The organism is Providencia sp. PROV188 (genome assembly GCF_027595165.1).
Lineage (GTDB): Bacteria > Pseudomonadota > Gammaproteobacteria > Enterobacterales > Enterobacteriaceae > Providencia > Providencia lanzhouensis.
In genome coordinates this window covers 3287276-3344946 of sequence record NZ_CP097291.1, presented here as the reverse complement: position 1 = coordinate 3344946, position 57671 = coordinate 3287276, and the positions used below count along the sequence as shown (strand labels likewise).

Genomic DNA, 57671 nt, shown 5'->3' with positions numbered 1-57671 from the left:
ACGGAATTCCTAGCATTTAAAACCAACTAAAATCGTCAGGTTTTTCTTTCTAACAGTGGATAATCTGGTGTTCCTCGAGGAAATTCTAGAATCATATCGAAGATAAAATTGCGAAAGAGTTCACTGTTTAGAAAGTCGCTTAATTTTTAATGCTAAAAAACAGATTTAAATTGTATCAATAAGGTGAGTAGTGAAGTTTGGTTTTAACATTTGCATCACAAGCGATAAGAAAAAATCATGTTTTTGTTTTTTTTTAACCAAATGTTAAAAGTTAATAATAAAGCTTTTTTGCCTAATCGTATAAAGCAGGAGATAATCACATCATCTTTTCTCGCCTTGAATCATATCCCCTATCGATACTCAGATAGCGCATAATATCCACAATATTCCATTGTGTGTTAAGGGGGAGGTGAGTACACTGCACGACTAAGTTTATTTTGGAGTTATTTTAATGAGTGAAGTAGCGAATTGGCTGCCTACAGCCCCCATCGCTAACCTGTTACAGCGCGCAAAAATTGTTGCGGAAATCAGACGTTTTTTCGCTGATCGCTGTGTACTTGAGGTAGATACACCCGCAATGAGTCAGGCCACGGTGACTGACATTCATCTTGTTCCATTTGAAACTCGCTTTGTGGGACCTGGCGCGGCTCAGGGCATCAATTTATATTTGATGACTAGCCCTGAATACCATATGAAGCGCTTACTGGCAGCGGGAAGTGGGCCTATCTATCAAATGTGCCGCAGTTTCCGTAATGAAGAAGCGGGAAGACACCATAACCCTGAATTTACGATGCTGGAATGGTACCGCCCACACTTTGATATGTATCGCTTAATCAATGAAGTGGATGACCTTCTGCAACAAGTGCTGGAATGCGAAAGTGCTGAGCTACTCTCTTATCAGCAAGCATTTTTACGCCACTTAGATATTGACCCGCTCTCTGCGGAAAAAAGCGAGCTACGCGAAGTGGCTGCCCGCTTAGATTTAAGCAATGTGGCGGACAATGAAGAAGACCGCGACACCTTATTGCAACTACTGTTTACCATGGGCGTGGAGCCACACATTGGTAAAGAGAAGCCTGCGGTGGTTTACCACTTCCCTGCAACGCAAGCGTCATTAGCGGTAATTAGCACAGAAGATCACCGTGTAGCCGAACGTTTTGAAGTCTATTTTAAGGGCATGGAGCTGGCGAATGGCTTCCATGAACTGACCGATGTGGGCGAACAGCGCCAACGTTTTGAGCAAGATAACCGCAAGCGTGCTGCAATGGGTTTACCCGTTCAACCGATTGATGAAAACTTGCTTGCAGCGCTTGAGCACGGTTTACCGGCATGTTCCGGTGTGGCTGTTGGTGTTGATCGCTTAATCATGCTGGCACTGAATGCCGAACGAATCAGTGATGTGATTGCATTCCCTGTGACGATTGCTTAAAACTCAGTTTCTATCTATGACATTAAAAAGCACCTTGAACGTTGATCATTGATTGACGAAGGTGCTTTTTCTTTCCTGCCCGTTCTACCAAAAACGGATTAAATGCTTTCGGATAATTCTTCTATAAGTCCCATTCCTGAAAATTATGGTTGATTTCAAGTTCATTTGCTGGTCTTCTGTTTGACTTAAGCTAAATAAAATGAATTTGGATTGGTGACCTTTCTGCCTTTGCTTCTATGACAGGTTGCTATGGAATAAGCAGAAAAGGAGCATGAATAGAATGGGCTTACAGGATCTCGCTTTAAAAATCGCTCCACTCCATAATCGCTATCAATTGGGCGTTCAAGGTTGTAGCGTTCCATTGGATGTTGAATCTTTCATTGGGCGAGAAGCCATTAGTGAAACCTATCGCTATCAGATAACATTCACCTCCTCAGCCCAAAACCTACTAGCCCAACAGTTTCTTCGTCGTACCGCCCATTTTACCTTTTCATCTCCCACTATTCCGCTGGCGGCATTAGATTCACTGAGTGAACCGCAAAAGCGAATTCATGGGGTCGTCACACATTTTAAGCGGTTATCTGGTTCAGCAGATGAAGCCCAGTACCAAATTGTGATTGAGCCGTTTGTCTCGTTGCTGCGTCATCAGATGCGTTCCCATCGCTTTTTCCTCAATAAATCTGTACCGGAAGTGATTGAGTTTATCTTGCGTGAACACAAAATTCAGGGCTGGGAGTTTGAGTTTCACCTGCAACGACAATATCCCAAGCGGGAGCAAATAAACCAAATCAATGAGAGTGACTGGCAATTTATTGAGCGTTTGCTCAGTGAAGTGGGCATTTTCTATTCCTTTAGTCTGCAAACCGATACCAAGACGGAAATTATTCATTTTGGCGATAGCCAGCGCGCCTATGTGTATGATTTACAACTGCCACTCAATAGCCCTTCTGGCATGAATGACAATGGCGTTGAAAGCGTGTGGGGGCTATCGCTACGTCACCAAGTGGTGGAACGCAGCGTCGTGACTAAAGATTATAATCACCGGCAAGCGATGCAAACGTTGCTATCCATTGAAACGGACATGACTCGCGGAGATGGGGACGATATAAACTATGGCGACGTTTACCACTACAAAGCCCGCCATCTTGAGCGCGGTGAGAAATACCAACCTGAAACGGAAACCGCCCATTTTTGGTCACGGCTAGACCATGAACGCTTTCTCGCACGTCAAACACTGCTGCGAGGCAAAAGCAATTCACCGCGCTTAACGCCGTTGATGATTTTTAAAGTCATCGATAGCCAGTTGCCGTCAATCTTACCCACGGACTTTCAATCCGAAATCTTAATCACGCGATTGCGTTTTTCAGGCAGTCGCAGCAGCGCGTTAGTGATTCAGTTTGATGCTGCACCGTACACTGAAGCACTGTGCTGGCGGCCTGTTCTAAAGCCTCGCCCTGTGATTGCAGGGACTTTGATGGCACGCATTACCAGTGCAAAATCCCATGATATCTATGCCCACCAAAATGAGCACGGTTTCTATTGGGTGAAATTCGATGCAGACCGTGATGAAAAACCGACGGGCTATGAAAGCATGCTTGTGCGGCTGGCAAAACCCTATGCAGGCGATACCTACGGAATACACTTCCCGTTAATTCAAGGAACGGAAGTGGCGATTGCCTTCCATGAAGGCGACCCAGATAGACCGTATATCGCCCATGCCTTGCATGATTCCCATCGCCCCGACCACATCACTGACAAAAATAATACTCGCAACGTGATTCGTACGCCGGCAAATAATAAGCTTCGTATGGAAGATAAGCGCGGGGAAGAGCACATCAAGCTCAGCACCGAATACGGCGGTAAATCCCAACTTAATTTAGGGCATTTGGTTAACCAAGGGCGTGAAAAACGTGGGGATGGTTTTGAACTTCGCACTGACAGTTGGGGGGCAATACGAGCAGGGAAAGGGCTGTTTATCAGCACCGACTTACGCACGAAAGCCGCTTCTGAACAACTGGATATGCGCGAAGCCAAGCAGCAATTGGATGATGCGCTGAACTTGGTGAGTTCTTTACGGGAGGCTGCCGAAGTGGCGAAAGCCGAACTGGCAGATTTAAACACTCAACAAACCTTACTCAACCAATCGATTAATGAACTGCAACAAGCGGCAATGTTACTCAGTTCCCCTGCGGGTATCGCATTAACTTCACCCAAAACCGTACAGGCTCACAGCGGTGAAAATATCACCCTAACCGCTAACAAACAGGCAGATATTTCAGTGGGGAAAAAAATCACCTTAGCGGCAGGTAAAGCCATCAGTTTATTTGCTCACACCCTAGGAATTAAAGCCTTTGCCGCAAAAGGCAAGGTAGAGATCCAAGCCCAAAGCGATGAAATGCACCTTACCTCACTCAAGGACATGACGGTCACCAGTACCGGTGGTAAAACCGTGGTTGCAGCCAAAGATGAACTGCTATTGACCTGTGGCGGTGCCTATATTCGCTTAAAAGGCGGGCAGATAGAGTACGGCAGCCCCAGCAACCAAACGGTGAAAGCGACCAACTGGGTGGTTGAGGGTGCCGCCTCCATGGATGTCACTCATCCACAATTTCCACAATCAATGCCAAAACAAACCTTGCGTTTTCAACTAAGTTCGTCGCCGCAAAGCCCCATGAAGGCGCGTGCGTTTGAGCCGTATGAATTGTATGCCAATGGGGTTCTTATCCTAAAAGGCATGAGTGATGCGCAAGGAAATGTGCAAATTGACCATGATATTCCCACGGACAGCTACCAACTGCGTCTATTGAATGGGGATCGTTACGATATCGATGTTCCTTCTGCGGAGTCGCAAGAAGCAGAAAACGTCGAACCCGTTAATGTTGGTTTTCGAACCAGTGCGCCTAGCCAAGAGCGAGAAAGCTCGCGAATAGGCCAAGCGTGGGGGGAAGGGCTTTCCCAGTTTATTACTGAATGGAATAAGAGAAAATAATATGTCAGGAAATCAATCTGGGGGATTCCCCGCTTCTGTGCAGTTACCCATACCAGCAACCGAGCAGAAAATACGTTTACCCGTCTCGACGTGTATGGTGCTGCAAATGACGCCAAGTTGGATACCTGAGCGCACCAAATACCCCATGAGTTTATTTGTGTATGCGCCACTGGTGAATGGGAAGCAAACTTTTGCAGCGGTTGCAGAGGCGATTCGTAAAGCGAAAAAGAGTATTGAGATTATCACATGGGGCTTTCAGCCCTCCATGTATTTTGAACGCTCAAGTGGGATTAGAGAGGGGCAATTTCCTAATATTGCGGAGCTTCTTGAGCAAAAAGCCAAAGAAGGTGTGAAGGTACGTATTCTGGTGTGGTTTGATGAGATAGCTAAGCTGGGTGAAACCAGTTTACCCGGCTGGCCTAAGCAAACGTATTTTACGCCACGGCAAAAGGTTGAACTACCTTCAGATATGATGCAGACCATTGGGGCTAAATTAGATTATGAGTCTGATAAACAGTATACCTTTGATAAAGAATGGCTTATTCGAGCTAAAAATAATCAAATTAAAAATTTATCAGTTCGTACACGTTCGATGGCTATCAACAGCCCTTCATCTCGCTTAAGTAAGGTTGCTGAATTAACCAAACACCAATTTGGTAGCGATGATGTCGAATTCAGTTTACGTTTAGCTGCCCTTGCAGTGGTTCCTACTCACCATCAAAAAGCGGTTTTGATTGATTATGAAGAGCCCGAATTAGCGATTGGCTTTGTGATGGGTCACAACATGCATTCGCAGTATTGGGATGATGATAAACACTCGATTGTTCAACATAAAGATATGTCATGGTTAGGGCGTGATGGCCCGACAGCATGGCAAGATACGTCGAACTGCGTATATGGCGAAGTATTGTGTGATTTAAATGATAATTTTGTTACGGCATGGAATGAAACTGAAGGCTTTTTGACAACGGGTAATGAAGGTGCTCAACTTTTAGAACAGCGGAAGTCCCTTACGCGCAGCCAATATACGCCCACTATTGCGTTCATTGATGTACTTAATGAACGCTATACCTTTTTAGCCCAAAACCCATTAATTCCAACATCAGGAAAAATTTGCCGCACTCAACCGGAATATAATGAATACGATATTTTAAAGTCTTACGACCATGGTGTTAAACATGCGCGTAATTATCTCTATTTTGAAAATCAATATTTCCGGTTATCGTCAATCGGGCGAGATGTGCGCAATATGGTCGAGGAGCGGAATAAATACTTTGCAGAAGCCGCTGCAACCGACCCTAAACTGCAAGGAGAAAAACTGCCACCATTCTATTTGTTTGTGGTGACGAACTCCACCTCGAAAGCAGAGATTGGCGACTCCAACCACGTGGGCGGTTATCAAACCTATAAAATGCTAGAGACGTTAGGCCGCCGTGACCTCATGCGTGAGCATGCAGCGTTTGATGGCACCTTTAAAAATATCATGGTTTCCACACAAGAGAGCTTACTCAAACCCATTCAGGTTGTAGAACCCGATGATATTCAAGAAGAAGAGATTGACGGGTTTAAGAGCGTCATTTGTACCTTGGTTTCGCCCGATTCTGACCGCTGGCAATCGGTGTATGTCCACAGCAAGCTAACCTTAGTGGATGACACCTTTTTAATCCAAGGCTCTGCCAATATCAATTTACGCAGTATGGCATTTGACACTGAAATTGCGGTGATACTGCAAGATACGGATATATTTCCTATCGTGAAGCCACTGCGCGAAAAATTGTGGGGAATGCATAAAGGAACGGGGAGTGTTTCTGATGATTTGACAGAAGAATTTAAAAGTTGGAAAAAAATTATAACTGATAATTCTGGTTATAAAGAAGATAAAAAAATGCCCCAAGGTGCTTTAATTCCCTTTGAGGATAAAACAATTGGGTTAGAAAATTCGGATTAAATTATGTCACTAATTAAACCTTGTTTATTACTGTGTGCTCTAGTGCTACTTGCTAGCTGCAAACCTGTAGAAGAAAAAGAGAAAGCAATGACTCAAAAAATAGAATCCGATTTAGCCTTCACCTGTGTGTATGAAAAAGACACGCTACCTCCCGTTGATCCTGAAGCCGACATTTGGTTCAAGCAGGCGCGAGAACTTGAAAAGGTCAATAAATCTCAACGGGATTATGCTCAAATTGGTGTTCTCTACCGTAAAGCGGCAGAGCGTAATCACCCCAAAGCCATGCTTAACTTAAGTAACTTAATCAGTTATGGCAAGGTCTCCCCCATTGAAGGTAAAGGTCCAGCCCAAGAGGTGTGGGATATTATTCAAAAAATGGCTAAATTGAATATCAGTTACGGTTATTACCAGATGGGGCACTATCTCGATACGGGCTATGGAGTTATTGCAGACCGCACCATAGCCTTAGCTTATTTTCGTCAAGCAGCTGATTTAGGTAGCCCTGAAGCCCAATATGTCCTTGGGAGAATTTTTGTTGCTCAACGCTTATCGGATAGAGATAACCCAGCCTATCGCCCTGAAATTGGGGTAAAGATGTTAGATTGTGCAGCAAATCAAGGTAATGGGGAAGCGGCGTACCGATTAGCAAGTTATTTGAAAAATGTAAATGAGGACTTACATGGTTCATTAAAATATTATCAATTATCAACGAAAAATGGGTATCGACATGCTGCATCAATTTTAACTGGCGCTTTTGATCCAAAAACAATATTAGGAAGTATTGATTATCTTGGCGTAAAACCTGATAAAGAACGTTCATTACGTTATTATGCAATAGTCAAAGAAATGGATGCTTCTGATGAAACAGCTAAATTCCCCGATATCGATAAAATCGTCCCGCTCCCACCTGCTGAACTCCCTGAATGGGATGGCACGTTTGAATATAAAAAACAGGCGGAGGGGAAATAACCAAGATGAATCTCTCCTTTTTATTTCATCATCAATCCATTGCTCGCGGCATATTTAAATGTGGTGCATTGACTTGTAGCATGTTGATACTGAGCGCTTGCAACCCGATGGATAAAAAAGAAGAGTCGCCGCCGGCTCAAAAAACAGAACCCGACTTAGCCTTCACTTGTGTGTATGAAAAAGACACCTTGCCTCCCGTTGATCCTGAAGCGGAAATTTGGTTTAAACAAGCTCGTGCACTTGAAAAAGTCAATAAATATCAAAGAGATTATGCGGAAATTGGTGTTCTATACCGTAGAGCCGCAGAGCGTAACCATCCTAAAGCGATGCTTAATTTAAGTAATTTAATCAGTTACGGTAAGGTACCACCGATTGAGGGAAAAGGTTCAGCTCAAGAGGTTTGGGATATTATCCAAAAAATGGCAAAATTAAACATCAGCTATGGTTATTACCAAATGGGGCATTATCTAGACACGGGTTATGGTGTCGTAGCTGATCGTACTAAAGCTTTAGCGTATTTTCGTCAAGCAGCAGATTTAGGTAGCCCCGAAGCCCAAAATGTGGTTGGTAATATCTTCATTTCTAAACGTTTATCAGATAAGGAAAATCCGGCTTATCACCCTGATATTGGGAAAGAAATGTTAGACTGTTCAGCAAATCAAGGCAACGGTGAAGCGGCATATAATTTAGCTTTTTACTTACATACTGTTGATAAAAATTTTAATGACGCACTAACAAATTATCAACGATCCATCAAGAATGGATTTCGAAGGGCTGCCTCAAAACTTAATCAAGCATTTGAGCCTAATACCACCCCTCAAAATTATTATTATCTCGCAGTTAAACCTGATCCAGAACGCTCAGCTCGCTATGCGGCTATAGTCAAAGAAATTGACGCTTCTGACGAAACCGCCAAGTTCCCCGATATCGATAAAATCGTTCCACTTCCCCCTGCTGAACTCCCTGAATGGGATGGTACGTTTGAATATAAAAAACAACAGGATAATCAATAAAAGGATTTTATCATGCGCGCACTTGTTCGTTTAGGTGACAAAACCACTCATGGCGGTGAAGTGATTACTGCATCTGGCTCTGTTATGTATGGTAAACCTATTGCTTTAGTGGGAGACAAAGTGAATTGCCCTAAAAAAGGACACGGCGTTAATGCCATTTTACCCGGTTCAACGCGCATTTTAATATCCGGTCGTCAGGCGGCACTGAATGGTTTTCAAACTGAATGTGGTTGTACGCTTATTGCGAGCTTATCATCGTCGGGTGAACAATCATGATGAGCTGGAGAGCTCCATCATTAGAGCACCCTTCAGCCCCTAAAGTACCCCGTTGGATGCTTTGGTTTTTGATTATGCTGATTGTGGGGGCTCTTGGATTTGGGCTGAGTCTCTATTTATCCACAAATGAAATGCTATCGCCAACTACCAGCAACACCATGCTGATGATTGTATTCGTTATTTGCCCCGCACTGTTGGTGGGGTTTATTCGTTTTTTTATCTACTCAATAGCTGCTTATCGCCATCAACTTTTTACCAATATGTTAGATGATGCTCGCAGAGAATGGCGTTACTGGGCAGGCAAGCACCTTGGGGTGCTAACGCATACTCGATTAACGCAAATCGATGAAGAGCAGCAAAATGGTATTTCTTTATCTTCATTGCCACCCAATAAAGATAATGTATTGACGCTAAGATCATTGAAATCGCTTTCGTCATGGGAAAAACAAGAAATAGTGGTGCAAAAATTATTCGCACCCATTGCTGAGTATTACCATCAACATTCTCTCTACCAGCCGATTGCCCTATATTGGCAAGCTGAAGACAATGAGTCTAATTGGCAGGAACTGATTGAGCAGGAAGCTGCGCGTTTGTCATTGACGCTGGAATCCGTTGAGATATTACCCTCAGAATCGTTCAGTCAATGGTTATTAACATTGTATGAAAATGCCTTTGAACCCAAGCTATACGCTATTTTGGCGTTTCAGTTAGATTCGACCGCGAGTGAAGAAGCCGCCAGTATGTTACTTGCCCCTCAAGGGGTTTATGAGAGTTTACGAGCGCCAGTTCAAGCGAAACTTTTACGTCCAATATCCACGGATTTAGCGTCATTTCCTGAAGCATTAAAAACACAGTGTGAATTTCAATATTCAGGAGAGCAGCTGGATAGGGTTTGGCACAGTGGCGTGAAAGAGAGTGATAAAGGGAAATACATCGAAAGTTATGCGCTACAGAATGTACCTCAATTATCTGAACACCTTTATGATATCGATTCATTTTTAGGTAAAGGTGGTATCGCGCGTCATGTAGTGGCGTTGTCACTAGCGTGTGAATATTCGCACCACAGTCTGATCGCTCAGCAACATGAAACGCAACTTTTATTGCAGCAAATTCAGGTTTAAAGTCTAAGTAAGAGAGTCGTTATTCTGATTGAAAAGACTCTCTCGAGTCATTGACTTGCAATTGGCTCAAGAGAGTGAGGGAGAGTTACTTCTGCTTTTGCTGCTCTAAGAACTTAACCCCTAAATCTGGGAAGTCGGTAAAGGCACCATCAACGTCCGCTTGGTTATAAATAATGTCATATAACTGCTGACCATCTTTCGCGTACTTAGGCAGTTTATCCACACGGATAGTAAATGGATGCACCGCCATATGGTTCGCGTGAGCTTCCTTCACCATACCGTTCACTTTGATATTGGTTGGCGTAGAATCTTCGCTAATGAGCATATGATAGTCAGGGCCAATACCATCTGCGTAGGTTGCAATTTCTTTCATCGCACCCGGCTTCATCATCCAATCATAGTTATAGTTCACCCAAGTACCGTCTGGCTTCTGCTCTTGCGTCTCTTCCCAATCGGTGTAAGCGATTAATTGGATCAGTTTTAAATCTATTCCCATTTCTGGCATCAGTTTTGTTTTGATGCGTTTTAGGTCAATCGGGTCGAAAGATTGCAGATAAACGTTAGAATCTTTGTTGGTATAGCCATACTCTTTCAGGACTTCTAAGGTTTTCTTGGTGATGTCCTTGCCTTCTTGTTGATGGAACCAAGGGGCTTTAATTTCAGGGTAGATACCGATATTTTTCCCCGTTGATTTGTTCAAACCTTGAATAAATTCAATCTCTTCTTGGAAGGTGTGGACGCGGAAATCAGATTTACCCATAGGGAAACGGTTTGGATAGCTTTGGACTTTTTTGCCATCAACAATGTCAAAACCTTCCGTGAATTTCAGAGACTTAATTTCTGGCAGCGTAAAGTCGATGGCATAGTAGCGACCATCTTTACGTGCGCGATTTGGAAACTTATCTGCTACATCAGTGACGCGATCCAGATAGTGGTCATGAAGAACAACCAGTTCATTATCTTTGGTCATCACTAAATCTTGTTCGAGGAAATCCGCACCTTGCGCATACGCCATCGCTTTCGCTGGAAGGGTATGTTCAGGTAAATAACCGCTTGCACCACGATGGGCAATCACCACTTTACCTGCCGTTTCGGCAGCCGCAGACACTGACATCACTAAGACCATACTTGCGACTAATGTTTTTAATTGAAAATTCATCAGTAAATCTCCTTGGTAATCATTCTTTGTAAGTAAAGAACTTGTAGGTAAACAGTTTTATAGGTAGATAAATTTATAGATAAATACTTTTGCAGATATAAAATGGTGCCGATAACAAATTTTGGGTAAAAAAATGGGTTATATCCTTTTCTTGATATAACCCATCAATCTAGCTAATCAACTCAACATAAGCGGTCGCTTATTGATTTTTAGCAAGTTCACGTTTATGTTTACTTTCGCTCAGCATAACGATGAACAGTAAAACAACGGCCAGTGCAGAACCACCGATCATCACAGCAAAACCGCCGTTCCAACCGAAGTAGTCAACGGTATAACCGACGATAGCACTTGCGGCAACAGAACCACCAAGATAACCGAATAAACCGGTGAAGCCTGCGGCGGTACCCGCTGCTTTCTTAGGTGCAAGCTCAAGAGCGTGCAGACCAATCAGCATGACAGGGCCATAGATTAAGAAACCGATAATCAACATACATGCCATATCAACGCCTGGGTTACCCGCTGGGTTCATCCAGAAGACGATAGTTGCAATAGTCACTAAGGTCATGAAGAACACGCCTGTCGCACCACGGTTACCACGGAAGACTTTATCCGACATCCAACCGCACAGCAGTGTTCCTGGGATACCCGCATATTCATACAGGAAGTAAGCCCATGAAGATTTATCCATTGTGAAGTGTTTAACTTCGCGCAGGTAAGTTGGTGACCAGTCTAGAACACCGTAACGCAGTAAGTATACGAACACGTTAGCGATAGCAATCATCCACAGAAGTTTGTTAGGGAATACATACTTCATGAAGATAGCTTTAGCGGTTAATTCTTCTTCATCAGAGGCTTTATAGTCTGTTGGATAGTCGTTTTTGTACTCTTCAATCGGTGGCAGACCACAAGATTGCGGAGTATCACGCATTAATGCGAAGGCAATCATTGCCACTAAAATAGCCGCGAATGCTGGCATATACAGCGCAGCTTTCCAGTCGTTAAACCATGCCATACCTAACAGGAACAGTAATGGAGGCAGACCACCGCCGACGTTATGCGCACAGTTCCAAACGGAGACGATTCCGCCACGTTCTTTTTGTGACCACCAGTGAACCATGGTACGTCCGCAAGGAGGCCAACCCATACCTTGGAACCAACCACATAAGAATAACAACACGAACATGATCATGATGCTAGACGTTGCCCATGGTACGAAGCCCATGAATATCATGACAAGTGAAGCGAGGATCAAACCTGCCGGTAAGAAGTACCGAGGGTTAGCACGGTCAGAAAATGAGCCCATGATAAATTTGGAGAAACCATAGGCGATTGAAATCCCAGATAATGCGAAACCAAGGTCACCTTTAGAGAAACCTTGTTCAACGAGATAAGGCATTGCGAGGGCGAAGTTCTTTCTAACTAAGTAGTATGCTGCGTAACCGAAGAAAATCCCCAGGAAAATCTGCCAACGTAATTTACGATAGACGGGGTCTATTTTATCCGCTGGCAGCCTCTCGATATGAGCGGCGGGTTTAAACATGCGTAACATAAAGCCTCCGATGGCATGTCAGTAGTTATATGCTCTTCATTTCACATATGTTGTGAAGTTGTTGAGCGTTTATTATGGGAGAAGTAACAAAAACGAAAACAATCGAGTTTCTTTAAGCGCTTTTATTTTCTAATTGCGCTAAATCTTAATCGTTAAAAAACATTTTATCTGTAATCTAACGCACAATTATTGATTTTGTTTATCTGGCTGCATAGTTAATGCGATTTGTGAATAGAATGGAACTAAAATTGTGAATTATTTTGTGAGGGTTATCACGCTTCCGCGCTTTGATGTGCCTAATTTGTACTTTTGACTTTCGTTTTTGTTCCTTATCAAACATTGAACGCTTTTTTGAGCTTATATTAACTATAGACTATAAAAATAGAAACTATACTTATCGAATAGTGAAGATTGATTAACGTGAGGAATGCGACATGAATGGCTCATCTGTGACTGAAACGGATGTCATCATTATCGGTGGTGGCGCAACAGGTGCAGGTGTCGCTCGTGACTGCGCTCGCCGTGGATTAAAAGCAGTTTTGCTAGAACGGCATGATATTGCGACAGGTGCAACAGGGCGTAACCATGGCTTGCTACACAGTGGTGCTCGTTATGCCGTGACAGATAGTGAATCGGCAAGAGAGTGTATAGAAGAAAACAAAATTCTTAAGCGTATTGCCCATCATTGTATTGAAAAAACCGATGGACTCTTTATTACCCTACCTGAAGATAGTCTCGAATATCAGCAGCAATTTATCACCGCTTGCCAATCCGCTGGCATCGATGCTCAAGCGATTGATCCCGCGGAAGCTATTCGCTTAGAGCCTTCAGTTAACCCGCGTTTAATTGGTGCGGTTCGCGTGCCTGATGGTACTGTCGACCCATTCCGTCTAACCGCTGCAAATATGCTCGATGCGCGCGAACATGGCGCTAAAGTGCTGACTTACCATGAAGTGATTGGCTTGATCCGCCAAGGGGATAAAGTCAGCGGCGTGACGGTTTATGACCATCAAGCTAAGCGCCAATATGATATTCATGCACAAATCGTGGTGAATGCTGGCGGAATTTGGGGACAGAAAATTGCCGAATACGCCGATCTGAAAATCAAAATGTTCCCAGCGAAAGGGGCATTACTTATTTTAGGTCACCGTCTTAACAATATGGTGATCAACCGCTGTCGTAAACCGGCAGATGCGGACATTCTGGTTCCGGGGGATACCATTTCTCTGATTGGTACTACGTCAACGCACATCGAATATGACCAAATCGATAATATGTATGTGACACCAGAAGAAGTGGATATTTTGATCCGCGAAGGTTCTATGTTGTCACCAGCATTAGCGACAACGCGCATTTTACGCGCGTATGCGGGTGTTCGCCCATTAGTGGCGAGTGATGATGACCCTTCTGGTCGTAACGTAAGCCGCGGTATCGTGTTACTCGACCACGCAAAACGCGATGGTTTAGATGGTTTCATTACCATTACGGGCGGTAAGTTAATGACTTATCGCTTAATGGCGGAATGGGCGACCAATAAAGTCTGTGAAAAATTGGGTGTCACAACCCCATGCACGACGGCGGAAGCACCACTGCCGGGCTCTCAACACAGTGCAGAAGAAGCGCTGCGTAATGTGGTCTCTATCCCTGCACCTATTCGCGGTTCTGCGGTTTATCGTCACGGTGATAGAGCGTCTGCGATCCTCAGTGCCGACTGTTTAGATAAAAGCTTAGTGTGTGAGTGTGAAGCGGTGACGGCAGGTGAGGTTCGTTATGCGGTGGAATCTTTAACTGTGAATAACTTGCTTGATTTACGTCGTCGTACCCGTGTGGGTATGGGTACGTGCCAAGGTGAACTTTGTGCTTGCCGCGCGGCGGGATTACTCAATCGTTTTAACGTCACTACACCACATGAAACCGAGCAGCAGCTGGGGCACTTCTTAAATGAGCGTTGGAAAGGGGTGAGACCAATTGCTTGGGGGGATGCTTTGCGTGAAAGCGAGTTTACCAGTTGGGTGTATCACGGATTATGTGGCATGAATGAAAGTACATTGAGCCAGCCTGCTCAGAAGGAGGCAGAGAATGAAATATGATGCAGTAGTGATGGGCGGAGGCCTTGCCGGTCTTATCTGTGGAATTCGTCTGACTCAATCAGGACTTTCTTGTGCCATCGTGAGTGCAGGGCAGAACGCACTGCATTTCTCGTCGGGTTCATTGGATTTATTAACGCATCTTCCTGATGGTACTCAAGTCGAGCAACCGCTGTCTATGTTGGAAGCGCTAGAACAACAAGCACCGAGTCATCCGTACAGTTTGATTGGGGCAGAAAAAGTCGCTGAGCTGGCTCAATTGGCACAGACTACACTACAGCAAGCAGGGCTACATCTAAAAGGTTCTTGCGAAGAAAATCATTACCGTATTACGCCGTTAGGCCATAAGCGAATGACATGGCTCAGTCCTGAATCGGTGCCAACAACTGCACTTCATCAACCGATGGAATTAGGCAAAATTGCGGTTGTGGGCATTGAAGGTTTTCTCGATTTTCAACCGCAAATGGTGGCGGATGAGTTGGATCGCCAAGGATTAGAAGCTGAGGCGTGCTATGTCCACTTGCCACTGCTTGATCGTTTAAGAGAAAACCCAAGCGAGTTCCGAGCGATTAACGTAGCGCGCTGGTTAGATAGGCCTGAAAATATGGCGCAAATCGTGGAAGAAATTGCACCATTAGTCGCCAACGCGGATGCGGTGTTTATGCCTGCGTGTATTGGTCTTGACAGTGAAGAACCAATGTTAGAGTTGCAGAAACGCTTAGGTAAGCCGCTATTTTTACTGCCAACATTACCGCCATCTTTATTAGGTATCCGCCTTCATGAAATGCTATTACGCCAGTTCCGCCGTCAAGGTGGGATCATGATGCCGGGTGATAAAGTCACTTCCGTCAATTTCGTGGGGTCACGTATTGAATCTGTGCAAACCCGTAATCACGGCAATATTTCATTGAAAGCTAAACATTTTGTGTTGGCGACGGGAAGTTTCTTTAATAACGGCTTGGTCGCGAAATTTGACCAAGTGTATGAACCCTTGATGCATTTGGATTTAGGCGAAATCGGCGACCGCGCCAAATGGACGAACAAAGAGTTCTTTGCTTCCCAACCGTATATGGCGTTTGGTGTACAAACCGATGAAAATTTACGCGGTAAAAAACACGGTGAAACCATCGAAAACCTGTATGTTGCGGGTGCAGTATTAAGCGGGTTTGATCCGCTGACTCAAGGTTGTGGCGCAGGGGTTTCACTGGTCAGTGGCTTATATGCCGCGAATGAAATCGTGAATGAATTTGCTAAAGATAAAGCCATGCAGGCGGAGGTGGCGCAATGAGTATTCAAGATGCAAGCTTTGAAAGCTGTATAAAGTGCACCGTTTGTACTACCTATTGCCCAGTGGCAAAAGCGAACCCACTGTATCCGGGACCAAAACAAGCGGGTCCTGATGGTGAGCGTTTACGCTTAAAAGATCCGATGATGTACGATGATGCATTGAAATTCTGTACCAACTGTAAGCGTTGTGAAGTAGCCTGCCCGTCTGATGTGAAGATAGGCGACATTATCGCGCGCGCTCGTAATACCTATAGCCAGCAGAAACCGAAACTGCGTGATGCGATTTTAAGCCATACAGATATCATGGGTTCTTTATCGACCCCATTTGCCCCTGTAGTCAACACCATTACAGGCTTAAAACCCGTTCGCCAAATTCTGGATAAAGCCCTTAAAATTGACCATCGCCGTGAGCTACCGAAATACTCATTCGGGACTTTCCGTCGTTGGTACGGTAAACAAGCCGCAGAGCAGGCGAAATTTGAGGAACAGGTGGCATTCTTCCACGGCTGTTACGTGAACTATAACCATCCACAATTGGGTAAAGATTTAATCAAAGTTTTCAACGGGATGAATATCGGTGTTCAGCTGTTAAAACGTGAAAAATGTTGTGGTGTGGCACTGATCGCAAACGGATTTATGAAGCAAGCGAAACGCCAAGCGAATGTGAATTTGGAATCACTCCAAGAGACGATTCTGGAGAAACATATTCCCGTCGTGGCGACCTCATCGACCTGCACATTTACCATTCGTGATGAATATACCCATGTGCTGGATGTCGATACCTCTGAGATGCGCGATAACATTGAGCTAGCGACCCGCTATATTTATCGTCTGCTGGAAGAAGGGCGTGAACTGAAACTGAAACACACACCATTAAAAGTGGCTTATCACACACCATGCCATATGGAAAAAATGGGTTGGACGTCCTACACCCTTGAGCTGATTAAGCGTGTACCGGGTGTTGAGCTGATTGTTTTAGATTCACAATGTTGTGGTATTGCAGGAACTTACGGGTTCAAAAAAGAGAACTACGAAGTTTCCCAAGGTATTGGGGCTGGGCTGTTCCGTCAAATTGAAGAGAGCGGTGCGGATATGGTGATCACTGACTGTGAAACCTGTAAATGGCAAATTGAAATGTCCACCAGTAAGAAATGTGAACACCCAATTTCACTACTGGCTCGCGCGCTAGAATAATCAATTGTTGTGTTGAGTAATGTGAAAAGTAGTTAGGTATTAATCAAGTTAACCCCTTGGGAGATAAGTGATGGCTTATCTCCCTTTTTTATCTCAGTGCTGCGGGGATAATTGTTTCTTACTGGCGGTAGCGAAGAAAGTCTTCAAAATAAAGTTCAGTAATAAACCATAAGCTGGCAAGAAGAACAGCATACAAATTAATAACTTGAAGACGTAATCAACGAGAGCGATTTCCATCCAGTTTGCTGCCATAAACGGGTCGCTGCTTTGATAAAACGCGATAAAGAAGAACGCGATAGTATCAATCAAGTTACCAAAAAACATGGCGCAGGCGGGTGCTACAAACCAGCGTTTGTTTTGGCGCAGGCGGTTAAATACGCTGACATCCAAGATTTGGCCGAGGACATATGCCATAAAACTTGCTGCCGCGATACGCGCAACAAACAGGTTAAATGTCATGATAGCCGCGAAACCTTGCCATTCTCCTTGGAAAAACAGAGCAGAAATCACATACGAAATTAATAATGCTGGTAACATGACCGCAGTGATAATTCGACGAGCTAATGGCGCACCATAGATGCGAACCGTTAAGTCCGTAGCAAGGAATATAAAGGGAAAGGTAAACGCACCCCAAGTGGTATGAAACCCAAAAATATTAATGGGTAACTGAACCAAGTAGTTGCTGGATGTAATAATTAAAATATGAAATAACGATAGCCAAATTAACGCAGTGGCTTTTTGCTGCGGAGTAAACGTAAACATATTGTACCTTTTTAGTGGCAATGGGGTGAGGGAACCCATGAATAACATCCCTAAATTGGGAAGAGCGCATCATACTCTCGTTGCGCAACAAAATCAAAACTGTTCATCCACTGCGCGTGGCTTTACAATAAGCGCATTGATGACCAAGAGAATGTGGTGTTATGTCTGACTTATTTTCTAATCCAACGAAAACCCTTGATACGCTAGGGCTACGCTGCCCTGAACCTGTGATGCTGGTGCGTAAAACCGTTCGCAATATGGCGGACGGAGATACGCTGTTAATCATTGCAGATGACCCCGCTACCACCCGCGATATTCCTGGTTTTTGCCGTTTTATGGAACACGAACTGCTGGCGGTTGAAGCGGAGAATGCACCGTATCGTTATTTATTGCGCAAAAAAGCCAGCGGCCTGTAATACCTAGTCAGCGGCATTGATGAGAGATAGCCTTTTTGCTTCGCAGGAGGCTATTGTTGATGGGCGATCCATAAGAGCTTGAATTTCACTGAGTGATAATTCAGTGATTTTACTGATAGTTTCTATGTTTAAGCCAAGTTGTAGTGCATTTAAGGTTATCTCTTGTTGGCAGATGGCTTTACCTACTTTGAGCGCTGTTTGTAGTCCCACTGTGAATTCTTCCTCAAATCCTTCTACAAATCCTTGTGCAAATCCTTTCTTATATCCTTCATATCTTAAACGTGTGGCAATATTCATAACTATTTATCCCCGATGCTTACATAATTTGTTGTTTAATTAAGGGCTTGAATTTCACTGTCTGATAACCCAGTGAGTTTGCGGATAACGTCAATGCTTAAACCAAGTTGTAAGCTCTTTAATACAACCTGTTGTAAGGTTTCTTCTTTTCCTTTTTCTTTTCCTTCGTTTTTTAACCGCTGTGCAATATTCATAATAGTTTCTCGATGGTTTTCGGCTTGGTCGATTAATGTCTCGACAATGTATGTGTAGTAGGGTGAATCCATGATGATAAATAAGTAATTCAAGATAGTGATCACATCATCTTTGTCATTATAGTGGCTGTTTAATATTTGAACGAAGTGCTCAGTGACTCTCTGGTGGTCATTTCGTAGTTTTTTATGTTTCATTGCGAGTTCCATCACAGCGATTTTGCGGTGACTAACTATTTCGGTATCCTCAACTACGGTGATGTCCACCAACGGGAAAGGGCTGCTATACAGATCATGAGCTATTTCAGCGTGGGGCAAGCATTGTGTCCATGTACCTTCATAAGGATAGGGGGATGTTTCCCCATGATAAAACAGAATGGGGACAACGAGCGGTAAGGTTTTATGCCCTTGCTGTAGATGTTGATTCATTGCCATAAACGCGTAGTGCATTAAACGCCAGCCCATCAACTTGTCAGGTGTCGACTGATGTTCGACTAACAGATAGATATAACTACCCCTCGTTTTTGTTTGAACAGAATAGAGAACATCGGAAAACCGGGTTCTCAATTTGCTATCAATAAAAGCTGAATTAATGAGGGTAAGCGTATCGAAATCGCACAAGCGTTCAATGTGTTCAGGTAAATGAAGCTCAAAGAAATCTCGGGCATTACTCTGCTTTGTCATAAAGCCTTTAAAGGCGGCATCATGGGGTATTGAACTTGCATTATTAGTCATATCCACGCTCAGCAAATGTTGTCAATGACCGAGATATTACCCAATATTTCTGTGTGCGGGAGAAAAGTTAGTCTTAAATTCAGTTGGTGAATGGTTTGTGTAACTCTTTGCTATAACTGATTATTTTAGATTTCTTTCGCATAAAAAAACGCCGTAATGATGACCATTACGGCGTTGAGATATCAAACTAAAGAAAGGCTATTTTTTGATTTCGGGCAACTTAACGCGCAGTAAGCGAACCGCGTTGGCTGTGACTAATGCCGTGGCGCCAGAATCCGCTAACACAGCAACCCATAACCCAGTGATACCTAACAAGCTCGTTACCAAGAAAACGGCTTTTAAGCCTAAGGCGATAGTGATGTTCTCGCGGATGATCTTCCGTGTGGCTCTGGATAATGCGACGATTTCAGGTAATCCAGTCAAACGGTTATGGGTTAAAGCGGCATCCGCAGTTTCTAAAGCAACGTCAGTACCGCCACCCATTGCAACACCAATGCTTGACGCTTTCATGGCTGGAGCATCGTTGATACCGTCACCTACCATCATGGTGTTGTGATCGCGATTAAGCTCCATCACCGCGGTGACTTTATCTTCTGGTAATAATCCTGCACGGAACTCCATGCCTAGCTGATTTGCGATGGCGCTGGCGGCACGTGGGTTATCACCTGTTAGCATCACGGCATTAACATTCAGTGATTTCAACATAGCCATTGCATCAGCAGCATCGCCACGTAAGGTATCCTGCAGGGCGGTTAAGCCGATAACTTGGTCATCTTCTAACGTGACGACAACCGTTTTACCTTGCGCCTCTAACGCTTCTACTTTCGCTTGCCATTGGCTGCTTAATGGAGGCTCAACCCTTGATGGTGCGCTGACTAACACTTGTTTACCATTAAAAGAGCCTTCAACCCCTTTACCTGCTAGTGCTTTACGCTCTAACGCTTCTTCAACAGTGATAGATAACTCTTCAGCTTTGTTGACGATAGCTTTAGCCAGTGGGTGATGAGAGCCGACTTCAACTGATGCAGTGATACGAATTAACTCGCTTTCACTCAGACCTTCAACGGGAACGATATCGGTGACGTGTGGTTTGCCTTCCGTTAGTGTGCCCGTTTTATCCAGTGCAATTGTAGTGACAGTTCCCAATTGTTCTAATGCAGCACCACCTTTAATTAAAGCTCCACGGCGAGTGGCGGTTGCCAGTGCTGAGGTGATTGCTGCAGGGGTTGAGATAACCAATGCGCAAGGGCAACCAATTAACAACAGAGTCAAACCACGGTAAATCCAAGTATCCCATGCTGCACCGAAGAACATTGGCGGGATCACTATCACTAAGGCCGAAATCAGCATGATAATTGGAGTATAGATGCGGCTGAAGCGGTCAATAAATCGCTCAATTGGCGCACGACGCTCTTCTGCTTCTTCAATCAGTTGCAAGATGCGGTCGATAGCATTTTGACCTTGCTCTGATACCACTTCCATTTGTACGGCTTTATCGACAGACAAACAGCCCGCAGCCACTTTTTCCCCAGCACTGCGTTCTACAGGGACGGATTCACCCGTTAATGCGCTTTCATCAAAACTCGCAAATCCTGCAACCAGCACCGCATCGGTTGGTAATCGACCACCTGGTGCAATTTCAATGATGTCACCAGGGCGTAACTGTGCCACAGGAACTGACGTTTTTTGTCCATCCTTGATAAGCACGGCATCTTCAGGGACTAAAGCCATGAGTGCGCTAACACCTCGGCGAGCGCGTCCCGCAGAGTAGGACTCAAGCATTTCACCCAGCATAAACAGCAAGATAACCATGGCGGCTTCTTCAGTTGCTTGGATGAAAATCGCCCCTACAGCGGCAACGGTCATCAAGGTTTCAATTGCAAATGGTGTACCAGTACGAATCAAACGTAACGATTTACGCGCGATAGGGTATAACCCAAATAACGTGGTTAGGATAAACGCCACGTTACCTAGCTGTGGATTAACAAACTCAAGTCCCCAGCTGATTGCCATCAGGATAGCTAAAATGATGACGGGCTTCGCTTCACTCAATAAGCTGGGTGGCGGTGCTGATGTTGCACTAGCGCTACCCACATCATGTAGTTCGTAACCTGCGGCTTCAACAGTTGAACGAACGACGGCAGTGACGTCTTTGTCAGCGTCCACGACGAGTTTTTCAGTGGCAAAGAGGACTTTGGCTTGAGCGACTTCGCGAATTTGGGAAATCGCGTTTTCGATTTTAGCAGCGCAGCTTGGGCAGTCCATCCCGCGTACAATCCAGCTAAAACGCTGTTTAGCGGTTTGGGTAGGCTCTACGTCATCATTTGCAGCGGATGTTGAGCTGCAGCAGCTACCATGTTGATGGGATTTTTCATCGTCATCATCATGAGCATGATTTTTGTCATCGCCATGATGATGTTCATGGGATGATGCGTCATGGCTCACAGCTTTGCTATTCTCTACGGCTGCGGATGCGCAAGTGTTTCCTGAGCAGCAAGACGTGCTGTGTGCATGGGTATCTTTATGAGAGTGTGAGTGCATAAGCGCCCCCTTTTTCTAGATGCGTTTTTAACCATGTTCTCTAATTAAGGTTAAGTCTACACTTTGGAGTAGACTCTAGAGTCAAATGAAAAAGGGGAAGCCAATTGATAAAATTCTCAAATAGCACGTTTTATCAATTGGCGGGGAATTATAAATAAATGGCGCGAACAATAAAGAACTGACCGAGGAAGTAGAATGCGGCTACAACTGCTTTAGAGGCTTTGAATGGAAAACGGAAATGGGCAATTAGCCAGATGCAGTGAGATAAAAACAGCATAGAAGCGCCCACCATAATCGAGAAATTAAATTCTCGACCTAAGCCAAAGTATTGGTCTCCTGCCACCCACATCATAATCATGCTCATAATAATAGAGGCGAAAACTACAGGCTGTTGGCTTTCCAGTTTTCCCCAAATCAGCACCAAGGTGACGGCTGCGATAGCGATAGGGACGATAAGCCAAGGCAGATACAGACCAAAGTTGAATTGCATTCCAAAGCTAATGGTGTAGACCAAATAGCTTAAGAACATGAGCCCCAAAGAAGTAAGCAAGTGCTCACTAGAAAACATTCTCGAAAGGTCGGCAACTAAGGAAAGCGCCAAACCGCCTAAAATCAGATAGGTTTGCGCATTTAAGTCGTCAGAACTCCATCCCCAGAATAGTAGAAGAAGTAAAGTGATAGGGCGGAATAACCAACGTTGCCACTCAGGACCACGATAGGCTGCATCAACGTACAGCCAGCCAGAAAATAAAACAGCGAGGAATGGCCAACTAATCATACACATATCCTTAAAAGTTTCTGGAAAAGAGAAATCACCAAGAGCGATTAAATATAAATGAACTATACCGTGTCTCGCATAAATTGTATGGCGTTTATCTGCAATTTGAGCGATAGAGGGTATATACTTATGATAATTCTAAGCTAAATATATAAATTATGAATAAGCCAATTCTCTTAATTATTGTTCTTGCGATTATCGCCGTGTTAGCCACTAAGCGTTTTTTTGACCAAAAGAAACAAAATGAAATTAACGATAATTCATTACCTGTCAGTCAGTTAGTGCTCGTGAAAGAGAAAAAAGATTACCCTTATCCAAATATGCGTTCTCGGGAGCGCGATGTGGTATCCCCTGAAACTTTTCGCTATGAACTTTATTTTCAGACTCAAGCTTCAGGAGAAACGATTAAGGTGATCGTCAGCGAAGAGCAGTACCAAGGTGTTGAATTGGGTGCTAAAGGTAAGCTAACCCTACAAGGTACGCGATTTATTCGCTTCGAACCTTCTGAATAATCGGTTATTTCTTTTTAGCGGCTTCAATGGCCGCTTTTGTTTTCTTATGCATGGCGAGCATTTCAAATACGCCAAAAAAGAAAATTTTTGTCTGCTGGAGCCCTGTTAGCTTTTGATCTTTCGGTAAGCTAGCTTTCAGGAAAATAGTCTGCAATGCATGCATGAAAATCATAAATACCATTGCGACATCCATAAAATATTTCAATGGCTTAGGGAATGGATGCACAATATTAAAGATCATAAAGCCCCAAACACAAATCATAAGCAGACGTCCGATATTAATCAGCATCTTTTTCTCCCTGCATACTTGATGAATGAACAGATTGACGAATAAACAGACGATACGCAACTTGGCCAGCGACCTTTTCACGGTGTAGCTGCCAGTTTGCGGGAATGTCAGTAAGTGGTAACTCCGCTTCTGACTCTACATAAATCCAGCTTTCATCAGCTAACCACTGATTTTTTTCTAGGAGCGTGATGGTTTCTCCAAGTAGCCCTTTACGAAAAGGAGGGTCGATAAATACCACATCACAAGGCGTTCCTATTTGGCTGAGAACGCTGAGACTGCTGTTATTAATAACGCTCGCATTATCAGCTTCTAAGCGAACTTTGTTCTCACTAAGAAGCTTGGCATTTTGTTTATCAAGTTCAATAAACGTGACGTGCTCGGCAAAGCGAGATAAGGCTTCAAAACCTAAAGCACCGCTACCTGCGAAGCAATCAAGACAGCGAGCATCACGGATCACTGGCATTAGCCAATTAAAGAGCGTTTCTTTGATGCGATCTGTGGTGGGACGTAAGCCCTCACTATCGCGTACAGGTAGTTTTCGCCCACGCCACTTACCACCAATGATACGAATTTGCCCCAAGGAGGCTGTTTGTGGTTTTTTTGCCATAATATGTATAGTTGCTTAGTTCATTGAGGAATGTATAAATTATTGGGGACTATTGTAGCGCTTCGGTTTCACGGTTTTAACAGAAAAATAAGAATAAATTGTCAGGATTTTTCTTTCAGATATGTGTTGCTGCGCGATGAAATGATAGACTGCATGTAATTTTATTGCGATTTAATTTTTAAACGCCATGTTTTTACCGCGAGGAGTGTAGTGGCTGATGGCTAAAGATAAGAAAAAAGGCTTTTTCTCATGGTTGGGATTTGGTCGTAAGAATGAAGAAGAAACCCAGCAACCTGATGTCGAACTGAAAAATGATGTTGTTCATGATACTGAGCAACAGGATGCCGCCACAGTAGAAGTTGAGCGCCAACATCAGGCAGAGCTTGATGCAATTAAAGCGGCGGAAGATGAAGCAGAGCGCCAATATCAAGCTGAACAAGATGCGATTACGGCTGCTGCTGAAGAAGCAGAACGCCAGCATAAAGCGCAATTAGAGGCGATGCGCATTGCGGCAGAAAATGCAGAGCAAGAGCGTCAAGCAGCAGAAGAAAAGCGTATAGCAGAAGAAAAAGCGGCTAGAGAAGCGTTAGAAGCCCAGGCTTTACGCCAAGCAGAAGAAGCCGCGGAACGCCAACGTCAAATCGAGCAGGCTGCGATTAAAGCTGCCGAAGAAGAAGTTGAACGTCAGCATCAAGCTGAGTTAGCCGTTATCAAAGCCGCAGAAGAAAAAGCGGAACGTGAATACCAAGCAGCGGAGGCCGCTCGTTTAGCGCAAGAGCAAGCTGATCGCGAACGACAAGAGGCGGAAATCACCCGTCTGGCTGAAGAAGAGGCAGAGCGCCAACGCCAAGCTGAACTCGCTGCTATCAAAGAAGCGGAAGAGAAAGCGGAACGTGAACGCCAAGAGGCGGAAGCGGCTCGTTTAGCGGAAGAAGAAGCTGAGCGTCAGCGTCAAGCTGAACTCGCTGCTATCAAAGAAGCGGAAGAGAAAGCGGAACGTGAACGCCAAGAGGCGGAAGCGGCTCGCTTAGCGGAAGAAGAAGCTGAGCGCCAACGCCAAGCTGAACTCGCTGCTATCAAAGAAGCGGAAGAGAAAGCGGAACGTGAACGCCAAGAGGCGGAAGCGGCTCGCTTAGCGGAAGAAAAAGCGGAACGTGAACGCCAAGAAGCGGAAGCAGCTCGCTTAGCGGAAGAAGAAGCTGCTCGTATAGCAGAAGAAGAGGCCGAGGCGGCACGTTTAGCAGAGGAAGAAGCAGCTAAAGCTCAGCCAGTTGAGCAAGAGAAACCGAAAAAAGAAGGCTTTTTCAGCCGTCTAAAGAAAGGCTTATTAAAAACACGTCAAAATCTAGGTTCGGGTTTCCTTGGTCTATTCAAGGGCAAAAAAATCGATGACGATCTTTTTGAAGAGCTAGAAGAGCAGTTATTAATTGCGGATGTCGGTGTTGAAACTACCCGTAAAATCATTGATAACTTGACTCAGCACGCTTCCCGTAAAGAGTTAAAAGATGCCGAAGCGTTGTACGGTAAGCTGCGTGAAGAAATGTCTGATATTTTAGCCACGGTAGACAAACCATTAGAGATCGAAGGTAAAAAACCTTATGTTATTCTGATGGTTGGTGTTAACGGTGTGGGTAAAACAACAACGATTGGTAAATTAGCACGTCAGTATCAATCAGAAGGTAAGTCCGTCATGTTGGCAGCGGGTGATACATTCCGTGCCGCGGCGGTTGAACAACTGCAAGTGTGGGGCGATCGTAACAATATTTCAGTTGTTGCTCAGCATACTGGTGCTGATCCTGCTTCCGTGATTTTTGATGCGATTCAATCCGCTCAAGCAAAAGGTGTCGATGTGTTGATCGCCGATACTGCAGGGCGCTTACAAAATAAAGCGCACTTAATGGAAGAATTGAAAAAAATCGTCCGCGTGATGAAAAAGCTTGATGAGTCAGCCCCTCATGAAATTATGCTGACCCTCGATGCGAGCACGGGACAAAATGCGGTTAGTCAGGCTAAAATTTTCAATGACGCCGTAGGTTTAACCGGTATTACACTGACAAAACTCGATGGTACAGCAAAAGGTGGCGTAATCTTCTCAATCGCTGATCAATTCGGTATTCCAATCCGTTATATCGGGATTGGTGAAGGTATTGAAGATTTACGCCCATTTAAAGCCGATGATTTTATCGAGGCTCTATTTGCCCGAGAGGAATAATTTTCGATGATCCGCTTTGAACATGTGAGTAAAGCTTATCGCGGTGGCCGCCAAGCGCTCCAAGGGGTAGATTTCCATCTACGCCCTGGGGAAATGGCATTTTTAACGGGTCACTCAGGCGCAGGTAAAAGTACATTACTTAAACTGATTTGTGGTATTGAGCGCCCAAGCGCGGGTCATATCCTGTTTAATGGTCATGATATCAGCCGACTAAAAGACAGAGAGATCCCTTTTCTGCGCAGACAGATCGGCATGATTTTCCAAGATCACCATCTGTTATTTGACCGCACAGTTTATGACAACGTGGCGATGCCGCTGATTATTTCTGGTGCAAGTAGCGAAGATATTCGCCGACGTGTGAGCGCTGCATTGGATAAAGTCGGTTTGTTGGATAAAGCGAGAAATTTCCCAATTCAACTGTCTGGTGGTGAACAGCAGCGTGTGGGAATTGCGCGTGCAGTGGTGAATAAGCCAACGATGCTTCTCGCGGATGAACCGACAGGTAACCTTGATAACGAGTTATCTGAAGGCATTATGCGTTTATTTGAAGAGTTTAACCGCGTGGGTGTGACCGTATTAATGGCAACCCATGATATTGCGTTGATTGAACGCCGTAATTTGCGTGTATTGACCTTAAGCGAAGGTCGGATGCTTGGAGGTCAACATGGCTAAGAATGTCCGCAAAGCGAAGCCAGAACGTGCCATGCAATCAAAAAGCAAAGCACTCAAAGGCGGCTGGCGTGAGCAGTGGCGCTACTCTTGGCTAAATGCACTGGCTGACATGCTACGTCAACCGCTGGCAACCTTTTTAACTGTGATGGTCATTGCCATTTCATTAGCGTTGCCAAGCCTGTGTTATATCGTTTGGAAGAACGTTTCCCAAGCAGCTGAACAGTGGTACCCGACGCCTCAGTTGACGGTCTATCTGGATAAGTCTCTCGATGAGCAAGGTGGACAAAATGTGGTGACTCAGCTTGAAGCCCTTGATGGTGTTGCTCATGTGAATTACTTATCTCGCGACCAAGCGATATCTGAATTCCGTAGCTGGTCTGGCTTTAGCACCGCATTAGATATGCTAGAAGAGAATCCACTGCCAGCGGTGGCAATTATCACCCCGAAACTGGATTTTGAAGGTTCGAATGCTCTAGCAACACTGCGCGACCGTGTCAGTCAAGTTAACGGCATTGAAGAAGTTCGAATGGATGATAGCTGGTTCTCACGCCTAGCGGCATTAACACGGTTGGTAGGGCAAGTTGCATCAGTGATTGGCATTTTGATGATTGTTTCATTGTTCTTAGTGATTGGTAATAGTGTGCGGTTAAATATCTTTGCCCGTCGCGATACCATCAATGTGATGAAGCTAATTGGTGCTACTGATGGCTTTATCATGCGGCCATTCTTGAATGGCGGGGTTGTGTTAGGCGCATTGGGTGCGGTGATCGCCCTCATTATGACATTCTTACTTGTGTGGCAGTTGTCTGATTTAGTGGCGCAAGTAGCAAGTGTATTTGGTACGCAATTCCACATTGAAGGGCTGTTGTGGGAAGAGGCTCTGTTGATTATTCTAATGTCTGCAATTGTGGGCTGGGTAGCAGCATGGCTGGCAACATTACAACACTTACGCCATTTCAGACCTGAATAATTTAATTGTTCCCATCGGTGCTAACTTATTGGTCCCGATGGGAAAAATAAATTTCTACGAACTTCTTTTCTAATTATGTGTCAGATATTGACCTGCGGTTAACTATTCTTGTATATAATTTATTTAACGCGGCTAAGCTGATAGACTACGGTTTGTCTGTATCGAATCTCTCCCATTTCAGTACAATTCATAGAGGATCTTAATGACCAAAGACATGCAATCATTAGCGCTTGTTCCACAAGGAAGTATTGAAGCTTACATGCGAGCTGCCAATGCTTACCCGATGCTGACCGCAGAGGAAGAAAAGGAACTGGCAGAAAGGCTGCATTACGATGGTGACCTCGAAGCTGCTAAGCAACTGATTTTATCCCATTTGCGCTTTGTTATTCACATCGCGCGTAGCTATGCAGGCTATGGTTTACCACAAGCTGACTTAATTCAGGAGGGCAATATCGGCCTGATGAAGGCTGTGCGTCGTTTTAATCCTGAAGTGGGTGTGCGTCTGGTGTCTTTCGCCGTGCATTGGATCAAAGCGGAAATTCATGAATACGTTTTACGTAACTGGCGTATCGTTAAAGTCGCAACAACAAAATCCCAGCGTAAGTTATTCTTTAACTTAAGAAAGAATAAAAAACGCCTTGGTTGGTTTAACCAAGAAGAGGTGGATATGGTTGCGCAAGAGCTAGGCGTGAGCACCAAAGATGTACTGGAAATGGAATCCCGAATGGCGGCGCAAGACATGGCATTTGATATGTCTGATGACGATGATAGCAGTGATTTCGGTGGACCTGTTGCACCCGTGCTTTTTCTTCAAGATAAGTCTTCTGATTTTGCCAATACCATTGAAGATGATAACTGGGAAAGTCACGCAACTGACCGTTTAGCTGATGCGTTAGCCTCATTAGATGAGCGCAGCCAAGATATCATTCGTGCTCGTTGGCTGGATGATGACAACAAAACGACGCTGCAAGAGCTTGCCGACAAATACGGCGTTTCTGCTGAGCGTGTTCGTCAGCTTGAAAAGAACGCCATGAAAAAGCTGCGTCTTGCTATGGAAGATGAAGACGACGAGATGTAATCTCTCGTGTTTATCAACGTTATCTGCATTTATTTCCGCTTTATTAGCCCGGAATTTAAATGCAGATAACTGATTCATTAACTGTTTTTGATAATTTTCGTTAGCGAGAATAGAGCTCTAAAGGTAGCCCATCTGGATCTGCTAAGAAGGTAAAACGCTTCTGAGTATACGGATCGATTCTTACCCCCTCACACACCACCTGATGTTGTGCCAAATAGGCAATCCATTCCTCGATATTATCCACTTCAAACGCTAAATGACGTAATCCAGTTGCTTCAGGATAACTGAGTCTTTTGGGCGGATTAGCGAAACTAAACAGCTCAATCTGATAATGCTCTCCAAAAGCTAAATCTGCTTTCCATGAGTCATTCTCTGGACGGTAATATTCTGAGAGAAGCTGCAATCCAAGGATCTGACAGTAAAAATGCTTACTCTTAGCAAAATCGGAGCAAATAATAGCAACGTGATGAATTTTATTAAGTTTCATACTAATGGCTCAATATTTAGCTGCCAATGATGAGTTTCTTCGGCGGGTTGAAAACCACAAGCAACAAGAAATTTCTCCAAAGCGATTTTGTTTTGCGGTTCCACGCCCTGCAAGTCAAAGATCCAATGGCGGATTTCAGGTTGTTGGCGGAAAATTTCCTGTAAAAGATATAACCCAACTCCGCGACGGCGAGTGATTTCACGGACATTAAAATCACAGATCGTACCTTGTTGTTGATAAATAACCACTTTAGCCGCTGCTAATAATCGCTCATTAAAACGCGCTCCATAAAAACGTACACCAGACTCAAGATTTTGTTCGAGTTGAGTTCGACTCTGGTCTAGCCAGATTTTCGATAAGTCGATGTATTGTTGCTCAGTAGGATTGACCAGAGGGATGATGGTAAGTCTCATGTTGTTTTGATCCATTTCATGGTGCATGTTGCACGCTATTCTAACAGCAGAGTGATCTGTAACCGATTTTTTAATTTCAAAGAGAAAAATTTGGTATTGATGAATTTTCCGAGTTTCCCTCGGATTAAGCCAAATTTAACCGGAATATAACACTAGCATTTACAAAAAATACACGTTTTATCATTAGCTTTTTATTCTGCAATTGATGTAAATATCTGCCTCATTCATTTGCTATTTAGCATAATTCTCTTGTTTAATAGTCTGAAATATATAGCCTTATTGGCTATATTTTGAAATATCAGGCATTGAACCTGTCACCTATAATAATTGATTATAAATCAATCACAAACACTCACAATCATACACAATATTGATGGCGGGGACGCACGAATGAAGAATATTAATAAAGCATTATTAGCGGGTTGTATCGCAATGGCATTAAGCCCAGCAGGATGGGCGAAAGAGATTAAAATTGCAGTCGTCGGCGCTATGTCAGGTCCCGTTGCTCAGTATGGAGATATGGAATTTACGGGAGCTCGCCAAGCTATTGCGGATATTAATGCGAAGGGTGGAATTAACGGCGATACATTGGTTGCCGTTGAATACGACGATGCTTGCGATCCAAAACAAGCGGTTGCGGTCGCCAACAAAGTAATTAACGATGGCATTAAACATGTTATTGGTCACCTATGCTCCTCCTCCACTCAGCCCGCTTCAGATATTTATGAAGACGAAGGCGTTCTGATGATTACCCCTGCGGCGACCAATGCGGATTTAACCACACGTGGCTACCAGTTGATCATGCGTACAACAGGTTTGGATTCTGACCAAGGTCCAACCGCAGCAAAATATATCATGGAAAAAATCAAACCTAAGCGTATTGCAGTGGTACATGATAAACAGCAATACGGTGAAGGTTTGGCTCGCTCAGTACGTGAAAGCTTGAACAAAGCGGGCGTGAAAGAAGTGATGTTTGAAGGGGTCACTGCGGGTGATAAAGATTTCTCTGCACTGGTCGCTAAGCTGAAAAAAGAGAACGTCGATTTTGTCTATTTCGGCGGCTACTATCCAGAAATGGGGCAAATTTTACGCCAAGCGAAACAATCGGGTCTGAACATTCGCTTTATGGGACCTGAAGGTGTGGGTAACTCCTCGTTGTCGAATATTGCAGGCGACGCCTCTGAAGGCATGCTGGTGACATTACCGAAACGTTATGACCAACTTCCAGCTAACCAATCCATCGTCGATGCGATTAAAAAGAAAAAAGAAGATCCAACAGGACCATTTGTATGGACAACTTATGCCGCAATCCAAGGCTTAACCACGGCGATGCAGCGTACAGGCAGCACGGAACCCGATGTGCTGGCGAAAGATCTGAAAGCTAATCCAGTGGATACCGTCATGGGGCAATTAAGCTGGAAGCCAAATGGTGACCTGAAAGGTTTCGAATTCGGTGTGTTTGAATGGCACAAAGACGGAACCTCTACTGCACAAGAGTAGCTCTCATCTGTATTGAGAAATGATATTCAGTGATGAGCTGGGAGCTTGGTAACGGGCTTCCAGCTTCTGCTCTCCATAGAGGGACAGTAGTTTGAAAGGATAATCTTATGTCAGACCAAATTCTGTATTTTATTCAGCAATTCCTCAATGGCCTAACGTTAGGAAGCACTTACGCGCTGATCGCTATCGGCTATACCATGGTGTACGGCATCATCGGGATGATCAACTTCGCCCACGGTGAAGTGTACATGATTGGTAGCTACGTTTCGTTCATTGTCATTGCGGGCTTAATGATGCTCGGTATCGATGTGGGGTGGATCCTCATTGCAGCGGCATTTGTGGCGGCAATTGTGGTATCAAGCTCCTATGGTTGGAGTATCGAGCGGGTTGCTTACCGTCCCGTTCGTCACTCTAAGCGCCTAATTGCGCTGATCTCAGCTATCGGGATGTCCATCTTCTTACAAAACTACGTCAGTTTATCTCAAGGATCCCGCGATCTAGCGTTGCCAAGCCTGATTACTGGGCAGTGGGTATTAGGTGAAAGTGATGGCTTCTCTGCCATTGTCACCAAAATGCAGCTGACTATCTGGATTGTGACCTTCCTTGCGATGCTGGCATTAACGCTGTTTATCCGCTATTCCCGTATGGGACGCGCTTGCCGTGCGTGTGCGGAAGATTTAAAAATGGCAAGTCTGCTGGGTATCAACACTGACCGCGTGATCTCTTTGACATTCGTGATCGGCGCAACGATGGCGGCGGTTGCAGGTGTATTACTAGGGCAATTCTACGGCGTAATTAACCCGTATATTGGCTTTATGGCGGGAATGAAAGCTTTCACCGCAGCCGTATTAGGTGGAATCGGCAGTATTCCTGGCGCGATGCTGGGCGGCTTGATCCTTGGTGTAGCGGAAGCCATGACCTCGGCGTATTTAAGTACGGAATATAAAGATGTCGTCTCATTTGGTTTATTGATTGGTGTTCTGTTGATCATGCCAACTGGCATTCTGGGTCGCCCGGAGGTCGAAAAAGTATGAGAAAAGAAAATTGGATCAGTGCCATTATTGCCTCCGTCACCTTCTTTATTTTAGCCGTATTTATGATGGGGCTAAAATTAGGACTCGATGGGACTAAGCTGATAGTGGAATCAGGGGGAGACGTTCGTTGGAATTGGATCTTTGTCGGCATCGCCATTATCTTTGTGTATCAATTAATTCGCCCTGCATTAAGCAAAGTGTGGCAAGGCGTACCCAAAAAATCGTGGGCGTTACCGGATTTTGACGGTGGCTCGCTTAGACAAAAAATTATTGGGATCGCTATCATTATTGGGGCGATCATCTGGCCATTTTTGGTGTCTCGCGGCAGCGTCGATATTGCCACATTAACCCTGATCTACGTGATGTTGGGGCTAGGCTTAAACGTCGTAGTTGGATTGTCAGGATTATTGGTACTCGGCTATGCGGGCTTCTACGCTATCGGCGCTTACACCTTTGGCTTACTCAATCACTATTATGATTTTGGTTTCTGGGAAAGCTTACCGATTGCCGGCTTAACGGCAGCATTAGCTGGGTTCTTATTAGGTTTCCCTGTGCTGAGGTTACGGGGTGACTATTTGGCGATCGTCACCCTTGGGTTTGGGGAGATCGTACGTATTTTATTATTAAATAATACGGAGATCACCGGTGGCCCTAACGGGATCAGCCAACTGCCAAAACCAACTTTCTTTGGCTTAGAATTTAGCCGTACTGCTAAAGATGGTTGGGACACATTCCATAACTTCTTTGGGTTAGATTACAACCCTGGTGACCGGATCATTTTCCTCTATTTTGTGGCGCTGTTGCTGGTGGTGATCACCTTGATCGTGATCAGCCGCTTGTTACGGATGCCATTAGGACGTGCGTGGGAAGCGCTACGTGAAGATGAAATTGCGTGTCGATCATTAGGCTTAAGCCCGACGCGCATTAAATTAACCGCCTTTACGATCAGTGCAACATTTGCAGGGTTTGCCGGAGCATTATTTGCTGCACGACAAGGGTTTATCAGCCCTGAATCCTTCACTTTTGCTGAATCAGCCTTTGTACTGGCGATCGTGGTGCTGGGTGGGATGGGATCGCAAATGTCGGTGATTCTAGCCGCGATCATCTTGGTAGTATCAAGGGAGATGATGCGCGATCTGAATGAATACAGCATGTTGCTGCTGGGGGCATTGATGGTGCTGATGATGATCTGGCGCCCACAAGGCTTATTGCCGATGCAGCGCCGTCAAATGAAGCTGAAAAATGTGCAGGGAGGCGGATCATGACGACGCCTATTCAGCCTTCGGCTGTACCGTTATTGCAAGTCAGTGGCTTAACCATGCGCTTTGGTGGTTTGCTTGCGGTCAACAACGTGGAGTTGACGTTAAACCAAGGGGAAATTGTTTCACTGATTGGTCCCAATGGTGCAGGAAAAACCACCATATTTAACTGTTTAACTGGATTTTATAAGCCAACGAGCGGGGCGATCCTCTATCGAGATAAGCATCTTGAAGGGCTTCCGGGTCAAGCTATTGCTCGCCTTGGGGTGATCCGTACATTCCAGCATGTTCGCTTATTCAAAGAGATGACGGTGATTGAAAACTTATTAGTGGCTCAGCACCAACATCTGAAAAGCGGTATTTTCTCAGGCTTACTGAAAACGCCAGCATTTCGCCGAGCAGAAGCCGAAGCGGTGGATAATGCGGTGAAATGGCTAGAGCGGGTCAATCTTTCTGAGTTTGCTAACCGCCAAGCGGGGAATCTGGCGTATGGTCAACAGCGTCGCCTAGAAATTGCCCGTTGCATGGTGACGCGACCTGAAATTTTGATGTTGGATGAGCCAGCGGCAGGGTTAAACCCGAAGGAAACTAACGATCTGGATGAGCTAATTGCGGAGCTGAGAACCCATCATAATGTCTCTATCTTATTGATAGAGCATGATATGAAATTGGTGATGGGCATTTCTGATCGAATTTATGTGGTGAACCAAGGAACACCTCTGGCGAATGGAACACCAAACGAAATTCGCCAGCATCCTGATGTGATCAAAGCCTACTTGGGAGAAGCTTACTGATGTTGGAATTTAAACAAGTTTCCACCCATTATGGGAAAATACAGGCGCTGCATGATGTCAGCTTAAATATTCAAAAAGGTGAGATTGTCACGCTGATTGGTGCCAATGGTGCAGGAAAAACCACGTTACTCAGTACGTTATGTGGCGACCCTCGCGCCTCCTCAGGTCAGGTGCTTTATCGCGGAGCGGATATTACTCAGTTACCGACACCACAAATTATGCGCAAAGACATTGCGCTAGTGCCGGAAGGTCGGCGGGTATTTTCTCGTATGACCGTTGAGGAAAATCTAGCGATGGGTGGTTTTTTTGCGGATCGCCACCAATATCTCGAGCGTATTGAACGGGTTTATTCGTTATTTCCACGGTTGCATGAACGTCGTAGCCAGCGCTCAGGAACCATGTCCGGTGGAGAGCAGCAGATGCTTGCCATTGGGCGGGCGCTGATGAGTCAGCCTGAATTACTGTTATTGGATGAACCTTCATTGGGGCTGGCGCCAATTATCATTATGCAAATATTTGACACCATTTTGCAGCTACGGGAAGAGGGGATGACCATCTTTTTGGTGGAGCAAAATGCCAACCAAGCACTGAAACTCGCTGACCGTGGGTATGTGCTAGAAAATGGGCATATTGTTTTGGAAGATACCGGAAAAGCCTTACTGGCGAATGAAGCGGTACGCAGCGCTTATTTAGGCGGATAGTTTAACCGTATCGTCAGTTAACAATCATCAAGCAAAAACACCCCATAAAATATATCGGATATTTATGGGGTGTTTTATTTGGTGGCGATTAATGCGGAAGGTTAAGTATGAAACGCGTGTATCGCCTGTAACGGCTATCAGCTTAATGTGAGGCTTCTCCCATTTTTGTTATTTGCTTGTTTCTGCATAGAAAATAAAATGTATATACAAGTTTTTGTGTAGAAACAGCATCCTAGTTATTGTTGTCTAACTTTTCTCCACATCCCTTCTCCACTGTTGCGACAAAAATTCAAATTTCAATGTATATACTTTGTGAATTAAATGTATATATATTTAATTATCAACTAAGCAAACAGGGCAAAAAGATCATTTTTAATCGTTCTTTTTTTTTATTTAATGAGTTGATTTAAATGTTAAATTCAAAGATTCCCACGGTGTGGGAATGATCTGTTAGCCACTAACTCAACAATGATAAATAACCGAAATTGTTAATTTTACGTTAAACCAAGTGGATGGATAGGGGATAAAAGAATGTTAAACCGTACAGATTCAACGCGCGTGATCCGTGCCCCGCACGGTAGCCAAAAGAGCTGCAAAAGCTGGCTGACTGAAGCCGTCTACCGCATGATCCAAAATAACTTAGATCCAGATGTTGCTGAGCATCCGCAAAGCTTGGTGGTGTATGGTGGCATTGGACGTGCAGCCCGTGACTGGGAATGTTACGACAAGATTTTAGATGTCTTAAAAACCCTCGAAGACGATCAAACATTGCTGGTGCAATCCGGTAAACCAGTCGGAGTGTTCCCAACTCATGTAGACGCGCCACGCGTTTTAATTGCTAACTCAAACATTGTTCCTCATTGGGCGAATTGGGATCATTTCAACGAATTAGATCGCAAAGGCTTGATGATGTACGGGCAGATGACTGCCGGCTCATGGATCTACATCGGTTCACAAGGGATTGTACAAGGTACCTATGAAACCTTCGTTTCACTGGCAAAACAGCATTTTAACGGCAACCCAGCAGGGCGTTGGATCCTAACTGGCGGATTAGGCGGTATGGGGGGCGCACAGCCTTTAGCGGCCACCATGGCTGGCTTTAGCATGATTGCGGTTGAGTGCGATGAAAGCCGTATCGATTTCCGTTTAAGAACCCGTTACGTAGACAAAAAAGCGACTTCGCTAGATGAAGCGTTGGGCTATATCGAAGAAGCCAAAGCGAGCGGTAAGCCAGTCTCCGTGGGTTTATTAGGCAATGCGGCGGATGTATATAGCGAGTTAGTCAAACGCAATATCACGCCGGATTCAGTCACCGACCAAACTAGCGCCCATGACCCTGTACACGGTTATTTGCCACAAGGTTGGACATTAGCCCAGTGGCGTGACAAGCAACAAACTGCGCCAGCTGAAGTGACGAAAGCCGCGAAGAAAAGCATGGCAGTGCAGGTGGATGCCATGCTGCAAATGCAAAAACGTGGCTCGGCAGCGTTTGACTACGGCAACAATATTCGCCAGATGGCCAAAGATGAAGGCGTGAATAATGCCTTTGATTTCCCAGGATTTGTGCCTGCGTATATTCGTCCGCTGTTCTGCGAAGGGATTGGTCCATTCCGTTGGGTGGCACTGTCGGGTGACCCAGAAGATATCTACAAAACCGACCAAAAAGTCAAAGAGCTGATCCCTGATGATAAACACCTTCATAACTGGCTGGATATGGCGCGCGAGCGTATTGTATTCCAAGGTTTACCGGCGCGTATTTGCTGGGTGGGACTGAAAGACAGGGAAAGATTGGGGCGCGCGTTTAACGAGATGGTGAAAAATGGGGAGCTAAAAGGCCCTATCGTGATTGGGCGTGACCATCTTGATTCTGGCTCAGTTGCCAGCCCGCATCGTGAAACAGAATCCATGAAAGATGGTTCTGATGCCGTCTCTGACTGGCCATTACTTAATGCGCTGTTGAACACCGCAGGCGGGGCGACGTGGGTGAGCTTGCATCACGGCGGCGGCGTTGGAATGGGCTTCTCGCAACACGCTGGCGTGGTGATTGTGTGTGATGGTACCGATGCCGCAGACAAACGTCTTGCTCGTGTGCTGCACAACGACCCTGCAACTGGCGTCATGCGCCATGCGGATGCCGGTTATGACATCGCCATTAACTGTGCGAAGCAGCAAGGTCTTAACTTGCCAATGGTCAAGTAATGTCGAATGCCGGCTCTATGGAGTCGGCACCTTTTAGCCTCACATAAGGAATTCACGATGAATGCGGCAATGACTCAAAAACCACACGGACCGCTAGCTGGGATCAAAGTGATTGATTTAAGCCGTGTGCTCGCAGGGCCTTACTGCACGGGCATGATGGCAGACTTGGGCGCAGAAGTGATCAAAATCGAAGTGCCTGATCATGGTGATGATAGCCGTCATCTTGGTCCTTTTATTGACGGTGAAAGTGTTTATTACGGGCTGATCAATCGCGGAAAACGCAGCATTGAGTTAGATCTTAAAGACGATGGCGATCGTCAGATTTTATTTCAATTGATCAAAGAGAGTGATGTGGTGGTGGAAAACTTCCGCCCCGGCGTCACCAAGCGTCTTGGGATCGATTTCGACAGCGTTAAACAGCTTAATCCCAACATTATCTACGCCAGCATTTCAGGATTTGGGCAAAACAGCCCCCTTGCGAGCTACCCAGCTTATGACATTGTGGCACAGGCTATGTCTGGGTTGATGAGCGTGACAGGTTCCCCTGAGTCGGGTCCTACGCGCAGCGGTGAATCCATCGGGGATGTCTGTGCGGGCGTATTTGCCTCATGGGCGATTAGCAGCGCACTGTTTGCTCGCGAACGTCATGGTGAAGGTGCGCAATATTTGGATGTTGCCATGGTGGATGTGCTGCTCAGTATGCAGCTTACTGGACTATCTAATTTATTTGCCAATGGCAAGGCGCCAAGTTTAGTGGGTAATCGCCATCCTGTTTCAACGCCATTTGATACTTACCAAGCAAAAGATGGTTTGGTGGTGATTGCGATTGCCAGTGAAAAACTGTTCCAACGTTTCTGTGAATGTATGGGGAAACCGGAGTTATCCCAAGATGCGCGTTACTTGAGCGATCCAGTTCGTACGATCAATCAAGCGGCGCTACGTCAAGAAATTGAAAGCTGGACAGGAACAAAGCGTGTCGAGGAAGTGTGTGACTTATTGCTGAATGCCGGGGTTCCAGCCTCACCGATTCACAATTTACAGCAAGCAACGCAAAGCGAGCATGCCGAAGTTCGTCAGGTATTAACCCACTTAAATGATGGCGGTACCCCTCTGATTTCTCAGCCGGTTTTCTTTAATGGTGTGAAACCGAAAGTCACCCAAAGAGCCCCTGCTCTTGGGGAAGGCAATGAACGCTATAAATCGGCAGCTACTACCATAACCACAACAATAAAAAGCGCGGAGACGATGCAATGAGTTTTGATATTAATGAAACCGAATACGCCATTGTAGAGGCCGTTGAAAAAGTGTGTCGCGATATTCTGCAAGCGAACGCTCAACGTTATGACGAAGAAGAAATTTTCTGTGCGGAAAGCTTAACCGCACTGGGTGAAATGGGCTGCTGGGGAATCAACTTACCGGAGCAATACGGTGGTTTTGGCATTGGCAGTATTGCCATGAGCATGATTGTTGAAGCAGTGGCGGCTGCCTGCGCCTCGACATCATCCGCATTGACCGCCCATTTCTTAGCGACTGATTCTATCCTGATTGGCGGAACAGAAGAGCAAAAAAATTATTGGTTACCAAAAGCCGCAAGCGGTGAATTACTGGGTGCGTTTGGATTAACAGAGCCCGCCGCAGGTTCAAACCCCGCGGATATGCGCACGACAGCAACCCGTGAAAATGGCGGTTGGCGCATTCGCGGTAACAAACACTATATTACCAATGCCAAAGAAGCGGATTTTATTGTGCTGTACGCCAAAACAGATGTTGAAGCAGGTGCTCGTGGCATTAGCGCGTTTATGATCCCGAAAGGAACAGAAGGCGTGGCATTTTCTCACCCAGAAAAAACCATGGGGCTGCGTGGTAGCACTATCTATGAATTAGCACTCAACTGCTGGTTACCTGAATCGGCATTGCTGGGAGAAGAGGGCAAAGGGTTCCATACGGCGATGGAAGTGCTGGATAAAGGTCGTGTGGAAGTGGCGGCAACGTCATTGGGGATCGCTCGTGCAGCCATGGAAAGCACATTAGGCTGGGTGAAAGAGCGTCAAATTGGTAAGAAGCCGCTGGCGGCCTATCAAGGGACTCAATGGAAAATCGCCGATATGCATACACAGCTGGAAGCGGCACGAATGCTGACATGGAACGCGGCGGAGCTGCGAGATTCTGGGCAGCGCTTTAGTTTGCAATCTGCCACCGCAAAACTATTTGCGGCGGAATGCGCAGGTTTTGTGACGGATGCCGCGCTGCAACTGCATGGGGGGTATGGTTATATTCGCGATCTACCCCTAGAGCGCTATGTACGAGATGCTCGTATTTTGCGTATCTTTGAAGGGACGTCAGAAATTCAAAAAATCATTATTTCGCGCGCCGTTCTCGACGCTTAATTTTGATGAGTTCGACCCGATAGGTAAGACAGGACTTATCGGGGTTTTTCCAGCTATGAGTATCTAAGCAATAACAGGAGCACTATCCTGACAACAGGATCATGGACTTAAAAACACAACAACAATCAGGTTTAAGAATGTATTTCAATTATTAATGACGGGTAGATAAAACAATAACATACCTGCATCACGTCAAATGTCTGTGCTCACAACATAGAGAATTCATTGCTGACGACTAATTGGTCCATTCTTTAAGCCAGCCTTGCTTAAAGAGGAATTACCATGACAGTTTCCAACGATATCATCGGGCAAAAGCAGTCTCGCCAAGATAATGTTCCGCTTATCGAAGCACGTTCCATTGACTATATTCCTGAATCTGAGCGACACGGGACGTTGTCGAGCCAATTCACGCTGTGGTTTGGGGCTAACTTGCAAATCACCGCAATCGTCACCGGTGCCCTAGCGGTTGTGTTGGGGGGGGATGTATTTTGGTCGTTGATTGGCTTGTTTATCGGTCAATTATTGGGGGGCGCGGTTATGGCGCTCCATGCAGTACAAGGTCCGAAGCTGGGTCTGCCGCAAATGATCTCCAGCCGCGTGCAATTTGGGGTTTATGGTGCCGTCATCCCGATTTTATTGGTCTGTATGATGTACGTCGGATTTTCTGCTAGTGGGACAGTATTAGCTGGGCAGGCGGTGGGGCAATTACTGAACGTCAGTGATTGGATGGGGATCGTGATTTTCGGGATTGTGATCATCGGTATCACTATCTGCGGTTACCGCATCATCCATATTCTCGGTAAAGTGGCGAGTGTCGTTGGCGTTATCGCCTTCTTCTATCTATTCTTCCGTCTGTTCTATATGAATGATGTTTCGGTGTTATTAGAGAATCGTCATTTCAGCTGGACGAATTTCCTATTAGCTATGTCGCTGTCGGCTTCTTGGCAGATTGCATTTGGTCCTTATGTGGCGGATTACTCCCGTTATTTACCGACCAAAACTCCAACCATCAAAGCATTTTTAGCCGTAGGTTCAGGGACAGTGATTGGGACTCAAGCCTCGATGATCCTAGGGGTGTTTGCGGCAGCGCTTGCTGGCAATCAATTTGCGGGTCATGAAGTTTCCTACATTGTTGGTTTAGGCAGCACGGGCTTAATTGCAGCGCTGCTGTATATCAGTATTTTCTTTGGCAAAGTGACGATTACGGCTTTGAATGCTTACGGTAGCTTTATGTCGATGGCAGCGATTTGGTGTGGTTTCCGTGGTAAGCATCAGATTTCCCGTGGTCAGCGTCTGTTCTTTATTATCCTTATGGTGAGCTTTTCGACGGCGTTAGGTCTGGCAGGGCAACATTCATTCTTAAAACTGTTCTCGGCTTTCTTGCTGTTTTTATTAGCGTTCTTTACGCCATGGAGTGCGATTAACTTAGTGGATTACTACTGGGTGACGAAAGGTCGCTACGATGTCCCGCAATTATCCAATCCGAATGGCCGTTATGGTCGCTGGAACAAAGTGGGGATCATCACCTATGTGGTTGGCGTATTGATCCAAATGCCATTTATTGCCACAGGTTTCTACACCGGACCTCTGGTTGATAGCTTGGGCGGCGTGGATATTTCGTGGATCGTCGGTTTAGTTGCCACCAGTATCATCTACTATGTCGCGGTAAAAATTTGGCCAATGTCAGTGGCGCCAAGCCTGATATTGCCAGAAACCAAATAAGGTTTATTTCTTAGGTAACATATTAATTTTCCAACGATAAAAATAGTCAGTGATGGCGTCCTAGCAGTGAAAATATTCACTGCTATGGGCTCCCTCAACTCAAAAATAGCCGTAACAAAGTACGCGATAGGAGTAGTTATGAAAATTTTAGTCGCAGTAAAACGGGTGATTGACCATAACGTTAAAGTTCGGGTTAAAGCCGATGGCTCGGGAGTGGAGCTGACGAATGTCAAAATGGCGATGAACCCCTTTGATGAGATTGCGGTAGAAGAGGCGGTACGTTTAAAAGAAGCAGGCAAAGTCACTGAAGTGGTGGCGGTCTCCATCGGTGAAGCCACGGCGCAAGATACGCTGCGTAGTACGATGGCAATTGGGGCTGACCGAGCCATTTTGATTCAAAAACCCACCGAGATGGCACTAGAGCCGCTGGATATTGCCCGCCTTTTACAGCAGGTGGTGAGTCAGGAGCAACCGGATTTAATTTTACTCGGCAAGCAAGCCATTGATGATGATTGCAACCAAACTGGGCAGATGCTTGCGGCACTATTGGGTTGTGCGCAAGCCACCTTTGCTTCGCACATTATAGTCGAGGGGGAGAAGCTGCAAGTCACTCGCGAAATCGATGGAGGCTTAGAAACCTTATCTATGGGATTGCCTGCGATTGTGACCACAGACTTGCGCTTAAATGAGCCTCGCTATGCCACATTACCTAACATCATGAAGGCAAAGAAAAAACCATTAGACATCATCGATATTTCTACACTGAATTTTAGCCCATTAGGGCAAGTAAAAATCGTCAACGTGACTGAGCCGAAAAAGCGTTCTGGGCAGTGCACCATGTTGAATGATGCCGCCACGTTAGTGACTGAACTGCAAGCTAAAGAAGTGATTTAACAGGGAGCCTGAACATGAGCCAATTATCCGTTTTAGTCGTTGTTGAGCACGATAACCAAACCATTAAATCTTCAACCTATAACAGCATAACGGCGGCACGCGAAATCATTGCACAGGGCGGAAGCCTGCATGTGCTGGTGGCGGGAAGCCAAGTGGCTGCGGTAGCACAATCCGCGGCATCCATTCTCGGCGTCGAAAAGGTCATAACCATCGATGCAGAACCGCTCAAAAATGTGCTGGCAGAATCAATGACAAGCGCGGTGGTTGCCGTGGCGCAGGGCTATAGCCACATTATCTTCCCAGCGACCACATTTGGTAAAAATATTGCCCCTCGCGTCGCTGCCACGCTGGGTGTTTCTCAGATATCGGATATTATCCAAGTGGTAGATGCACAAACATTTGTTCGCCCAATTTATGCTGGAAATGCATTGGCAACGGTGCAAAACAATGGCAATCAAGTGGTGATCACCGTACGTAGCTCGGCATTTTCAGGGACGACTGCGACTCAATCACCGGTGGTGATAGAACCCGTTTCTGTTACGCAGTTAACTCAACTTTCGGAGCTGACTAGCCAGTCATTAACCCAGATGAGCCGTGCGGAATTAAGCTCTGCCAAAGTGGTGATTTCGGGGGGACGCGGTTTAAGTTCCGGTGAGAATTTTGCTTTACTGGAAACCATTGCCGACAAACTAGGGGCTGCGGTGGGGGCTTCACGTGCGGCAGTGGATGCGGGGTATGTGCCAAATGATTATCAAGTAGGACAAACGGGCAAGATCGTCGCGCCAGATCTGTATATTGCGGTTGGAATCTCGGGTGCTATTCAACATATTGCGGGCATGAAAGAGAGCAAAGTGATCGTCGCAATTAACAGCGATCCTGAAGCACCTATTTTCCAAGTGGCTGACTACGGCATTGTGGGGGATCTGTTTGAGATCTTACCTGAATTCGATAAAGCGCTGGCGTAGGAGAGAGCAAAATGACTATCGACAATAGTGCGAATATTTCGACGTCTTGTGCGCGAGAATCCATGGAGTTTGATGTCCTGATTGTCGGTGGTGGGCCCGCAGGATTATCGGCGGCAATTCGCATTAAACAACTCTCGTTACAAACAGACCGGGAGCTCAGCGTTTGCTTAATTGATAAAGGCGCCGAAGTCGGGGCGCATATTTTATCGGGGGCAGTGATCGACCCCCGAGGACTGAATGAGTTATTACCCGACTGGCAGCAAACCGTTTCTGCTTCGCTCACCTCCGTCAGTGAAGATCGTTTTTTATGGCTCAAAGAAAATAAAACCAGCAAGTTGCCATTATCTTTGTTACCTACTTGCCTGAAAAACCAAGGTAATGTGATTGGTAGCCTTGGGCAAGTCAGCGCAGCACTTGCAGCGGAAGCGGAGCAACTCGGTGTCGATATTTTCCCAGGGTTTGCGGCTACCGAAATCCTTTTTGATGATGCAGGACAGGTTATTGGCGTCACCACTGGCGACATGGGGCTAGACAAACAGGGCAACCCAACGGCTTTGTATCAAGCAGGTATGAATCTGTTAGCCAAAATGACTTTCTTTGCGGAAGGATGCCGAGGGCAACTGGGTAAACAGTTAATTGCCCGCTTCGATTTAGCGGCAAACCGCGGTAAACAGACTTATGGACTGGGTCTCAAAGAAATTTGGCAAATTCCCAAAGAGCAACATCAAGCGGGGCTAGTGGTACATTCAATCGGTTGGCCGCTGGATAACCAAACCTATGGGGGCGGATTTGCTTACCACTATGGAGAAAACTTGGTCGCGGTGGGGCTGGTGGTAGGGCTAAATTATGAGAATCCTTATTTATCCCCATTCGATGAATTCCAGCGCTTGAAAACCCATCCTGCCTTCAGTGCTTTTTTGCAAGGGGGGGAGCGCGTGAGTTATGGGGCGCGTACCATGGTGGCGGGGGGCTTACCCGCATTACCAGAGTTAAGCTTCCCTGGCGGTGCATTAATTGGGGATGATGCGGGCTTTTTGAATGCAGCACGTATTAAAGGCAGCCACTGTGCGGTGAAAAGCGGCATGTTAGCGGCAGAGGCTTTATTTGAATCGTTCGCCGAAGATGTCGTCGATTATGTGGAATTTACCCGTCAATTTCAGCAAAAATTCGAACAAAGCTGGTTGTATGACGAGCTTTATCAGACCCGTAATTTCAAGCCGTATATGAAAAAAGGATTAGTTATGGGGTCGTTGATGTTCGGAGCAGAGCAATGGTTATTAAAGGGGCGTAGCCCTTGGACACTGAAGCTCAAACTGGATGACCACCAAGGGCTTAAACCTGCCAGTGAATTTCAGCCGATCCACTACCCAAAACCGGATGGCAAGTTGTCATTTGATAAACCTTCATCGGTGTTTTTATCCAATACAAACCATGCGGAAGAGCAGCCTTGTCACTTACGTTTAAAAGATAATGAAATTCCTATTCGCGTGAATTTATCCACTTATGCTTCACCGGAAACGCGATATTGCCCTGCGGGGGTGTACGAAATAGTGAGTGAGCAGATGCAGGAGAAACTGCAAATAAATGCACAGAACTGCCTGCATTGCAAAGCGTGTGATATTAAAGATCCTCTGCAAAATATTACGTGGACAGCACCTCAAGGGGGAGAAGGACCTATTTATCAAGGTATGTAGTTTATTGTGACGATATCGTTTGTTGTGATGTTGATGTGTTGATACCTGACGTAATGTCTGTGATGTGGAGATTATCGAACGGTATTTTAGTTGTTTATCAGTCGTTTTGGGGCCAGAGTGCCCCATTTTTTATGCTTGTTATATTTTATGACGGCTTAGCGCTGAAGATTAATTCTCAATGCGGGAATGTAATTTCAATTTATAGCGTGAGCCTGCGCTGATCATATTGACGTAGCTGATCAACGTGTTACCCGTCCATGTGCGGCGACTTAGCTGCAAACAAGGAGCATGTTCTTTGATGGATAAAGCCTGAGCGATAGGCTTATTGGCTAAAATTGCTTCAATGGTGTGCTCCATTTCACTAACAGGGAAATGGCGCTGTAAATAGCCGCTTGGGGTTTCACTATTGCCAAAATGCTGCTGAACAAATTCAGGGGCAATCCCATGATTTACATAGCGTTCTTCTAGCATCAGCGGAATGTCATTTTCAAAATGTAGCATTTTGCAGTAGCCAATATCGCTGCCTTCTGTGACACCAAGTTGTAGGGCAATTTCTGCGGTGGCAGGGATGATTTTTAGCTGTAACTGGTGACCAGCATATTTATTCCCACTAACTGAAATTTCATCAAAAATATCAAAGGCTTTAGTGACGGGAAGCTCATGCTTTTGAGTGGCGACAAAAGTCCCTTTTCCTGCAATCCGATTTAAGATGCCTTTTTGACTGAGTTCAGAAATCGCTTTATTTACCGTCATACGGCTAACATTAAACTGGGCACATAACTCAAGTTCAGTGGGGATCTGAGTTTCAGGTTTGAAAATCCCTAAATCAATACTCCGCAGAATGTAAGATTGAATTTGCTTGTAGGCCGGTTTTGATGTCATCGCGTTTATTCAAATTTGTGGTTAACGGTAGGGATAAAATAACGGTTTCTTGGGATGTAATGTATTCAAAATAACTCATCTGTGCCAGTCTAGCAGTAATTATTTCCTTTACTAGAGCCTGGTTGCATTTTAAGAGTAAAACAGGCATTTATCAGCTTTTAACTGATATAGCTTTGAATCTGTAATTATCTGAATTGTTCTATTATAGGGTAAGTTTAACTAGGGCAATATACCTTTATTTATTATCATAATGTTAAATTAACTATAACAAATAGGCATCATTGATGGGTGTTCAATATTTTCACGTTAAGCTAATTCAGTGCGATTATAAACAGGTTTCACCTGAGGGCATGGTGAGGCTAATAACTTCGGATAAGGTGTTTTTTTTCAATGCTGAAGATTTTGAAAACAGCCAAATATTTTTGGAACGATTGAATAAAGACGATACGTTGATTATTTCTGCTGAACAACTGAATGATGGGAGCTATTGGCTTAATTGGGTGTATCACCCAGAACATGGACGTTTGGAACCCGATAGAAACCTTAAATTCGACAAAGGGTTAGTAAAGCAATACCTGCTATCATTTGGACTTGCTGCACTTTTTATCCCCGCATTTTTTTGCGTGTTTAATGATGAAGAGAGTACATGGTTAATTGTTTTAGGGTCATTATTAGGCATGGCAGCTTTTGTGGGGGGCGTTCTGCTGTCGATGTGTATTTCACAAACCTTCACTATTTTTAGCCGAAAACGAAAAACCATCTTACGCGCATTAGATTTAGTCATAGCGGGCAAGTTTCAGGTAATTTCTGGCGAAAATCTGATTCAGATTGAGGGAATTAAAAACCCGAAACCCAAACCGCTCAAAATAGATTCTCGAAAGCAAAAGCCTATCCCTGAAACCTCATTACAGGTGACAAAAGGCAAAGTAAATATTAAGAGTATCAAGACGATTGAATATTATTATCGCGGGGGAACATACACCCGCAATGAAATAGAGCTTCAAGTGAATAAAAGCCATTTGAACCTCAAGTTAGATGGCTCAAAACCTTTCTTTAATAACCACAGCTTTTTTCTCGCTCAAGGGGATGAGGTAGAAGTCTATCACTCCAAAGTTGAAGATGGTTTTCCCGAGAGCGTCGTATTTGGCCTATATAACCACCAAGATAATTTAGCTTATACGCTGTCTGCTCGAGGTATGGCGCAAGAACGTGGCCTGTATCTGGCGTTGTGGGGGATCACGGGCATTATCTTGGCGCTATTCTTGGCGATTTTTGGCGCGACAGCAATTAGCGATGTTGTCGACAGGGGAAATCACTGGGATTATTGGGATTGGCTGTATTTACTCGATAATGACCTGATATTCATTGGTTTTGCCAGCTCGATAACCCTGGGTATATGTTTCTTAATTGCCCTTGGTATGGCGGCGTATTATCGGTTTTCGAAACGGGGTAATGGCTATTACCAAACCCAAGCTGTCCTGAGCGCATTACGACGCCAACAAGGTAAAGATACTTATGTCATGGAGGTTCGTTAATGAATCCATTTCTAAGTTGGCGTTTTCTGGTGACGGGTGCCGTTTTCTTGGTGTGTTTAGGATCAACACTGATACTGGTATTTGGTGGAAATGATACGTCATGGCAGTGGAAAGAGAACAGCCAAGAGAGCAATGCTTATATTGCGGATTATGATTACGCCAAAACGTATCCTGCGAAAGACGGCACACTGATTATTGCGCAGAAAAATGGTCGTTCATCCTACTATTACAACCGGTCAGATTTGTTCTCGCCTGAACAGGAAGATAGTTATCAGGTGTTATTTGCCAATAAAGATGGCGTGCGTTTTATCACGCAATTTAGCGACAGTTTTTATAACGCGGTGTGTGAAGAGTCTCAGTGCCTTTTAATGGTGCGCGATGGGTATCGAATTGTGAACTTAGCGGGTAATTCGATTACGCCTCTAACGCCTTGGAAAGATGGGTATGGTGAATACATTTATGCGGCAATTACCGGGAAAATGTACCAAAGTGGTCAGGGGGAACCTTATGTCCTGATCGACAACCAAAAGATCTTCACCAGCGCGGATAAAGGGCTTACGTGGCAATATTTAATGGATCCTCGCGAGCTTGTGAAGCGTTTTTATCCTGAAGAAATTGCGGATAATTCGACATTTTCTTATGCGGTTCATGATGGCAATGTGATTGTGTGGTACAGCTACGGTAACGAAATGGGGTCTCTTGAAGTGGTGGTGAACATCGTACAGAAAAACGTGGTGAGCCATCGATGGTTGCCTATACGTATTAATGAGGCGGTTCAGAATCAGAATGGGGATATTTATTTGGCGGCTCAGGAGCCTTCCCGCCGATTGTTTTCCCTTTATCAGTATCAAGGTGGCAATTTTAAGCTGATCAAAGAAGCGGGTTATAACCATCTGCAAGATATGGTTATCTGGGGTGATGGCTTGCTGGTGATGGAATCAGCGAGAAGCGGACAGAAATGTTTGATCCTTGATTTTGCCAGCAATCAATTGCACCGCCGTTCAGAGTTAGAGTGGTATCAAAAATTATATATTCCTGAATTACGTGGATTCATCGAATTATCAAGTAATTACACTGACTCACCAGAGTTAACCGCGGGCGAGAAGGTGCATTATCGTCTCGCGTATTAATTTCAAAGTATTAGTTTCAAAATAGAATAGGGGCGATATGCCCCTATTTGCTAACTACTCGGTTATCTATGGGCGTTTTCGTGGTAGTAAAATCACGGCTGTTGCTGCTATCACTGCCACTACCGAAAAGGCGATAAAGTTCCAGCTGGTCGCTATCCCCAAACTGGCGATATACGCGCCAAACATAGGCCCTGTCATCGCACCAATTCGAGAGAAACTTAATGCCCAGCCGGTCGCTGAAGCGCGGGCTTTTGATGGGTAATAATTGGCGATGTAGCCTGTTAAAATCAGCGCTGCGGAAATACTGCCGACCCCAGCAAATGCTACAAGTAAATAGTTAATATAGATATTTTGTTTGAAAACCATGCAGCCAATGCCTATTGCGCCGAGCAAGAAGAAAAAGGCAACCGAACCGCGAACGCCGCGTTTATCTGCAATTTTTCCTAAAAATAAGCCCCCCAATGCGGATGCTAAGCTAAATACCACAAGGAAAGTTAGGCTGGAACCTAAGTTATAGCCTTCTTTGCGCATAATCGACGGTAGCCACGTATTTAAGCCATACACCAGCAACATGCCGCAAAATAGCGCTATCCAGAAACATGCGGTTGCGCGCAAATGTGTCCACGCAAAAACTACGGAGACTATCTCTTTTAAACGTTGAGGTTGCTGTTTTTGCTGTGCGGGTGGTGCTTGATATTCAACCTCTAATTTCTGCGCCAGAGATTGTGCTTCGGTGTGGCGCCCTTTGTGGGTCAGAAATTCAAGGGATTCAGGCAAGATGCGTGCCATTGGCCAAATTAACAAAAGCGGTAATGCGCCAAAGCCAATCACACTGCGCCATCCAAATTGTTCTAGCAACCACATGGCGACCAGTGCTGCGCTGAGGATCCCCAATGAGTAACCGGAATACATAATGCCATAGTTAAAAGAACGTTTTTCAGCAGGAGAATATTCGATGGTTAACGCAGCTGCGACGGGAATAACACCCCCGAGTCCAATGCCACCAATAAAACGCATTAGCCCAAACATCCAAGGTGTTGGGGCAAGGGCAGCGGCAAGCATCGTCAATGAAAAGAGTGTGACGCAGGCTAAAAGCATACGGCGGCGTCCGTAAAGTTCACTCAGCGTACCGATAATAAATGCCCCAAAAAACATTCCGACTAAAGCGTAGCTACTGAGAGCGCCAAGTTCTAAAGGGGTGAGGTTCCACTGTTTATATTCTGCGAGAGTGGGAAGAACAGCGCCCATCACGCCAACATCATAGCCTTCAAATAGAATGCTCATCCAGCAGATAAATAACACTTTCGAGGTGGTTTTTGTGGTGCCAAAAGATTTAATCGCGACTGTCTCTGTTGTCATACATCACTCTCTTATGGGGTGCTTTGTTGGGTTGAATGCAGAGTTGCAGGTATTTTTATTATTTAAATTGCCGCTTATACACTCATCTTTTCTGCAATAAATAACAATTGAAAGTGTTAATTAAAAGTTAAAATTATGCACTAAGTGGATAGAGTTAGCAGTAAATATGAAATAGTGATGACGCCTGGGAATTTATCCACAAAATAAAACTCTAATGTGGTATTGCAGTTGTGTTATTACTCAAAAAAAGGCGTTATATGAACTTAAAAGCAGTGTGTCTCGTAGGGTTTGCGATCGCAGCATTGCCAATGTTGGCGTCAGCAGAATCAACTTCAGCATTAAAATCCCCAGAAAAGAATGTGTTATGCGATAAATATGTGTGCGTTAGCGCCAAAGAGGGCGTTTCTGTTGCGCTAACGAAAAAATACCTAGGTGATAAACGAGCGAAAGCGATTGAGCAAGGTGGCGATTTTGATAAAACAGCCGTGACGTTTGCCAATGGAATTTTCTGCGATATTAACGAGCAAAAATGCTATGTGGACCGTTACTTTGAAGCGGATGGTAAGCGAAGCGCAGAGTCCAAAGAATACACTCAAAAACTGTTTGGAAAACAATAGTTATATTTAGATTGTTAAAATCCTTACTAAAAGTAAAGCCTTTGTATAAGGCTTTACTTAATTAAAATAAATTCAACTTTAAATGACTTTTTAACGTTAAAAAATTAAGTTTAAGATTACTATCTATTATTTAATTATAAAATAACCTCAATTTATTAACGTTTATTTAATAGTGATTAAAATAAATAATATTGTGACCATAGTCATAGTGCGGAGTAGGATTTAAAGCTTTTTGTGATGCGGATACAAATAATAGACAATTGCTATTATATTTATCTAAGAATTGTTATATACCATACTCAAGGTTGTACTAATTCCTTGCTAATGGGAGCCATAGTATGTTTCTTCTAAGTGAGTTGTTAATGTCGAGGCGCTTCTTCTATTTGAAGAAATGGTTCAATATTGATATTTCTTTAGCCTTTTTCTTTCCGCACAAATAACCTTTCTTTTTTCTCTCTCTTAAGATCTATTCGCTTATTTTTATAATTTCGAATTTCTGTTTTTATTATTTAATGAAAAATTAAAGGTATTATCATGGCTAAAAGAATCGTAGAACCGTTCCGTATTAAAATGGTAGAAAATATCCGTATTCCATCAAGAGAAGAACGCGAAGCGGCATTAAAAGAGGCGGGTTATAACCCATTCTTGTTACCGAGTAGTGCTGTATATATTGACCTGTTAACGGACTCTGGTACTAACGCAATGAGCGACCACCAATGGGCAGCGATGATCACAGGTGATGAAGCGTACGCGGGTTCTCGTAACTATTATGATTTAAAAGATAAAGTTAAAGAGATGTTTGACTACGACTATGTTATTCCTGCTCACCAAGGTCGTGGTGCTGAGAACATGTTATTCCCTGTTTTACTGAAAGTGAAACAAGAACAAGGCGGCGCGAAAAAGCCGGTATTTATTTCTAACTTCCACTTTGATACTACTGCTGCTCACGTTGAATTAAATGGCTGTAAAGCGATTAACATTGTTACCGAAAAAGCCTATGACTCAGAAACTTATGATGATTGGAAAGGTAATTTCGATATTCAAAAATTAAAAGATAATATTGCAAAACATGGTGCTGAAAACGTGGTAGCAATTGTTTCTACCATTACCTGTAACAGTGCGGGTGGTCAGCCAGTTGCGATGGATAACTTGAAAGAAGTTTATGAAATCGCAAAACAGCATAATATCTTTGTGGTAATGGACTCAGCACGTTTCTGTGAAAACGCATATTTCATCAAAGAGCGTGATCCAAAATATAAAAATTCCACAATTAAAGAAATCATTCTGGATATGTATAAATATGCTGATGCGCTCACTATGTCAGCGAAAAAAGACCCACTGTTAAACATTGGTGGTCTGGTCTGTATTAAGAATGACGAGAAAATCTTTACGTTGGCAAGACAGCGCTGCGTACCAATGGAAGGCTTCGTGACCTACGGTGGTTTAGCGGGTCGTGATATGGCGGCAATGGTACAAGGCTTAGAAGAAGGGGCTGGGGAAGATTACCTGCATTATCGTATCGGTCAAGTGAAATATCTGGGTGACCGTTTACGTGAAGGCGGTATTCCAATTCAGTATCCTACTGGTGGACACGCTGTATTCGTGGACTGTAAAAAACTGGTTCCACAGATCCCAGGTGACCAATTCCCTGCGCAAGCTGTGATTAACGCGCTGTATTTAGAGTCAGGTGTTCGTGCTGTTGAAATTGGTTCATTCCTATTAGGTCGTGATCCTGAAACGGGCAAACAAAAACATGCTGATATGGAATTCATGCGTTTAACTATCGCACGACGTGTTTATACCAACGACCATATGGATTACATTGCAGATGCTCTGATTGGCTTGAAAGATAAATTCGCAACGCTGAAAGGTTTAGATTTCGAATATGAGCCACCAGTATTAAGACACTTCACTGCAAGATTAAAACCTATCAAATAATAGGTAGTTCTGTAATAGGCAGCTCTGCGGGTTCCCGTGCAATGCGGGAACCTTATCCCTTATTTTTAAGGTGACCAACATGAACAATTCGGCAGCCAAGAAAGAACCCTCCATAATGGTAGGGGGTTTTGTGCTAGGCGGAGCCATGATCGGGGCAGGTATGTTTAGCTTGCCAACAATTATGGCTGGGGCTTGGTTTATTAACTCGATTGTAATATTACTGATTGTTTGTTTCTTTATGTTTCACTCAGGGATATATATTTTAGAATGTATATCCAAATATGGAGCCGGCACTAACTATTTTTATATCTCTAAAGAATTATTACCTAAATGGGCCTGCTATATTGCCAATGCAGCATTAATATTTGTTTTATATATATTGATATATGCTTATATTTCTGCAGCCGGATCCGTTATCAAAGAAGCGTCGGCAATATATGGATTTGATGTTAACTTAAGAGTGATATTTGTTGTCTTCACTTTACTGTTGGGCGCAAGTATTTGGTGGAGTGGTATTGCTGCAAGTCGATTAACATCATTATTTTTATTTATTAAAATTGTTTTATTTATTCTCGCTTTTTCAGGGTTATTCTTAATTGTAAAAACTGATTTATTATTAACATCTCCAGTGGGAGATAGTCAGTTATCTTTACTACCATTTGTCTTTATTATTATTCCTTATGCCATTACTTCGTTTGGTTATCACGGTAACGTCTGTAGTTTGTATAAGCTGTATCATGAAAATGAACGTAAAGTGGTTAAAAGTTGTGTGATTGGTTGTGTACTGGCTTTAATACTCTATTTCCTTTGGATATTAGGCACCATGGGAAATTTACCTCGAACAGAATTCCTCACCATAATTAATAAAGGCGGAAACCTCGATGCGTTTATTGAGTCACTGTATGCAGTATTAAGTAGCCCACATATTGCGACGTTCTTATTATGGTTCTCGATTAGTGCTGTATTTTGTTCATTCTTAGGGGTTGCGATTGGTTTATTCGACTACATTCTGGCGTCACTAAACTTTAATGATAACTCTTCAGGCAGAATGAAAGCAGCACTGTTATGTTTTATACCTCCTCTAGTTTTATGCATGTTATTCCCAAATGGCTTCTTAATTGCGATTGCTTATGCGGGGATGGCGGCGTGTATCTGGGCAATTATTTGCCCGGCAGTCATGGCATTAAAAGTGAGAGAGCGTTTCCCTAACTCGACCTTTAAAGTGTGGGGAGGCAAAGGGCTAATCTATGCAGTTATAGCCTTTGGTGTTGTTGGTATTATTTGTCAGTTGTTAGCGCAGTTTAATGTATTACCGATATACCGTTAATTTTTCAAATTAAGATGCAGTAATCACTGCCAAAGGTACAGCGAGGGTTTGCTGTACCTTTTTTATGGAAAACTAATAACGAGCAAATACGGATTGGCTACCATCCTTTTTAAAACTCATCACTGAATAGGCTTGTTTAAATCCGCTTGGTTGCTCCATTCCTAAACTGCCTGCAGGCATGCCTCCGACAGCAATACCCGCAACGTCATCGGGTAGTGTATTGATTTTCGCTAAGCTATCGAGAGGAACGTGACCAACAACCAGCTTGCCATTAATTTTGGCGGTATGGCAGCTGCGTAATGAGTTAGGTAAATTGGCTTCTTGATTGATTTTATCGATCTCTTGATAGGTGACATCGTGAATTTTTACGTCATAACCTGCGGCTTTTACTGCTTCACCCCAAAGATGGCAGCAACCGCAACTTTCTTCTTTGTACAGGTCAACAACTTGGCTTGCTGCAACAGAGGAAAATGACGCCGCAAATAGTGCAGTGAATAACAATTTTTTCATATCAGTATTACTCCAAAAATAAGACATTGTTATTTAAATAAAAAATAAGGGTGCGAAATTTAAGCAGGTTTGTATTTCTCTTATTTGAATTCTTATGGAACCCCTGAACCATAAAGCTTCCCGTAGGGGGAAGCTCAAGAGCTAAAACAGATTTTTGCTTATATTTACAGAACCTGATGATGGCGTTTTCTTACAGAAACAGAGCAATACTTTGGGAGGTCAATCACAAACTGGAAGATAGGGTAATTGTATAAAAATAGAACTTACATGGATAAGAAACAGGCATTATGTCTCTAAAATCAATCATTAAGCCAATTTTTAATCGGATTATTTTGAGCTTTTTTTGATGTCTAAAAGTTAGAAAGCAATTGAAAATAATTAAATTTTTCTCTTTTACCGCCGATAAATTAAACAAAGATCATTTTATTTTATCAAAAGAGAAATTCCATGCAGAAACTTCGAAATTATTCAATACGTGCTGTGATGCTCGTACTACTTGGCATTTTATGCCTAAACCTTGGGGGCATAAGCCTGTATAGCGGTTGGTCCTTATCGCGCATTTCTGATGGTATCCATGTTGACCGACAACTGGTGAAACAGATGACGGTACTCAGTCAGGGCAATGACCAATATTTTCGTTTTGTCACTCGCTTAACCCGTGTGATGGAAACCAAAAATGAGGGCAAAGAAGGGGATTACGCCTTAGTCAAAGACGCGCTTGTGAACATGGAGCGTTATCTTGAGGAGATGAAGTCAATTTCCCCAGGCCCGATGGATAAAGCCATTTCCGATCAAGTGATTAATAGCTGGCAAGCGCTGCTAGATGAAGGCGTGAAACCACAATTAGCCATTTCCATGGGGGATGATAAGGCGGCTTATTTGGCACATGCCCATAATGTCACGCCAGCATTGAGCCGTACATTCGGCGCGGCTATCACCCAGTTTAACCAAACTGCGGATGTGATGATTGAGCACACGCGAGAAGCAGTTGATGAACATATGAATATGACGCGGATAGTGATTATTATTGCGACCATTTTTGGTTTGCTGATTTTGATCTTCACTGACCGCTATCTCGCTAAGATGATGCAACGACCGCTGGAGCTGATACGTCAATACTTCGATAAGATTGCGAAAGGGGATTTAAGCCAGCCAATCGAGCCATTTGGTCGTAACTGTGTGGGTAAACTTTTTCCTTTGTTAGAAGAGATGCAGAACAGTTTACGTGATGCGGTGTTGACGATCCGCAATGGTAGCGAAAGTATTTATCGTGGTGCGACAGAAATATCTAACGGCAATAGTGACCTTTCCTCACGAACGGAAGAGCAAGCCGCAGCGTTGGAAGAAACCGCAGCGAGTATGGAGCAAATTACAGCTGCAGTACAACTGAATGTGGAAAATACCCATCAAGCTAACCAATTAGCCGCTGAGGCCTTTGTAGTGGCTAATCAAGGGGATGCGATTGTTGATTCCGTGGTGAGCACGATGGATGAGATCTCCCAGAGCGCCAAAAAAATCTCTGACATCATCAGCATGATGAATGACATCAGCTTCCAGACCAATATTTTGGCACTGAATGCCTCCATTGAAGCGGCGCGAGCAGGGGTTCATGGTCGTGGATTTATGGTGGTTGCAGCCGAAGTTCGTAAGCTTGCTAGCCACAGTGCCGATGCGGCAATGGAAATTGAAAAGCTGATTGCGGAATCAAGTTCGTGTGTGGAAAAAGGCACGCATTTAGTTCATGAAATGGGCTCGACAATGAGCAATATTCTGCAAGGGATCAACGAGGTGACGGCGATTATGAAACAAATCACGACAGCTTCGGAGGAGCAGAGTAAAGGTATCGCACAGGTGGGGGTTGCCATCACTCAAATGGACAGTGTGACACAGCAAAATGCGTCTTTAGTTGAGCAAGTGGCAACAGCAGCAAGTTCATTAGAACATCAAACTGAAGAGCTGCAGGAATCAGTCAGTAAATTTCAGTTAACAAATAATGAGCGTAATTTTACCGAAGTGACGGTTGCCTAATATTGGCAACCATTGCATCGGTTTGAGAAGCCAAAACTCAGTATGAATTTGCGTTTGTACTGGGTTTTTTTATTTATAGAGGAGTTTTACATGATTAAGCCAACTCTCCGCTTTCTTCCCTGCTAAATACCGCTCAGAGGCGGTTGTTATTACGTAACCCAGTCGACTGTAGCTGTCTTTCAAGGTTGTTACATGTATTGGCGTGGGAACAAAATTAAACAGTAGAGGGGTACTTAATTGAGGATTGGCATGAAACCCGATAATTGTTCCTGGTTTCTCTGAGGTTAGAAAACGAATCGACGTATACTGTTTATTGGCGCAGAGTTTCGGGGTGTACGCCATGTCTTTGACGTGCAAAGAAAGGTAGCACTCAACTAAATCAAACCCTGTTGATTGATAGCAAAGGGTATCAATCATCCCCCGGCAACGCGGGGGTTAATTTCAATGAGTTTTATTTCACTGTGACTAAGCTTGAATTCAACGTGAGCAACGGTGTGGGATAAGCCGATTTGAGTGAGCCACGCTATGATCGTTTTTGTGATGTTTTCGATATCAAGAGTGTCATCGGGAAAGTCATGACCAATTTCGACAGCATATTGCCCTGATGTGGTGTATTTTTTGGTGACACCGAGTATTGTCCACTCGTTATCTTTAGAGTCCCAGTAAGCTTCTGCACTGTATTCATCCCCTTCAATGAACTCTTCAACAAGATAATGAGGGGAGAGCTGATATCCTCGACGGTTAACCCGAAATTCAGATAACGCCTGCACAGCAGTGAGTGCATCTTCCTCTGAATAACATATTGTTACTTGGTTGCTACCACTGTCATCGCAGGGTTTTATCACTACAGGGAACTGCATATTGTTCAGGTCAAACTTGTCATGGATATTGCCAACTTTGTAGCGACAATTGGCATTATGTTGGTGTAAATACTGCCGAGTCAGATGCTTGTAACGACAGGCTGTTAGGGCAATTAAACTTGGCGAAGGTAAATTGAAGGCGTGGGATGCTGCGGCAGCATTGATTAATCGATAGTCATCGAAAGCGACGATACCGTACAGGTTATAGTCCAGGGCATGGCTTAAAATCGCTGCCATGGAGTCTGTATTTAGTTCCACAACTTCATCAATATAGAGCATTGGGTTATCAGCCAGTTGAGCATAATAATGACGTTCTTTGGTGAATAAAACCGTGTGATAACCTCTCTCTTTTGCC

At 44.4% G+C, this 57671-nt stretch carries 49 protein-coding genes (1 of these 49 cut by a window edge); 34 read left to right on the top strand and 15 right to left on the bottom strand.

Annotated elements, in window-relative coordinates; all coding sequences use genetic code 11:
• Positions 1-451: 451 nt before the first annotated feature.
• The 7 genes from epmA (at position 452) to M5X66_RS15290 (ending at position 9745) form a co-directional block, all read left to right on the top strand.
• Positions 452-1429 (top strand): elongation factor P--(R)-beta-lysine ligase, encoded by a 978-nt coding sequence (epmA, locus tag M5X66_RS15320; protein ID WP_036955971.1) that lies wholly within the window; start codon positions 452-454, stop codon positions 1427-1429.
• A gap of 280 nt (positions 1430-1709) precedes the next feature.
• Positions 1710-4418 (top strand): DUF2345 domain-containing protein, encoded by a 2709-nt coding sequence (locus M5X66_RS15315; RefSeq protein WP_270104035.1) that lies wholly within the window; start codon positions 1710-1712, stop codon positions 4416-4418.
• A 1-nt stretch (position 4419) separates the two neighbouring features.
• A complete protein-coding gene (locus M5X66_RS15310) occupies positions 4420-6366 on the top strand; it encodes a phospholipase D-like domain-containing protein (RefSeq protein WP_270103696.1) in 1947 nt (648 codons plus the stop codon).
• Between the two features lie 3 nt (positions 6367-6369).
• Positions 6370-7335, top strand: coding sequence for an SEL1-like repeat protein (locus M5X66_RS15305; protein ID WP_270103695.1), 966 nt, complete (start codon positions 6370-6372; stop codon positions 7333-7335).
• A gap of 107 nt (positions 7336-7442) precedes the next feature.
• Positions 7443-8348 carry an SEL1-like repeat protein gene (locus tag M5X66_RS15300; protein ID WP_270103694.1) on the top strand — a complete coding sequence of 302 codons (906 nt, stop codon included), beginning with the start codon at positions 7443-7445 and terminating at the stop codon, positions 8346-8348.
• A gap of 12 nt (positions 8349-8360) precedes the next feature.
• Complete coding sequence (locus tag M5X66_RS15295; RefSeq protein ID WP_006814313.1) at positions 8361-8624, top strand: PAAR domain-containing protein; 264 nt, start codon at positions 8361-8363, stop codon at positions 8622-8624.
• The gene (locus M5X66_RS15290) at positions 8621-9745 is read left to right on the top strand and encodes a hypothetical protein (protein ID WP_270103693.1); all 1125 of its coding nucleotides are present in this window, start codon (positions 8621-8623) and stop codon (positions 9743-9745) included. Before M5X66_RS15295 ends, M5X66_RS15290 begins: the two co-directional genes overlap by 4 nt.
• An 85-nt stretch (positions 9746-9830) precedes the next feature.
• Here the strand turns inward: M5X66_RS15290 and glpQ are convergent, their stop codons facing one another.
• Together glpQ and glpT are read right to left on the bottom strand one after the other, a co-directional pair.
• Positions 9831-10904 carry a glycerophosphodiester phosphodiesterase gene (glpQ, locus tag M5X66_RS15285; protein ID WP_270103692.1) on the bottom strand — a complete coding sequence of 358 codons (1074 nt, stop codon included), beginning with the start codon at positions 10902-10904 and terminating at the stop codon, positions 9831-9833.
• Positions 10905-11103: 199 nt separating this feature from the next.
• Positions 11104-12453 carry a glycerol-3-phosphate transporter gene (gene glpT / locus M5X66_RS15280; protein WP_036955981.1) on the bottom strand — a complete coding sequence of 450 codons (1350 nt, stop codon included), beginning with the start codon at positions 12451-12453 and terminating at the stop codon, positions 11104-11106.
• A 434-nt stretch (positions 12454-12887) separates the two neighbouring features.
• On the opposite strand from glpT, the gene glpA reads away from it, so the two are divergent.
• Genes glpA through glpC form a run of 3 tightly spaced genes read left to right on the top strand, consistent with a single transcriptional unit; the run spans position 12888 to position 17021 of the window.
• Entirely contained in the window at positions 12888-14543 is a 1656-nt protein-coding gene (gene glpA / locus M5X66_RS15275) for an anaerobic glycerol-3-phosphate dehydrogenase subunit A (RefSeq protein ID WP_270103691.1), read from the top strand.
• On the top strand, positions 14533-15828 hold the full coding sequence (gene glpB / locus M5X66_RS15270; protein WP_036955984.1) for a glycerol-3-phosphate dehydrogenase subunit GlpB: 1296 nt from the start codon (positions 14533-14535) through the stop codon (positions 15826-15828). The genes glpA and glpB overlap by 11 nt, the downstream gene beginning before the upstream one ends.
• Entirely contained in the window at positions 15825-17021 is a 1197-nt protein-coding gene (glpC, locus tag M5X66_RS15265) for an anaerobic glycerol-3-phosphate dehydrogenase subunit GlpC (protein WP_006659019.1), read from the top strand. Before glpB ends, glpC begins: the two co-directional genes overlap by 4 nt.
• A gap of 93 nt (positions 17022-17114) precedes the next feature.
• Here the strand turns inward: glpC and M5X66_RS15260 are convergent, their stop codons facing one another.
• Entirely contained in the window at positions 17115-17783 is a 669-nt protein-coding gene (locus M5X66_RS15260; RefSeq protein WP_036955987.1) for a 7-cyano-7-deazaguanine/7-aminomethyl-7-deazaguanine transporter, read from the bottom strand.
• Positions 17784-17944: 161 nt separating this feature from the next.
• Between M5X66_RS15260 and tusA the strand changes: the two genes are divergently transcribed.
• A complete protein-coding gene (tusA, locus tag M5X66_RS15255; protein WP_036955989.1) occupies positions 17945-18199 on the top strand; it encodes a sulfurtransferase TusA in 255 nt (84 codons plus the stop codon).
• Between the two features lie 3 nt (positions 18200-18202).
• Here tusA and M5X66_RS15250 read toward each other — a convergent pair whose 3' ends face one another.
• The 4 genes from M5X66_RS15250 to M5X66_RS15235 all read right to left on the bottom strand — a co-directional run bounded on the left by M5X66_RS15250 (position 18203) and on the right by M5X66_RS15235 (position 22741).
• A complete protein-coding gene (locus tag M5X66_RS15250) occupies positions 18203-18496 on the bottom strand; it encodes a hypothetical protein (RefSeq protein ID WP_036955992.1) in 294 nt (97 codons plus the stop codon).
• 35 nt (positions 18497-18531) lie between these two features.
• Positions 18532-19422 carry an Rpn family recombination-promoting nuclease/putative transposase gene (locus tag M5X66_RS15245; RefSeq protein ID WP_154609714.1) on the bottom strand — a complete coding sequence of 297 codons (891 nt, stop codon included), beginning with the start codon at positions 19420-19422 and terminating at the stop codon, positions 18532-18534.
• Positions 19423-19620: 198 nt separating this feature from the next.
• Entirely contained in the window at positions 19621-21963 is a 2343-nt protein-coding gene (locus tag M5X66_RS15240) for a zinc/cadmium/mercury/lead-transporting ATPase (protein WP_270103690.1), read from the bottom strand.
• Positions 21964-22111: 148 nt separating this feature from the next.
• On the bottom strand, positions 22112-22741 hold the full coding sequence (locus M5X66_RS15235; RefSeq protein WP_036956000.1) for a lysoplasmalogenase: 630 nt from the start codon (positions 22739-22741) through the stop codon (positions 22112-22114).
• A 158-nt stretch (positions 22742-22899) separates the two neighbouring features.
• On the opposite strand from M5X66_RS15235, the gene M5X66_RS15230 reads away from it, so the two are divergent.
• Complete coding sequence (locus tag M5X66_RS15230) at positions 22900-23253, top strand: DUF2500 family protein (RefSeq protein ID WP_036956001.1); 354 nt, start codon at positions 22900-22902, stop codon at positions 23251-23253.
• Between the two features lie 4 nt (positions 23254-23257).
• Here the strand turns inward: M5X66_RS15230 and M5X66_RS15225 are convergent, their stop codons facing one another.
• Both M5X66_RS15225 and rsmD read right to left on the bottom strand, forming a co-directional pair.
• The gene (locus M5X66_RS15225) at positions 23258-23542 is read right to left on the bottom strand and encodes a DUF1145 family protein (protein ID WP_036956002.1); all 285 of its coding nucleotides are present in this window, start codon (positions 23540-23542) and stop codon (positions 23258-23260) included.
• Complete coding sequence (gene rsmD, locus M5X66_RS15220) at positions 23532-24149, bottom strand: 16S rRNA (guanine(966)-N(2))-methyltransferase (protein WP_036956004.1); 618 nt, start codon at positions 24147-24149, stop codon at positions 23532-23534. The genes M5X66_RS15225 and rsmD overlap by 11 nt, the downstream gene beginning before the upstream one ends.
• 217 nt (positions 24150-24366) lie before the next feature.
• Here rsmD and ftsY point away from each other — a divergent pair, with 217 nt between their 5' ends.
• The 4 genes from ftsY (at position 24367) to rpoH (ending at position 29081) form a co-directional block, all read left to right on the top strand.
• Positions 24367-26361: a signal recognition particle-docking protein FtsY gene (gene ftsY, locus M5X66_RS15215; RefSeq protein WP_154599760.1), complete on the top strand. Its 1995-nt coding sequence runs from the start codon at positions 24367-24369 to the stop codon at positions 26359-26361.
• 6 nt (positions 26362-26367) lie between these two features.
• On the top strand, positions 26368-27033 hold the full coding sequence (gene ftsE, locus M5X66_RS15210) for a cell division ATP-binding protein FtsE (RefSeq protein ID WP_036956008.1): 666 nt from the start codon (positions 26368-26370) through the stop codon (positions 27031-27033).
• Positions 27026-28003 (top strand): permease-like cell division protein FtsX, encoded by a 978-nt coding sequence (ftsX, locus tag M5X66_RS15205; RefSeq protein WP_132496629.1) that lies wholly within the window; start codon positions 27026-27028, stop codon positions 28001-28003. The genes ftsE and ftsX overlap by 8 nt, the downstream gene beginning before the upstream one ends.
• A 202-nt stretch (positions 28004-28205) precedes the next feature.
• Positions 28206-29081, top strand: coding sequence for an RNA polymerase sigma factor RpoH (gene rpoH / locus M5X66_RS15200; RefSeq protein ID WP_036956011.1), 876 nt, complete (start codon positions 28206-28208; stop codon positions 29079-29081).
• Between the two features lie 100 nt (positions 29082-29181).
• Here rpoH and gloA2 read toward each other — a convergent pair whose 3' ends face one another.
• Entirely contained in the window at positions 29182-29568 is a 387-nt protein-coding gene (gene gloA2 / locus M5X66_RS15195) for an SMU1112c/YaeR family gloxylase I-like metalloprotein (protein ID WP_154599762.1), read from the bottom strand.
• Positions 29565-29981 (bottom strand): aspartate 1-decarboxylase autocleavage activator PanM, encoded by a 417-nt coding sequence (gene panM, locus M5X66_RS15190; RefSeq protein ID WP_108478508.1) that lies wholly within the window; start codon positions 29979-29981, stop codon positions 29565-29567. Before panM ends, gloA2 begins: the two co-directional genes overlap by 4 nt.
• Positions 29982-30371: 390 nt before the next feature.
• On the opposite strand from panM, the gene M5X66_RS15185 reads away from it, so the two are divergent.
• The 12 genes from M5X66_RS15185 (at position 30372) to M5X66_RS15130 (ending at position 45130) form a co-directional block, all read left to right on the top strand.
• Complete coding sequence (locus tag M5X66_RS15185) at positions 30372-31481, top strand: branched-chain amino acid ABC transporter substrate-binding protein (protein ID WP_036956015.1); 1110 nt, start codon at positions 30372-30374, stop codon at positions 31479-31481.
• A 107-nt stretch (positions 31482-31588) separates the two neighbouring features.
• Positions 31589-32515, top strand: a complete 927-nt coding sequence (gene livH / locus M5X66_RS15180; RefSeq protein WP_036956017.1) for a high-affinity branched-chain amino acid ABC transporter permease LivH — start codon at positions 31589-31591, stop codon at positions 32513-32515.
• Positions 32512-33780 (top strand): high-affinity branched-chain amino acid ABC transporter permease LivM, encoded by a 1269-nt coding sequence (locus tag M5X66_RS15175; protein ID WP_036956019.1) that lies wholly within the window; start codon positions 32512-32514, stop codon positions 33778-33780. The genes livH and M5X66_RS15175 overlap by 4 nt, the downstream gene beginning before the upstream one ends.
• Positions 33777-34568, top strand: a complete 792-nt coding sequence (gene livG, locus M5X66_RS15170) for a high-affinity branched-chain amino acid ABC transporter ATP-binding protein LivG (protein ID WP_036956021.1) — start codon at positions 33777-33779, stop codon at positions 34566-34568. The genes M5X66_RS15175 and livG overlap by 4 nt, the downstream gene beginning before the upstream one ends.
• Positions 34568-35269, top strand: a complete 702-nt coding sequence (gene livF / locus M5X66_RS15165) for a high-affinity branched-chain amino acid ABC transporter ATP-binding protein LivF (protein WP_036956023.1) — start codon at positions 34568-34570, stop codon at positions 35267-35269. The genes livG and livF overlap by 1 nt, the downstream gene beginning before the upstream one ends.
• Before the next feature lie 531 nt (positions 35270-35800).
• Positions 35801-37468 (top strand): urocanate hydratase, encoded by a 1668-nt coding sequence (gene hutU / locus M5X66_RS15160; protein ID WP_270103689.1) that lies wholly within the window; start codon positions 35801-35803, stop codon positions 37466-37468.
• A 57-nt stretch (positions 37469-37525) separates the two neighbouring features.
• On the top strand, positions 37526-38722 hold the full coding sequence (locus tag M5X66_RS15155) for a CaiB/BaiF CoA transferase family protein (protein WP_036956026.1): 1197 nt from the start codon (positions 37526-37528) through the stop codon (positions 38720-38722).
• Positions 38719-39855: an acyl-CoA dehydrogenase family protein gene (locus M5X66_RS15150; RefSeq protein WP_036956029.1), complete on the top strand. Its 1137-nt coding sequence runs from the start codon at positions 38719-38721 to the stop codon at positions 39853-39855. Before M5X66_RS15155 ends, M5X66_RS15150 begins: the two co-directional genes overlap by 4 nt.
• 282 nt (positions 39856-40137) lie before the next feature.
• Positions 40138-41577, top strand: a complete 1440-nt coding sequence (locus tag M5X66_RS15145; RefSeq protein ID WP_036956031.1) for a purine-cytosine permease family protein — start codon at positions 40138-40140, stop codon at positions 41575-41577.
• A gap of 138 nt (positions 41578-41715) precedes the next feature.
• A complete protein-coding gene (locus M5X66_RS15140; RefSeq protein ID WP_154637165.1) occupies positions 41716-42471 on the top strand; it encodes an electron transfer flavoprotein subunit beta/FixA family protein in 756 nt (251 codons plus the stop codon).
• A gap of 14 nt (positions 42472-42485) precedes the next feature.
• Entirely contained in the window at positions 42486-43436 is a 951-nt protein-coding gene (locus M5X66_RS15135; RefSeq protein WP_154637164.1) for an electron transfer flavoprotein subunit alpha/FixB family protein, read from the top strand.
• An 11-nt stretch (positions 43437-43447) separates the two neighbouring features.
• Entirely contained in the window at positions 43448-45130 is a 1683-nt protein-coding gene (locus M5X66_RS15130; RefSeq protein ID WP_154637163.1) for an electron transfer flavoprotein-ubiquinone oxidoreductase, read from the top strand.
• A gap of 168 nt (positions 45131-45298) precedes the next feature.
• Here the strand turns inward: M5X66_RS15130 and M5X66_RS15125 are convergent, their stop codons facing one another.
• On the bottom strand, positions 45299-46012 hold the full coding sequence (locus tag M5X66_RS15125; protein ID WP_036956041.1) for a UTRA domain-containing protein: 714 nt from the start codon (positions 46010-46012) through the stop codon (positions 45299-45301).
• 431 nt (positions 46013-46443) lie between these two features.
• Here M5X66_RS15125 and M5X66_RS15120 point away from each other — a divergent pair, with 431 nt between their 5' ends.
• Together M5X66_RS15120 and M5X66_RS15115 are read left to right on the top strand one after the other, a co-directional pair.
• A complete protein-coding gene (locus M5X66_RS15120; RefSeq protein ID WP_230082468.1) occupies positions 46444-47547 on the top strand; it encodes a hypothetical protein in 1104 nt (367 codons plus the stop codon).
• Positions 47547-48677 (top strand): hypothetical protein, encoded by a 1131-nt coding sequence (locus M5X66_RS15115; protein ID WP_036956046.1) that lies wholly within the window; start codon positions 47547-47549, stop codon positions 48675-48677. The genes M5X66_RS15120 and M5X66_RS15115 overlap by 1 nt, the downstream gene beginning before the upstream one ends.
• Positions 48678-48743: 66 nt before the next feature.
• Here M5X66_RS15115 and M5X66_RS15110 read toward each other — a convergent pair whose 3' ends face one another.
• Positions 48744-50036 carry an MFS transporter gene (locus M5X66_RS15110; protein ID WP_036956049.1) on the bottom strand — a complete coding sequence of 431 codons (1293 nt, stop codon included), beginning with the start codon at positions 50034-50036 and terminating at the stop codon, positions 48744-48746.
• 257 nt (positions 50037-50293) lie between these two features.
• On the opposite strand from M5X66_RS15110, the gene M5X66_RS15105 reads away from it, so the two are divergent.
• The 3 genes from M5X66_RS15105 to M5X66_RS15095 all read left to right on the top strand — a co-directional run bounded on the left by M5X66_RS15105 (position 50294) and on the right by M5X66_RS15095 (position 53918).
• Positions 50294-50653 (top strand): YcgJ family protein, encoded by a 360-nt coding sequence (locus tag M5X66_RS15105; protein ID WP_036956051.1) that lies wholly within the window; start codon positions 50294-50296, stop codon positions 50651-50653.
• 534 nt (positions 50654-51187) lie between these two features.
• Positions 51188-52591 carry a tryptophanase gene (locus tag M5X66_RS15100; protein ID WP_036956054.1) on the top strand — a complete coding sequence of 468 codons (1404 nt, stop codon included), beginning with the start codon at positions 51188-51190 and terminating at the stop codon, positions 52589-52591.
• A gap of 79 nt (positions 52592-52670) precedes the next feature.
• Positions 52671-53918, top strand: coding sequence for an aromatic amino acid transporter (locus M5X66_RS15095; protein WP_036956056.1), 1248 nt, complete (start codon positions 52671-52673; stop codon positions 53916-53918).
• A 72-nt stretch (positions 53919-53990) separates the two neighbouring features.
• On the opposite strand, the gene M5X66_RS15090 is transcribed toward M5X66_RS15095, so the two are convergent.
• Positions 53991-54428 (bottom strand): DUF411 domain-containing protein, encoded by a 438-nt coding sequence (locus M5X66_RS15090; RefSeq protein WP_036956058.1) that lies wholly within the window; start codon positions 54426-54428, stop codon positions 53991-53993.
• Between the two features lie 447 nt (positions 54429-54875).
• Here M5X66_RS15090 and M5X66_RS15085 point away from each other — a divergent pair, with 447 nt between their 5' ends.
• Positions 54876-56456: a methyl-accepting chemotaxis protein gene (locus M5X66_RS15085; RefSeq protein ID WP_036956060.1), complete on the top strand. Its 1581-nt coding sequence runs from the start codon at positions 54876-54878 to the stop codon at positions 56454-56456.
• Positions 56457-56869: 413 nt separating this feature from the next.
• Here the strand turns inward: M5X66_RS15085 and M5X66_RS18775 are convergent, their stop codons facing one another.
• Positions 56870-57671 carry the 3' portion of an ATP-grasp domain-containing protein gene (locus M5X66_RS18775; RefSeq protein WP_230082467.1) on the bottom strand. The gene runs 62 nt beyond the window's last position, so the window shows 802 of its 864 coding nt (coding positions 63-864); its start codon lies off the right edge, out of view; the stop codon is at positions 56870-56872.

What these genes read in the sequence shown, in the direction of transcription:
- epmA (WP_036955971.1), top strand. Translation starts at nt 452, where the DNA reads ATGAGTGAAGTAGCGAATTGGCTGCCTACAGCCCCCATCGCTAACCTG.
- M5X66_RS15315 (WP_270104035.1), top strand. Translation starts at nt 1,710, where the DNA reads ATGGGCTTACAGGATCTCGCTTTAAAAATCGCTCCACTCCATAATCGC.
- M5X66_RS15310 (WP_270103696.1), top strand. Translation starts at nt 4,420, where the DNA reads ATGTCAGGAAATCAATCTGGGGGATTCCCCGCTTCTGTGCAGTTACCC.
- M5X66_RS15305 (WP_270103695.1), top strand. Translation starts at nt 6,370, where the DNA reads ATGTCACTAATTAAACCTTGTTTATTACTGTGTGCTCTAGTGCTACTT.
- M5X66_RS15300 (WP_270103694.1), top strand. Translation starts at nt 7,443, where the DNA reads ATGGATAAAAAAGAAGAGTCGCCGCCGGCTCAAAAAACAGAACCCGAC.
- M5X66_RS15295 (WP_006814313.1), top strand. Translation starts at nt 8,361, where the DNA reads ATGCGCGCACTTGTTCGTTTAGGTGACAAAACCACTCATGGCGGTGAA.
- M5X66_RS15290 (WP_270103693.1), top strand. Translation starts at nt 8,621, where the DNA reads ATGATGAGCTGGAGAGCTCCATCATTAGAGCACCCTTCAGCCCCTAAA.
- glpQ (WP_270103692.1), bottom strand. Translation starts at nt 10,904, where the DNA reads ATGAATTTTCAATTAAAAACATTAGTCGCAAGTATGGTCTTAGTGATG.
- glpT (WP_036955981.1), bottom strand. Translation starts at nt 12,453, where the DNA reads ATGTTACGCATGTTTAAACCCGCCGCTCATATCGAGAGGCTGCCAGCG.
- glpA (WP_270103691.1), top strand. Translation starts at nt 12,888, where the DNA reads ATGAATGGCTCATCTGTGACTGAAACGGATGTCATCATTATCGGTGGT.
- glpB (WP_036955984.1), top strand. Translation starts at nt 14,533, where the DNA reads ATGAAATATGATGCAGTAGTGATGGGCGGAGGCCTTGCCGGTCTTATC.
- glpC (WP_006659019.1), top strand. Translation starts at nt 15,825, where the DNA reads ATGAGTATTCAAGATGCAAGCTTTGAAAGCTGTATAAAGTGCACCGTT.
- M5X66_RS15260 (WP_036955987.1), bottom strand. Translation starts at nt 17,783, where the DNA reads ATGTTTACGTTTACTCCGCAGCAAAAAGCCACTGCGTTAATTTGGCTA.
- tusA (WP_036955989.1), top strand. Translation starts at nt 17,945, where the DNA reads ATGTCTGACTTATTTTCTAATCCAACGAAAACCCTTGATACGCTAGGG.
- M5X66_RS15250 (WP_036955992.1), bottom strand. Translation starts at nt 18,496, where the DNA reads ATGAATATTGCCACACGTTTAAGATATGAAGGATATAAGAAAGGATTT.
- M5X66_RS15245 (WP_154609714.1), bottom strand. Translation starts at nt 19,422, where the DNA reads ATGACTAATAATGCAAGTTCAATACCCCATGATGCCGCCTTTAAAGGC.
- M5X66_RS15240 (WP_270103690.1), bottom strand. Translation starts at nt 21,963, where the DNA reads ATGCACTCACACTCTCATAAAGATACCCATGCACACAGCACGTCTTGC.
- M5X66_RS15235 (WP_036956000.1), bottom strand. Translation starts at nt 22,741, where the DNA reads ATGATTAGTTGGCCATTCCTCGCTGTTTTATTTTCTGGCTGGCTGTAC.
- M5X66_RS15230 (WP_036956001.1), top strand. Translation starts at nt 22,900, where the DNA reads ATGAATAAGCCAATTCTCTTAATTATTGTTCTTGCGATTATCGCCGTG.
- M5X66_RS15225 (WP_036956002.1), bottom strand. Translation starts at nt 23,542, where the DNA reads ATGCTGATTAATATCGGACGTCTGCTTATGATTTGTGTTTGGGGCTTT.
- rsmD (WP_036956004.1), bottom strand. Translation starts at nt 24,149, where the DNA reads ATGGCAAAAAAACCACAAACAGCCTCCTTGGGGCAAATTCGTATCATT.
- ftsY (WP_154599760.1), top strand. Translation starts at nt 24,367, where the DNA reads ATGGCTAAAGATAAGAAAAAAGGCTTTTTCTCATGGTTGGGATTTGGT.
- ftsE (WP_036956008.1), top strand. Translation starts at nt 26,368, where the DNA reads ATGATCCGCTTTGAACATGTGAGTAAAGCTTATCGCGGTGGCCGCCAA.
- ftsX (WP_132496629.1), top strand. Translation starts at nt 27,026, where the DNA reads ATGGCTAAGAATGTCCGCAAAGCGAAGCCAGAACGTGCCATGCAATCA.
- rpoH (WP_036956011.1), top strand. Translation starts at nt 28,206, where the DNA reads ATGACCAAAGACATGCAATCATTAGCGCTTGTTCCACAAGGAAGTATT.
- gloA2 (WP_154599762.1), bottom strand. Translation starts at nt 29,568, where the DNA reads ATGAAACTTAATAAAATTCATCACGTTGCTATTATTTGCTCCGATTTT.
- panM (WP_108478508.1), bottom strand. Translation starts at nt 29,981, where the DNA reads ATGAGACTTACCATCATCCCTCTGGTCAATCCTACTGAGCAACAATAC.
- M5X66_RS15185 (WP_036956015.1), top strand. Translation starts at nt 30,372, where the DNA reads ATGAAGAATATTAATAAAGCATTATTAGCGGGTTGTATCGCAATGGCA.
- livH (WP_036956017.1), top strand. Translation starts at nt 31,589, where the DNA reads ATGTCAGACCAAATTCTGTATTTTATTCAGCAATTCCTCAATGGCCTA.
- M5X66_RS15175 (WP_036956019.1), top strand. Translation starts at nt 32,512, where the DNA reads ATGAGAAAAGAAAATTGGATCAGTGCCATTATTGCCTCCGTCACCTTC.
- livG (WP_036956021.1), top strand. Translation starts at nt 33,777, where the DNA reads ATGACGACGCCTATTCAGCCTTCGGCTGTACCGTTATTGCAAGTCAGT.
- livF (WP_036956023.1), top strand. Translation starts at nt 34,568, where the DNA reads ATGTTGGAATTTAAACAAGTTTCCACCCATTATGGGAAAATACAGGCG.
- hutU (WP_270103689.1), top strand. Translation starts at nt 35,801, where the DNA reads ATGTTAAACCGTACAGATTCAACGCGCGTGATCCGTGCCCCGCACGGT.
- M5X66_RS15155 (WP_036956026.1), top strand. Translation starts at nt 37,526, where the DNA reads ATGAATGCGGCAATGACTCAAAAACCACACGGACCGCTAGCTGGGATC.
- M5X66_RS15150 (WP_036956029.1), top strand. Translation starts at nt 38,719, where the DNA reads ATGAGTTTTGATATTAATGAAACCGAATACGCCATTGTAGAGGCCGTT.
- M5X66_RS15145 (WP_036956031.1), top strand. Translation starts at nt 40,138, where the DNA reads ATGACAGTTTCCAACGATATCATCGGGCAAAAGCAGTCTCGCCAAGAT.
- M5X66_RS15140 (WP_154637165.1), top strand. Translation starts at nt 41,716, where the DNA reads ATGAAAATTTTAGTCGCAGTAAAACGGGTGATTGACCATAACGTTAAA.
- M5X66_RS15135 (WP_154637164.1), top strand. Translation starts at nt 42,486, where the DNA reads ATGAGCCAATTATCCGTTTTAGTCGTTGTTGAGCACGATAACCAAACC.
- M5X66_RS15130 (WP_154637163.1), top strand. Translation starts at nt 43,448, where the DNA reads ATGACTATCGACAATAGTGCGAATATTTCGACGTCTTGTGCGCGAGAA.
- M5X66_RS15125 (WP_036956041.1), bottom strand. Translation starts at nt 46,012, where the DNA reads ATGACATCAAAACCGGCCTACAAGCAAATTCAATCTTACATTCTGCGG.
- M5X66_RS15115 (WP_036956046.1), top strand. Translation starts at nt 47,547, where the DNA reads ATGAATCCATTTCTAAGTTGGCGTTTTCTGGTGACGGGTGCCGTTTTC.
- M5X66_RS15110 (WP_036956049.1), bottom strand. Translation starts at nt 50,036, where the DNA reads ATGACAACAGAGACAGTCGCGATTAAATCTTTTGGCACCACAAAAACC.
- M5X66_RS15105 (WP_036956051.1), top strand. Translation starts at nt 50,294, where the DNA reads ATGAACTTAAAAGCAGTGTGTCTCGTAGGGTTTGCGATCGCAGCATTG.
- M5X66_RS15100 (WP_036956054.1), top strand. Translation starts at nt 51,188, where the DNA reads ATGGCTAAAAGAATCGTAGAACCGTTCCGTATTAAAATGGTAGAAAAT.
- M5X66_RS15095 (WP_036956056.1), top strand. Translation starts at nt 52,671, where the DNA reads ATGAACAATTCGGCAGCCAAGAAAGAACCCTCCATAATGGTAGGGGGT.
- M5X66_RS15090 (WP_036956058.1), bottom strand. Translation starts at nt 54,428, where the DNA reads ATGAAAAAATTGTTATTCACTGCACTATTTGCGGCGTCATTTTCCTCT.
- M5X66_RS15085 (WP_036956060.1), top strand. Translation starts at nt 54,876, where the DNA reads ATGCAGAAACTTCGAAATTATTCAATACGTGCTGTGATGCTCGTACTA.